We start from the raw sequence: 57671 nt of genomic DNA on the forward strand, positions 1-57671 counted from the left end.
GGTCGGCTGCCAGCACCGCGTCGAGCCGGCCACGCTCGGCGGCCCTGGCCAGCACCTCGTCGCGTACCGGCGCGCCGAAGAGATCCTCGAGATCGTCGAGCCAGACCCTGATTTCCGGGTACGCCGTCTCGCGCCCCGCCCCGCCCCCGTCCACCGTGTAGGCGCCCTCGCCCCGCCCGGCCCCGTAGAGCTCGTCGAGCGCCGTGGCCAGTCGCCGCCCCTGCCCCGACAGCTTCTCCTTCTCCCGCCCGAGCAGCAGCCGCCACCGCTCACCGGCCGGCATGGCCGGCAGGTCCGGGGCGGCGGCGTGATCAGGGCTGCCGGTGGGGGAGGGTGGCGCACCGCCCGTCGCGGGGCCGGCTGACGCTCCGGGATCGGCGGCGGGCGGGCCCAGCCCGAGAGCCGTCAACGCGGCCAGCCCGGCCCGATCGGCCGCGACCCAGCCGGCGACCGTGGCGGCGTCGGCGGCCAGGTGCTGATCGATCACGCCGTGACGTTCGGTGACCGTGTGCAGGAGACGATCGCGGTCGGCCGGGCTCAGCGCGTCGAAACCTCCGCGCAGAGCGGGCAGGCGCCGGACGAACTGGTCGTCCGGCATCCGTTCCACGGCGTCCACCAGCGGATCCAGGAACTCCCCGCCGGCCTGCAGCAACGCCCCGGCCACGCTGAGCGCCCCGCGCAGCCGATCGGTCGCGCCCGGCTCCGGCAGGTCCACCCAGGATGCCAGCCGCGCGCCGAACGCCGCCGGCTCCTCGTGCCCGAGCAGCACCGCGACCGCGTTCGCCGCCCCGCTCATCAGCGGTGACCCGTCCCTGACCAGGCCCTGGACGGCACGCCCGAGCCGCAGCCGTCGCCCGGCCTCGTCGGCCGCCTGCACGAGGTCGAGCAGCGCCCGCGCGTCCTCGACCCGGGTCGACCCGGCCAGCCCGGCGACCGCCGCGACGGCCGCCGCGTGCAGCTCGTCCCGGGTCGTCCCGGCCGGCCCCGCGAACACCGGGTGCGGCTCGTCCTGGGTCGCCCCGGCAGCCTCGGCGGCTGCGGGGTCCGGCTCGTGCCGGGTGGCTCCCGGCACGAGCGTCGCCATGTCCGGCCCGGGCGGCAGGAGGCCCGGCACGTGGCCGCGTTCGATGCGGCCGACCAGGTGCAACGCCGCGATGATCTGCCGGATGTCACCGCCGTGGCACACCGCCTGACGCACGTCGGCGAGCCGGAGCCGCACGAGGTCCGGCAGCCCGCACACCGCTGCCTGTTCGAGGCCGGCCAGAGCCTCGTCCGCGGTCGGGCCGCCGGCCTGCCGTTCCCGGCGGCGCCGGGTGGCGAGCATGCCCTCGGCGGCCTGGGCGAGGGTGACCCCGTGCAGCCCGGCCAGGGCGAGCCCCGCGTCGGTGGCCGGGGTCCACTCGATCCGCCAGGTGCTCGTGAGCGTCTCCCCGCCGGCGACCGGCCCGGTGAATCCCGTCTCCCCGTAGGCCGCGCCGCACGCCGACATCCGCCGGATCGCCAGCTCACGGGCACGGTCGGTGGGGGAGCGGAGCGGGTCCAGGCGAACCCGCCGATACGGCCGGCCCGGCCCGGGCAGCTTCAGCGCGGCCATCTCCCGCTCGGCCGCCGGGCGCAGGCCGGTGATCGGCACGCCCCGGGGCAGCCGCCCGCGCCGGCGTCCGATCAGGACCTCCTCCATGGCGCGGGCCACGCCGCGCCCCGCACCGGCCGGGGCGCCCTGGGCGAGCACCGTCTGCAGGGCCTCGACCAGCTCACCCCGCCCGGGCGCCGGCAGCCGCCGCAGCCCGGCGAGGTCCCCGGCCAGGCGGGCCACCTCGGCGGCCTCACCCGGGCCGGCGGGCTGGCCCTGCTCACGCAGCGCGCGGGTGACCTCGACGGCGATCCGGTCCGCTGCCTGCCGCAACCGTTCTGGGTCGGCGCCGCTCTCGAGGACGGCCTGCTGCCAGCGCGGATCCCGGATCCCCGCCGGATAGCCGGAGCGCGCGTCCAGCAGGTCGAACGTGTACGGCACGAGCGAGACCACGACGTCGGCACCGGACGTGGCCGTTCTGCCCGCATCGGAAGCACGGGAAGCGCCTGGAGCCGCTGTAGCGCGGGAAGTGTCACGGTGGAGCAGGGCGGGCGCGTGGAAAGCCCCGACGACGGCGGCGATCCGGCCGGGGGTGCGCTCCAGATGGCCCCGCATGCAGGCTTCGCGGCGCAGGTCGAGCGGCTCGGCGCCGTACGCCGAAGAGTCTTGCCGCAGTGCCCAACCGGCCGCGAGGGCCGCCCGCCGGACCGCCTCGGGCGGGCTCCCGGGCGCCTCCGCCTCGACCCACCGATCCCAGAGATCGTCACCGGCCCGCCCGGACAGGCCGGCCTGCACGGCGTCACCGAGCCCGGGCGCGGAGGCGCCGGACGACCGTTCCGCAGCCCAGGCAGAATCGGTCAACGGCAGGTCCCCGCAGATCACCGGCACCCCGGCCTGCCGTGCCCAGCGGACCGCCGCCAGCTCGGGGCTGAAGTCCGCGAACGGGTAGAACGCCGTCGGCCGGTCCGCGCCGGCCGCTGCCAGAGCGACCGGCGCGACGGTATCCGGATCGGACAGCCACGTGATCCACGGCTGCATCTCCGCGGGCAGCTCGACCAGCACCGACTCCGGCCGGAACGCGTCGAGCAGTGCCGGCACGGCCGCGGCCAGCACCGGCGAGTGATGCCGCACCCCGATGAGGAGCACCCGCGGATCCCCGGCGAGCCGCTCGACGACCGCCCGCGGGTCAGTCGGCTCGGCGGCCGTGCCGGGGCCGGTCCCTCCGGTGGGCACGTGGGGGTCAGTCTCGCAGGACATCGCGGTGTTCCCACAGTTGGCGCCACATTCGTGAGCCGGCCTCGGCCCGCCGTCGCAGCGCGCCGTCCCAGTACGCCAGCAGCCGCTCGGCGTCCGACGGATCGTCCTTGCGGACCACCCCGAGCAGGTGCCCGGGGAGCAGCGACAACGGATCCGGCCCCGGCAGGTACGCCGCCGACAGCCCGATCGACGCGGCCACCGCGACCGCCTCGGCCGTGCTCATCACCGACGACGGCCGTTCCACCTCCCACCCCTCGGCGCTCGTGCCGGTCCGCAGGTCACGGAACGCGACGACGAGCGTCTCCAGCACCGCCTCGTCCACCGCGAACCGCGCGCCGCCACGTTCGACAGCGGCCCGTGCCTGCTTCGTGACCAGGGCGACCTCGGCGTCCAGGTCGGCGATCGGCGGCACCACCTCGAAGTTGAACCGCCGTTTCAGCGCCGCCGACATCTCGGACACGCCGCGGTCACGCAGGTTCGCGGTGGCGATCAGGCAGAAGCCGGGAGCGGCGTACCCGGTCGCGCCCTCCTGCCCGGCCAGCTCCGGCACGCTGATCCGCCGCTCCGACATGATCGACACCAGCGCGTCCTGCACCTCCGGCAGGCAGCGGGTGATCTCCTCGACCCGCGCCACCGCGCCGCCGGTCATCGCGGTGAGGATCGGCGACGGCACCAGCGACTCCGCCGACGGGCCCTTGGCCAGCAGCAACGCGTAGTTCCACCCGTACCGCAGCTGGTCCTCGGTCGTCCCGGCGGTGCCCTGCACGGCGAGCGCGCTCGTCCCGCAGATCGCCGCCGCGAGCAACTCGGAGAGCATCGACTTGGCGGTGCCGGGCTCGCCGACCAGCAACAGCCCGCGTTCCCCGGCGAGGGTGACGACGCAGCGCTCGACCAGCGCCCGCTCACCGACGAACTTCGGCTCGACGACCCGCCCCTCGACCGGCTTGCCGTCCGAACCGGCTGTCGCCGGCCCAGCGACCGGCTTGCCACCCGACCCGGTGATGAAGGTGACCACCGCCCGCGGTGTCATCCGCCAGCCGGGCGGCCGCGCCCCGTCGTCCGCCGCGGCGAGAAACGCCAGCTCATCGGCGAACCGATGCTCGGGCGGGTCGATCTGACGAGCGGCGGTCACCGGGTCTCCTCCAGGTCGTGATAGCGGGGCATGTCCCCGTCGAGAATGCGTTCCCACGCCATGCCGAACTGGCGTGCGTGCGAGATCAGCACCTGATGCGGCCCGTGCAGGCCGCCGAGTATGCGGGTCTTCCACGTCTCGACCGGCAGGTAGGGCGCCCGGGCCGGCCGCCAGCCACCGGGCAGGAACACCGGCCGCCCGGCGCGTTCCCGCTTCGCGGCGACCACCAGACCGGCTTCGGTCAGCGCCCGCTGCGCTGCCCGCAGCTGCGTGGAGGTCCACCCGTTCCAGGCCCGGACGTTCCGGTCGGCCGGATCCGGCAGGGCGAGCAGTTGCAGGTAGTACGCCGCCGCCCCGGCGTCCAGCCCGTGCCGCTCCTGAACGGCGCTGATCAGGTCGGGCCGGCTGATGCGAGGGTCGCGCGGATCCCCGGTGGCGCCCTCCGGGGTGACCACCGCGTCGTCGAGCAGCCGGGACAGCAGGATCCGCAGCGCGGTCGCGGTCTCGTCGTCGACCATGCCGATCGCCGGGTCGTCCCGGCCGGTCAGGTGTGCCGGGGCAAGGGCCACCCGCACGTGCGAGGTGTGTGAGTACTCGTCGACCAGGGCCGGGCCGGCGTCCGGGCGGTCCTCCGGCCGGTACCACCCCTCGCCGACGCGCAGCTCCGGGTGGCGGAGCCGCTCGCGCAGGAGTCGCAGCGCCTCGGGAAGGGCCGCGCGCAGCGGATCGTCCCAGGTCAGGTGATAGGCCAGCCAGGGCACGGCGACCACGGCAGCCCGCAGATGATCCCCGTCGAAGACGCCGTCGGTGGTCAGCCAGTCGCCGGGGGCCGGCGTTGCGATCGCTCGGAGCAGGGGCGCCGCCGCCGCGCTGTCGACGACCCGGGCCAGCCCGGCGATCAGATCGTCGGGCACGGCGACCCGGCGGCCCCGGATCGCGATCCACCGCTCGGCGATCGCGGCCACGTCCGGCCCACGGTCCCACAGCGCGGCCGGATCGGTGGGCATGGCCGCGTCCAGCAGAGCGACCCGCTGCTCCCGGCTGAGTTCTGACAGGCTTGTCCGGCCCAGCTCGGCGTGCGGCCCGCTCAGGCCGAGCAGCGTCCGCTGCCCGGGGCCGAGCTCATCAGCCGGCAGCCCGGCGAGCAGCAGAACGGCCTCGGCTCGGCTCATCCCGGTCGGGGCGACCAGTTCGCCGGCCGCCGCCGGTCGCCACGGCGCGGGACCGCGCTCGTCGAGCAGCGCCACGAACTCCCGCACCCGGTCACCGGCCAGCCTGCCGCTGGGCCGCAGGGAGTCGCGTTCCCGTAGCTGCGGACGGCCGGGCAGAGCGAAATCACCGTCCGGATCGAGCTGAATCATGATCCGTTGCCACCGGTACGGGAAAGGCGCGGGCCGGAAACCGTCCGGCGGGAACATGACCGTGAGCCGGTCGCTGTCCCGCCACCAGTCGACCGTCCCGGCGGTGACGTCGTCCTGGCTCACCTCCAGCGTCCGGATCGGCGCCCCGCCGCCGTCCAGAGGTGTCCCGGCGATCGTCGCGAGCAGGGCGGACAGGGCCGCCCGCCCGGCGTCCGGGGTGATCGGGGATGCCGCCCGCAGGGCGACTGCGCCGAGCCCGGCCAGCAGCGGCGCCCAGAGCGCGGCGGTGGCCGGCACCTCCGCCGGGTCGGTGGTGTCCGGGCCGGCCAGCAGCGCACCGATCGTGGCCACCTGCTCCAGGAACAGACTCTGCCCTTCCGGCACCGGGAACCTGGGCCAGGAGCACAGGCCGCTCCAGGCCCGCACGAGCGTGCCGTCGGTGATCGCGGGCGCTGCCGGCGGCGTGGGCGCCACCTCGGCCGGCGACCGAAGCGCGGCCAGCACTGCCAGGTCCTGGCCGAGGCGGGGCAGCTCGCTGATCAGGTCGAGCAGCATGGCGCGCGGAACGCCCCCGGTGAACGCGTCCCGCAGCGTCTGGGCCGGCAGCGCGAGCTCGTGCCGCCGCCCGTCCTCCAGCATCACGTGCATGCCATGGCGCAGCAGCGGCCGCAGCACCGGGTCGGCGGCGACGGCGGCCAGGTCACGGCGTCCGTCGCCGCGGTCGACGACCCACTTCCTGACGTCGAGCCCGTGCACCGACCGGAGGTCACCGATCTCGACCGGCACACCGGCGGCCACGCACACGTCGAGGACGTCCAGGTCGGCCCGCCATGGCTGGCCGGCCAGCCGGACCCCGCCCTCGGCGATCAGGCGCGCCGCCATTCGCTCGACCAGCCCGAGCAGGCGGGCGCTGCGCCTGTCCGGACGCGAGCGGTGGTTGCGGTGACCGAGGAACCGGACGAGCCAGCGGCCCGCCGGGATTCCGGTGAACGCCGGGCAGGCCAGATCGTCGGCCGCACCGGTCGCCTCCAGCAGTTCCAGCCAGAATTCCCGCGTGTCGGTCCGCCAGCTGGGCGGGTCGGGCAGGATCTCCAGCAGCCGGGCGCGGACCGCCGCGTCCCGCGGGCCGAGCCGGACCAGGACCTTGCGCAGAGACTTCCACACCGGCAGCTCCGCGCGAGCCGTCGCCGGAAAGGTGATCATGCGGGCGACGATCTGCTCGACCTCGTGGCCGGCGTCCAGACCGGCGGCTCCGGCGAGCCGGGTCAGGTCGGCGACGGCCGAGGCGTGCGGTGGCCCGCCACCCGCGACCCGGCCCAGGACAAGGGCCCTGACCAGCTCGTACGCTTCCAACGGCGGCCGCCGTGCCGCCACGTCCCGCGAGTACGCGCTGAGCGTCGCCGCCGTCAGCGCGCCGGCCAGCGAGAACTCCAGGTGCACGTCCCGCACCCGGTCCTCGTCCACGGCCAGCCCGTGCACCCGCTCGGCCCGGCGCGCCTCGGCGAAGCACGTCCCGGCCACCCGCTGGTTGTCGGCGGCCAGGAAGGCCCGGCCGACCTGCTCCCAGAAGGTCGGCAGCAACTCCGGCACGGTGCCGCCGATCCGCGCGGCCAGCTCGGTGTACCCGTCCCGGGCGTTGTTCGGCTTGTTCCGGGCGGTCCGGGCCAGCCGCTCCATCTCCTTGACCAGGGCGAGCGCCTGCCGCCCGTGGGCGGGGGCGTGGACCAGCGCCCACGCCGGGAACACCAGAGTGCCCGGGCGGCCGTGCCCGACCCCGGTCGCCCCGGCGGCCGTGAAGCCGAGGAACTCCATGCCGAGATCCTCGGCCGGGCCGGTCGCCGCGACGACGAGCCGGACCACGGTCCGCCCGGCGAGCGCCGGGTGCCGGTAGGAGCGAGCGGTGACCGGGTGCGGGCCCTTCCCGGCGAGAATGCCGCCGGCGTCCAGGACGGCGCTCATGACAGCCCGTGGTAGCGAGGAAGATCACCGTCGATGATCCGGGACCAGGCGGTCGCGAACAGCTCCGGCAACGGGCGGGGCACGAACAGCAACTGCCCGCCGTCGACGTAGAGCGGCAGCTTCCACGTCTCCAGCGGCAGCCGCGGCGCTTTCGCGGTCTGCCAGCCACCGGGCAGGAACACCGGCCGGGCGGCCCGCTCCCGTTTCGCGGCGACCAGCAGCCCGGCGTCGGTCAGGGCGGTCTGCGCCTTGCGCAGCGTGGCCGCCTTCCAGCCGTTCCACTGCTGGACGGCCTTGTCGGCGGGGTCGGGCAGCGCGAGCACTTGAAGGTAGTACGCCGCGGTGTCGGCGCTCACCCCGAACCGCTCGCTCACCTCGGCGACCAGGGCCGGAGCGCTGACCCGCGGGTCGTGCGGCTCACCGGTGGCGCCGGCCGGGGTGGCCACCACGTCGTCGAGCCAGTCGGAGAGCAGGATCTGCAGGCTGCCGCCGGTCGCCTCGTCGATGAAGCCGAGCGCCGGATCGTCCGGCCCGGTCAGTTTCGCCGGCGCGACCGCGTAGGCGACCCAGGCGGCGCCCGCGTGCTGGTCGACGAGGGCCGGCCCGGCGTCGGGGCGGTTCTGGGGCTCGCCGGACCCGTGGCCGACCAGCAGTTCCGGGTTCCGCAGCCGTTCGCGGACCAGGCGCAGCGCCTCGGGCAGCGTGCACCGCAGCGGATCGTCCCAGGCCAGACGGTACGCCAGCCACGGCAGCGTGACAGCGGACGCAGCCAGGTACCGCCCGTCGAACGGCACCCCGTCGTCGGCCACCATCAGCCCGTAGTAGCGGTTCGGGTCCTTCTGCATCCGGCCGTCGGTGCTCAGCCAGTCCCCGGCGGCCGGGCCGGCGATCGCCTGCAGCACCCCCGCGGCAAGGTCCCGCTCGATGAGTCGTGCCAGGTCGGAGACGAGTTCCTCGGGCACGGCGGCCCGGCGCCCGCGGAGCCGGATCCACGCCTCGGCGACCGCGGCCACGTCGGGCCCCTCCTCCCACAGCCGGGCCGGGTCGGCCGGCATCGCCGCGTCGAGCAGCGCGACCCGCTGCGGCCCGCTGAGCCGGCGCAGAGCGGCCTGAGCCACCTTGGCGTGCGCCGCGGACAGCCCGAGCGTGGCGCGTTGCCCGGCGGTCAGGAAGTTCGCCTCCCAGGCGGCGATCCCCGGCAGGCCGGCCAGCAGCAGGATCGCCTCGGCCCGGGTCATCCCGGTGGCCGCGGCCAGTTCCCCGGCGGCCTCGGGCCGCCACGGCGCCGGGCCGCGTTCGACGAGCAGCACCGCGGCCGCTGCCAGCCGATCACCGGTCAGCCGGCCGCTGGGCCGCAGCTCCTGTTCCAGCGTCCGGCCGGCGGGCGGGGTGAACACGCCGTCCGCGGCGACCTGAAGTGCCACCCGGGGCTTCTTCTGATCGGAGCGGTAGTTGAACCACCGCAGGTGCGGCAGCATCACGGTGGTCAGCGCGCCCTCCCGGCGCAGGGGCTCGTCGGCGGTGCTCTCCGGCTCGGCCAGCGCCAGCAGTCGCAGCGGCGTGCCGCCGTCCAGCGGGGTACCGGCGACAGCGGCGAGGAACACGGCCAGAGCCTTCCGGTCCCCGTCGGAGGTCGCCGGTGACGCCGCCCGCAGGGCCACCGCGCCCGGCCCGGCCAGCAGCGTCGGCCAGACCGGGCCGACCGCCCGCAGTGACTCGACGTCGCGGCCGGCCAGCAGCTCGCCGACGGCGCCGACCTGCGTGAGGATCTCGTGGCCCGCCCCGCTGTTGTTCCCGGAGCCGTAGAAGCCGTCGCGGTCGAACCCGCACAGCCCGAGCCAGGCCGTGTCGAGCTCCGCGTCGGTGGCGGCCGGCGCCGAGGTGGACCCGGTGCCGGCCCGCTCGTCCAGGTGCGCCGGGATCTCGGCGATCCGCCGCCGCAGGCGCACGGCCCGGGCGGCCACCTCCGTGATCCGTTCGCGCAGCGCCGGATCGGTGACCGCGGGCAGGTGGGCCACGACGTTCGCGGTGACCGCCTCGCGCAGCGCGACGGTGCCGGTCACCGCGTCGTCCACGTCGAGCAGTGCCGCGGCGGTCGCCTCGTCCAGCTCGCGCAGCGCGGCCGACCCGGCCTCGTCCCGCGGCCGCATCGCGTGCCACCAGTCCAGCGGCGGCACGGTCGTGGTCATCTCGCTCTGCAGCGCCAGCAGCCGTTGCCCGTCCGCGGTCCAGATCCGCAGCGCCTGGTTGCCGCGGTGCCACGACCTGGTCACCGGCAGCGGCGTGGTCGTGCCGGGGAGCAGCACCGCGCCGACCGGGACCTCGTCGTCACCGCTCACCGTCACCGTCCGCCCGTCGACCCCCTCGCCGATGGCCGTGCCCTCCGCTGTCCGGGTCACCCGCCAGCCGGCGAGGCCGTCCCGCACGCCCAGCGGCGACCCGGCGAACGCGTCCGGCACCGGCCGCAGCCGGGAGCTCTCCGGAACCAGGCTGTCGCCGGCCGCCGCGAAGAACGCCGGCGCGCTGACCCGGCCGCCCTCCCCGGTACGCGGATCGAACTCCCGCCACCGCCACCGCCGCGGCTGGTAGGGCTCGTCCGGGTTGATCTGCTCCAGCCGCCAGTACGCCTGCCCGTCCCCGGCCAGCTCGTAGTACTCGTCCCAGGTGGTGCGCGGGTCGCCGGGATGCAGGGGCCGCTGCCCGTGGGTGAGGCCACCACCGGGGACGGACATCGGCAGCAGCGAGGTCTGGATCCGCCAGTCGCCGTCGATCAGCTCGCCGGGGCGCGACGCCCAGTACCCCACCTGGCCGTCGTCGCCGTTCCAGGTGACCAGCAGGTCACCGTCGACGCTGACGCAGCCGGTGCGCGACCAGTACCCGCCGCGCGCGCCGCGCTGCCCGGCGGCCGGGATGCGGAACACGTGCTCGGTGACCTGCCCGTCCGGCGTGATCACCTGTGCCGTCCCCTCGTCGTGGACGACCAGCTCGGGCCAGCCCGCACCCTGCTCGTAGCGTTTGAGGCGGCTCACCGCCACCTCGTACGCCGGCCAGGTCAGCTCGGCGATCAGGCCGGCACGCAGGGTGCGGGCGAGCACCGCCGCCAGGTCCACGCCGAGCAGCCGCCGGAAGCCGTCCGGCGCGAGCGCCATGCCGGCCGCCGACCAGAGCGGCGCCAGCTCGGTCAGGTCGGCGTCGAGGCCGGCGACGGCGCTCGTGCCGGCCCGCCCGGTCAGCTCGCCGAGCAGGTCGACCAGCACGTCGCGCAGGCCGGCCGCGCCGAGCGACTCCCGCAGCGTCGGCTCGGGCAACGCCGGGCTGGTCAGCGAGTGGCCCTCACGCAGGTGTGCGACGGCCTGCCGCAGGCCCAGCCGCAGCCGGGGCCGCAGCTCCGGGTCGGCGGCGATCGCGGCCAGGTCACGGCGGCCGGGCCGGGGATCGCGCACCCAGCGGTCGACCGAGAAGCCGTTCCCCCGGTGGCCCTCGCCGATCCGGGTCGGCACGCCACCGGCCCGGAGCAGGTCGAGCACATCCAGGTCGGCGTTCCACGGCTGGGCGGCGATGGTCACGCCACCGTCGGCGATCAGGCGCGGGGTGATCCGCCCGATCAGCGTGAGCAGCCGCGTGTTGCGGCCGGGCGCGCCGCTGCGACGGCTGCTCAGGAAGCGCTCCAGCCAGCGGGCGGCCGGCGCGCCCGGCGCGACCAGGTCGTCGGCCGCGCCGGTGGCCTCCAGCAGCTCCAGCCACTGGTCGACGATGTCGGTGCCCCAGCCGGGCGGGTCCGGCATGATCTCCAGCAGCCGGGCACGCACCGCGGCGTCCCGTTTGCCGAGCCGGACCAGGCTCTTGCGGTACGACTTCCACACCGACGGGTGCGACCGGATCATCGCCGGATAGCCGAGCAGCTGCGCGACCACCTCGTCGGCCTCCCGCTCCGCGTCCAGCCCGGCGGCCTTGGCGAGCCGGGCCAGGTCGGCGGCCATCGTGGCGTGCGGCGGCAGCCCGCCGGCGACCCGCCGCAGGGCCAGGGTCTTGACCAGCTCGTACGCCTCCGGGGCCGGCCGCCGGTCAACCACCTCGCGCGAGTACGCCGCGAGCATCGCCGCGGTCAGCCCGCCGGCGAAGGCGAACTCCAGGTGCACGTCGCGCACCCGTTCCTCGTCGACGATCAGCCCGTGCACCTGCTCGGCCCGCCGCGCCTCGGTGAAGCACGTGCCGGCCATCCGGGAGTTCTCCGCGGCGAGGAACGCCCGCCCGGCCTGCTCCCAGAAGGTCGGCAGGAACTGCGGCGCCGCCGCGTCGAGGCGTTTCGCCAGCTCGGTGTACCCGTCCTTGGCGTTGCCCGGCTTGCCGCGGGCGACCCGGGCGAGTTTCTCCATCTCCTTGACCAGGGCGAGCGCGTGCCGCCCGTTGGCGGGGTCGTGCACCAGCGCCCAGGCCGGGAAGCCGAGCGCCTGCCGCTCGCCGTGCCCCACCTCGGCGACCCCGTCCGCGGTGAAGCCGAGGAACTCCATGCTCAGGTCCTCGGCCGGGCCGACGGTGGCGCCCACCAGCCGCACCACCCGGCGGTCGTCGAGAACGGGGTGCCGGTAGGCGCGGGCGGTGATCACTTCCGACGACGTCATCGCTGGGTCTCCTCGTCGGTGACCCGGCCGGCGTGCAGGTGGGCGGCCATCCGCAGCCCCTCGGACCAGGCGACCGGCGGCACCTCCGCGGTGGCCAGGCGCTCGCCGGCGGCGTCGGTGAAGCTCAGATCGGAGGTCTCGGTCTCGTAGCCGGGGTCGCCCTCGCCGATCCAGACCGAGGCGATCACGGGCCGCCCGTCCTCCCAGATGCGGACGATCGCGGTGCCGCCCTGCACCCGGTAGCCCGCGGAGGTGGCCCGGGACTGGACATGCCGCAGCTCCTTGAACCTCGCCGCGGAGTACCGGCTCAGCTCGCGCCGCTGCCCGGCCTCGTCGGCGGGCTTGTGCCAGACCTCCCGGAACAGCTGCAGCGTGCCCTGCTCGACGCCGAGGTCGGCGGCGAACTCGCGAAGATCGGCCAGGTCGGGCAGCCGGACCGGGTGCGGGATCAGGATCTGCTCGGCGGTGAGGCGGGTGGACTCGCCGTCCAGGTCGACCACGCCGAGGCCCTTGTCCGGGTCGGCGTCGCGCAGCAGGGCCGCGGCGCCCGGGTCCGCGCCGACCGGCACGACCACCAGGTCACGCAGGGCCGCACGCCACGCCTCGTCGGCCCACACCTGCGTGAGGACCGCCGCCGGCACCGGCAGCGAGCGGATCATCCAGCGCTCCACCTCGGCGCGGCAGCTCGCCTCGTGCCGGGCCAGCCACTCGATCAGCTGCCGCAGCCCGGTGACCACCTCGTGGTCCTTGATCGCTTTCGGCACGCTGCGCAGCGGTTTGCCGGCGGCGGTGCGCGCGATCACCTTGCGCCCGTCGACGCTCACTTCGTAATCGGCACCCGCCGAAACCCAACCCATGCCATCCCCCTCGCCGAACGTGAGGCGGATTGTGCCAGCGGCCACCGACAAAAAACGGGGCCCGGCGAACCGGGCCCCGAAAAACTTGCGAACGAATCAGGCCAGGCGCGCCCTGATCGCCTCGATGATGCGCGGCCGCAACTCGGCGGCCCTGACCACCGCGTCGACCGAGCCGACCTCGACAGCCCGCTGGATGCTGTGCACCCGGTCGAACTCGGCGGCCACCTCACCCAGCTTCTCGGTCCGCACCGACGAGCGCAGCTCGTCCAGCTCGGCCGCGAGGGAGCTGCGCTCGGCGCCGGCCGCCGCGGCGACCCGGGCCTCCAGCTCGCGCACCCGCGGGTCGCTGCCGGCCCGGGCGCTGACGTCGCCGCTGAACACCACGGCCGCGGCCGAGGCGCCACCGAGCACCGACGCGAACGACCCCTCGACCGCCAGCACCGTCATCGACGGGTTGAGCTGCTTGGAGAAGACCACGAACGCGCCACCGTGGTAGCGGGAGATCACGCAGAAGACGATCGGGCCCTGGAAGTTGACGATCGCCCGGCCGATCTCGGCGCCGTACTCCAGCTGCAGCTTGCGCATCGACTCCGGGGAGCCGTCGAAGCCGGACAGGTTCGCCAGCACGACGAGCGGGCGGTTGCCGCTGGCCGCGTTGATCGCCCGGGCCGCCTTCTTCGACGACCGCGGGAACAGCGTGCCCGCGTTGTACGCGTCCGGCCCGTCGGTGGGCGGGAAGCCGCGCCGCGGCACCGACCGCGACTCGATGCCGAGCAGGCACACCGGCATGCCGCCGAGGTGGGCGTCCTGCACGACGGCGGTCTCCGCGTCGGCCATGCCGGCCCAGCGCTCCAGCACCGCGTGGTCCTGGTCGGCGAGCGCCCGCATCACCGTACGGATGTCGAAGGGCTTCTTCCGGTCCGGGTTCGCCACCGGGGAGAAGATCTCGCCGACCGTGGTGAACTCGCTGCCCTCCACCGTGTGCGGGAAGTCCGAGATGTCCCGGTCGACCGGGTCGGAGGTCGGGATCGTGCGGGGACCGGCCTCACCGGGCACCACGTACGTGTGCTCGTAGTGCGACATCAGCACGTCCCGCGCCGCCATCAGGTTCGGCGCCCAGTACTGCGCCTGCCCGTTCGGCCCCATCACCCGGTCGTAGCCGCCGATGCCGAAGTTGTCCTCGGCCGACACACCGCCGGCGAAGTCCAGCGCGTGCTTGCCGGTCAGCACCATCGCCGAGTCCGGCGTCATGACCAGGATGCCCTTGGTGTGCATGAGCATGGTGGCCTCGGCGTTCCAGTACGGCTGGGCGCCCACGTTGATCCCCGCCACGACGATGTTGATCTCGCCGCCGGCCTGGGTGAACTCGACGATCCGCTTGAGCGCGGCGGCCACCCAGTCCATGTTCTCGGTGCCGGAGCTCATCGAGATCCGCGCGCCCGAGGACAACGCGTACCACTCCAGCGGCACCTGCAGGGAGGAGGCCAGGTCGAGGGCGGCGATCACCCGGCGGCACTCCGGCTCGGAGAGCGCGCCGAGCGACTTCGTCGGGTCGCCGAGCAGCACGACCCGCTTGATGCCCTCCGGGTGCCGCGGCGTGACGGTGGTGACCACGCCGGCGACCAGGGCCGCCGAGTTCTTCCCCTTCGGCCGGTCGACGGGGACGAGGGCGTTGTTCTCGTCGAGGTCGTGCTCGTCGAAGGCGCCGAGGAACTCCGTCAGCTCGTACGGATAGACGGTGTTCCTGCTGCTCGCCCGCAGCACCTTCTGCCGGTAGCCGTCGAGCGGCTCGATCGGGTCGTTGGAGGGCGGCCCGACCAGCAGCTCGGTGCCGCCGGTCGCGCTGAAGGTGATCCGCACGTTGGTCTTGACCAGCTCGCCGGTCTTCTCGTCACGCCGCCGCGCGATGAACAGGATCTCCTCCAGGCCGGCGCCGGCCGTGGTCGGCGACACCCGCCGGGCGATCATCTCCATCTCGTTGTACGTGAGAGCCAGTTCCGGCCACACGTAGATGACGATGCGGTTGGTGCTGAACCGCTTGTCCGAGGAGCGCCGCGACTGCGCCCGGCGGATGCCGTCCAGGCAGGTCGCGATGGTGTCCTCGGTGGTCGGCAGCGCGACCAGCCGGCCGTCCTGCTCGCGCAGCTCGGTCAGGTCGCGGATCTGCGCGAACGCCACGAGCCGGTCGTCGGACGGGTTCTCCCGGGCGACGCACTGGAAGAGGTAGATCTCCTCGTCCGCGGAGGGCAGCCGGGTCAGGTCGAACTTGCGCAGGCGTTCCAGCTGCATGCGCTGCGCGATGTAGGGGTGCAGCCCACGGATCAGCCGTTCCTCCTCCATCCCGGTCGTCGACGGCCGGAACGTGAAGTGGTGGTGCATGACCGCGCCGCTGGGCCCGGCGACCGTGGTGGTGAGCCGGCGCACCTGCGGGGGCAGCGCGAGCCCGCTGATCACCTCGTGCAGGGCGGTGGCCATCTCGTCCGGGTCGGCCGGCTGGCCCTCCCACGCGAGGTAGACGTCGGCGTCGACAGGTCCGCCCTGAGCGGCCAGCTCGCCGAGCCCGGTCAGCACCGCGCTCAGCTTGTCGAACCGCTCGGCGGCCGACGCCAGGCGCGCGCCGTCCCGCTCGGCAACGACGAAACCGACACCATTGAAGACATCTGCCCGTACGTCGTTGAGGCCCTTGTTCCCGTAATAGCGCCGGGTGAGCACCTCGAGCAGCACCGAGTTGTCGAGGTTGTGCCGGACCAGTCGCTGGCCGAGCAGGCGCACGAGAGGTTCGGTGCTGCGCACCATCTCGGCGATCCGGTCGTCGCGATCGCCGGACCGCGGGAACTCGTCGAGGTGACGCAGGTGCTTGCGGATCTTCGCGTAGACCTCGGCCCGGTGCCGGCGCAGCAGCGGCTGGCCGAACCAGGTGAACACGACACCGCGGGCCAGGTCGGCCACGGCCGGGAAACGCACCTGGGTGGCGGCGATCAGCCGCTCCAGGACGAGACCGGCCGGCTCGTGCAGCGTCGCGTCCGGCGGCGGCTCCTGCAGCCAGGCACGCAGCAGCGCGGCGATCGCGGCAGCGTCCGCCGTGGAGCGCTGCTGGGCCAGGAAGATTCGGAACACCGCGGACTCGAGGTCGGGCGTGCGCTCCAGCTCGGTGACGCCGTAGTGGCCGAGCGCCTTGGACAGCCTGGTCTGGAACGACTGCGGCAGGCCGGCCCGCTCCACGTCGAGGCTCTGCAGGTAGCTGTGGAAGAACTCCCGCGCGCTGTGCACGTGGGTGTCGCCGCCACCCTCCTCGCCGGCCGGCCGGTTGCGGCTCAGCTCGGTGAGGTCGGCGAAGACCTCCATCAGCGCGATCTCGCGGTCCAGCGGCCGGTGGCCCTCGTCGGTGGCGGCGCGGCGGGCGGCCAGGTAGTCGTCGAGGACGCGGCGCTCGTCGTGCGGGTCGGCGTCGAAGCCGAGCAGCAGGCTGCGCAGGTCCTCCACGCCGCGGGCGGCACGCAGGCGGGCGGGCTGCCCGTCCGGCACGGCCGGCAGGTCCACGTCCACGGCGTTCTGGGTGACGGCCTGCGCGGCGTCGTCGCCGCCGATCGGCTCCAGGCGCAGCAGCGCGGCGCCGGCGTCGACCTTCGCGCCGACCGCGACCAGCACCTCCTTGACCCGGGCCCGGAACGGCGCTCTGAGCACCGCCTCCATCTTCATGGCTTCCAGGACAAGGACCGGCGCGCCGGACTCGACCTCGGCGCCGGGCTCCAGGGGAGTGGCCACGACCAGGGCCGGCATGGGGGAGCGCAGCACGCCGCCCTCGTCCCGGCTGACCCGGTGGGTGACGCCGTCGACCTCGACCAGGGTGATCGCGCCGTGCGTGCCGGTGAGCAGCTTGTGCCGCACGCCGTTGACGGTGATCCGGCCGCTGTGCTCGTCGAAGCGGTCCAGCGTGACGTCGGCGAGCCGGACGTCCTCACCGGCCTCGATGCCGACCCGGAACCGGTGCGCGCCGACCCGGGCGACCCGCACCCGGTACGTCGTCCCGCGCAGCTTCAGGTCCAGCGGCGTCCCGCTCTCGTGGCGCACCTGGGGCCGCCCGCCGAACGCGGTGGAGAACAGGCGCTGCTGCTCGACGTGCTCCTCGTCCTCGTACGCCTCGATGGCGGCCGCGGCCAGGGCGACGCCGGAGTGCCGGTCGGAGACCAGCCGCCCCTCGCCGCGGACCCGGTCGATCCACCCGGTGTCGGCGCTGCCGTCGATCACCTCGGGCTGGTCGAGCAGATCGAGCACGAAGCTCTTGTTGGTGGCGCCGCCCTCGATCACGACGGTGGTCTCGGCCATCGCGCGGCGCAGCCGGCCCAGGGCCTCGTCCCGGTTCTTCCCGTACGCGATGACCTTGGCGATCATCGAGTCGAAGTCGCCGGGGATGCTGTCGCCCTCGCTGACGCCCGTGTCGACCCGGATGCCGGGGCCGGCCGGGAAGTCCAGGCGCGCGATGCGGCCGGGGGAGGGCGCGAAGTCGCGGTCCGGGTCCTCGGCGTTGAGCCGTGCCTCGATGGCGTGCCCGCGCTCGACCGGCCGCTCACCGGTCAGGCGGTTGCCCAGCGCGACGTGGATCTGTGCCTTGACCAGGTCGAAGCCGGTCACGTACTCGGTGATCGGGTGCTCGACCTGCAGGCGGGTGTTGACCTCGAGGAAGGCGAGCAGGTCCTCGCCGGGGTGGTAGAGGAACTCGACGGTCGCCGCGCCGCGGTAGCCCACCTTGACCGCGAGCCGCTCGGCGGACGCCTTGAGCTCGGCCGCGCGCTCCGGCGGCATCACCGGGGACGCCGACTCCTCGATCACCTTCTGGTTGCGGCGCTGCACCGAGCAGTCGCGCACGCCGATCGCCCACGCGGTGCCCTGGCCGTCCGAGATGACCTGCACCTCGACGTGCCGGGCGCCGGTGACCAGGCGCTCCAGGAACACGACGCCGGAGCCGAACGCGCGCGCCGCCTCCTGGCTGGTGCGCTCGTAGGCGTCGGTCAGCTCGTCGGCGGAGGTGACCTTGCGGATGCCGCGGCCGCCGCCACCGGCGGTCGCTTTCAGCATCAGCGGGTAACCGATCCGCTCGGCCGCCCCGAGCGCGGCCTCCAGGGTTTCGACCGGCCCGCGGCTCCACGCCGCGACCGGGACGCCGACCTCCTCGGCGATCAGCTTCGAGCCGATCTTGTCGCCGAGCTTGCGCATGGCGTCCGCGCCCGGCCCGATGAACGTGATCCCGATCCGGTCGCAGAGCTCCGCGAACGCCGGGTCCTCGGCGACGAAGCCCCAGCCGACCCAGGCGGCGTCCGCCCCGGTCTCGACCAGCGCGTGCTCCAGCAACTTCAGGTCCAGGTACGGCCGTGAGGCCGCCGGCCCCAGGTCGTACGCGATGTCTGCCTCGCGCACGAAGGTGGCGGTCCGATCGACGTCGGTGTACAGCGCGACGGTCTCGATCGGCGCGCCGGTCTCCGCGGCGAGCTCCCGGACGGCATGGATGAGCCGCATCGCGGCCTCACCACGGTTGACGATGGCGATTCGTTTGAACACCCGATCGAGCCCTTACCTCGGCAAAAACCTTCGCCGAGAGAATACAGATGGTAGGGCCCGTTCAGCGCCAAGCGCCGTGCCTGAGCTGCCGTTAGGGGTTACTCACCGGTACTACTCCAGGGTAGGCGATCTCGTTCCCCGGTGTCGGTACGCAGGCTCGATGCATCAGCCCGGATGGATGCGGTCTCGTTGGGTGAGAAACCGTACCCGGCGGCATGGACTGAGCTGATCAGTTGGACATACCGGGCGTTTGGCACGGTGAGCTGCGCGTTGTCTGCCCCGCCGTCGCCGGTGCCGGCAGTGCGCGGGGCCGAGTCGTGGGAAGACCTCCCGGCTCGGTACGTCCACGCGCCGGCCGCCTCCACGAGCCTGCCGCACGGGCCGGCGTCGTGCCCGCCCCGAGATCCACTACGACTCGCCGGTCGTCCGCTGCGGAACTCGCCCCGCGTGGCGGGCCGCGCTTCGTCGCGGGACACCGTGGCCGCGCGAGGCGTCGCGGCACAGTGGCGTGCCGGAGCCGGTCGAGCGAGGTTCGCGCTGCTCACGCCGTACGGGAAGCCTCGCAAAGGTGTTGATCGTCAGAAGTGCTCGTCGATGCGCCGCGGCGATGGAGGGCAGCCGGCACGTCTTGTCCCTCGATCGGTGCGCATCTCGCAAGTTGCACGAGCCGCACGCAGAGCCCAGACGCTTTTCGGACTTCGCGTCCCCCCATAGGGGTGTTGACCGTTCCCAGGGACGCGCCAATCCTTGGCGGCGGTCACCGAGCGGTCACCGTCCGAAGCAGGGTCCCAGAGGGGAGCGACATGCAGCGCAGGAGCGACCGGACCATCCGGGGCCGCGTGGTGCGGATGCTGGCGCTGCCGCTGGCGGCCGTGCTGGCGCTGCTGACGGTCATCTACGTCAACGAGATCGCCCGGTATCGCAACGCCGCCGCCACCGCGCACCGCATCACCGTCATCCTGGCCCTGCAGAGCCTCGTCCAGGAACTGCAGAACGAGCGCGGCCTGACCGTCGCGGTGATCGGCGGCAACACCGGCTTCCGCGACCGCATCGCCCCGGCCCGCGAACGGGTCGACCGGCAGCGCGCCGCGGTCCGCTCCGCGCTGGACGGCGAGGATTCCGCGACGCTCGACGAGCTGGACGGGCTGCCCCGGATCCGCAACAGCGCGGACGCCGGCCACGCCGAACGCGACGACACCTTCGACTTCTACACCGGGCTGATCGAGGACCTCAGCGGCGACACCCGGCGCCTGGAGATCGTGCAGGACCTCGACCTGCGCCGCGGCGCCGAGTCGCTGGAGATGCTCACCGAGGTCAAGGAGGCCACCGCACAGGAATGGGTCTTCCTGGACGGCGTGATCACGGCCGGCGGTTTCCAGAGCGGCGAGTTCTCCGAACTGCTGAACATCGTCGCGTCGCGGGACCTGTCACTCGGCGAGTTCGACGAGTTCGCCGACGCGCCGGCCGCGGCCGCCAAGACCCGGGTGCTGGCCAGCCCCGCCGCCCAGCAGGCCCGCGCGGTGGAGACCGCCGCCCTGCGCGCCGGTGACCGGCAGAGCCTGGTCGCCGACTCCGGCGCCTGGTGGAGCGCGGTCGCCACGATGCTCGACGACATGACCACGCTCGGCGCGCAGATCGGCACCGGCACCCTCACCCGGGCCCGCGACCTGCAGAAGACCGCCACCCTGCGGCTCGGCGCGCTCTCCCTGGTGGTCCTGCTCTGCCTGGCCGGCTCGGCCTGGCTCGCCATCGGCGCGACCCGTTCGCTCGCCGAGCCGCTGGCCGAACTGGCCGGCGAGGCCGACCGGCTGGCCCGGGAGAGACTGCCCGAGGCGGTACGCCGTGCCGCCGCCGGCGAGGAGACCGGGCCGCCCGAGCCGGTGCCGGTCGCCGCGGGCGCCAGCGCCGAGGTGCGCCGGGTCGCCGACGCCCTGGACCGGGTGCGGGCCACCGCGTACACCCTCGCCACCGAGCAGGCGCTGATCCGCCGCGGCACCTCCGAATCGCTCGCCGACCTGGGCCGGCGCAACCAGAACCTGCTCCGCCGCCAGCTCAGCTTCATCACCCGCCTGGAACGCGAGGAGTCCAGCCCGAACGGCCTGGCCAACCTCTTCGAGCTGGATCACCTGGCGACCCGCATGCGGCGCAACGCGGAGAGCCTGCTCGTCCTGGTCGGCGCGGCCAGCCCCCGTACGTGGCCGCGCCCGCTGCCGCTGGCCGACGTGATCCGGGCCGCGGTCTCCGAGGTGGAGGAGTACCGCCGGGTCGTGCTGCGCCGCCTCGACGAGGCGATGGTGCACGGCGCGGTCGCCAGCGGCCTGGCCCACATGCTCGCCGAGCTGATCGAGAACGGCCTGACCTTCTCCCCGCCGGACCTGGAGGTGGAGATCCACGGGCGGCGGATCGGCGACGGCTACCTGATCGCCGTCTGTGACCAGGGTATCGGCATGAACGACGACGACCTGGCCCGGGCCAACCAGCGGCTGCGCGGCGAAGGTGACTTCATGACCGGGCCGGTCCGGTTCCTCGGCCACTACGTCGTCGGCCGGCTCGCCGCCGAGCTCAACGCCGACGTGCGGCTCACCCCGTCCCCGGTGACCGGCGTGACCGCCCGGATCAGCCTGCCCGCGGCCCTGCTCGCCGAGCCGGCACACCTGCCGGCCGCGCCTGCCGCCGCTCCCGCTCCGGCGCATCTGCCGGCCGGGCCCGCCGGGGCTCCCGCTCCGGCGCACGCTCCCGTCCAGGCGCCTCCGCTGGAGCAGCCGCGGACGGCGGACCCGGTCCGGATCCGGCCGCGCGCGCTCGAGGTCGACTACGTGGTCGTCACCGACCGGCCGGCGGCCCCGGCGCTGAGCGAGGCGACCCTGGGCGTGCCGGCACTCGGCGTCGCCGCTCAAGCGACAGGCATCGAACGTACCGCCAATGGTTTGCGCAAACGCATCCCGCGTGCCCGCAGGCCGGACCGTCCGTCCGTGCCCGCCCCCCGGGAGGAGCCCACTGTGGAACTGAGCAACTCACCGGACGAGATCCGCACCCGTCTGACTGCTCTGCGCGACGGCATCCAGCGGGGCAGCGGCCTCGCGGCCACCTATGAGGAGACCCGATGAGCGAGCTTGCGAGTGCATCAGTGGGCACGGCCGAGGAGACCCGATGACCGTGGAAGCGACGGCCGACCGGCACCAGTTCAACTGGATGCTCGGGAACTTCGTCCACCAGACCGACGGGGTCCGCGACGCCGTAGCCGTGTCGTCGGACGGGCTGCTCATCGCGGGCTCCGACGGGCTCGGCCGTGCCGAGGCCGACCAGCTCGCCGCGATCGTCTCCAGCATGGCGAGCCTGGCCCGGACGGCCTCCCGGCGCTACGAGTTCGACGGGCTCAAACTCATCATGATCGAGATGCGCCGCGGCTTCCTGGTCGTCTCGGTCATCCCGGGCGGCAGCTGCCTGGGCGTGGTGGCCGGCGGGGACAGCGACCTGGGCCTGGTCGGCTACGAGATCTCCCGGCTCGCCGAGCGCTTCGGGGACCTGCTGACCCCCGCGCTGATCGCCGAGTCCCGGCAACACCTCCCGCGATGAGCCTGCATTCGGGGTCCGAGGAGCCGATCGTCCGGCCGTTCATGCTCACCGGCGGGCGCACCCAGCCGATGCAGGACGGGCTGAGGATCGAGACCCAGCTGTACGCCGCCCCGGCCGCCCTCTCCGCCCCCCTGCGCTTCGAGGCGCGCCGCATCGTCGAACTCTGCCAGGCGCCCCGCTCGATCGCCGATCTGGCGTCCGCGCTCCGCGTGCCGCTCGGCGTCGTACGGGTCATCGTCGCCGACCTGATCACCGAGGGTTTCGTGCTCGTGGACCAGGTGCCGGGAGAGCTCTCCACCACGCTGATCGAGAGGATCCGGGATCGTGTTCGGGCGATCTGACACCATCGTCGCGCCGCTGCCGCCGGTCGCCGTCAAAATCGTCATCAGCGGCGGCTTCGGGGTCGGCAAGACCACCTTCGTGGGCGCGGTCTCCGAGATCGAGCCGCTGGTCACCGAGGCCGAGATGACGGAGAGGTCGATCGGCGTGGACGACACGTCAGCGGTGTCCGAGAAGACCACCACCACCGTGGCCCTGGACTTCGGCCGGATCACGCTCGACGAGGCGCTGCTGCTCTACCTGTTCGGCACGCCCGGGCAGGACCGGTTCGCGTTCCTCTGGGACGACCTGGTCGACGGCGCGCTCGGCGCGATCGTGCTGGTCGACACGCGGCGGATCGAGGACTGCTTCCCGGCGATCGACTACTTCGAGGACCACGACATCCCGTTCATCATCGGCGTGAACACGTTCGACGGCGCGCGCCGCTTCGACCACACCGAGATCCGTGAGGCCCTCGGCCTGGACTCCGGCCTGCCCCTGATCGACTGCGACGCCCGCCGCCGCGAGTCCGTGAAGACCGTCCTGGTGACCCTGACCGAACGCGTCCTGGCCCGCCGCCTCGAGCGCGCCGGCATGTCCTAGATCCTTCTGAACCACGACTTCGGCATCCCTGTACTCCCTGGTAGTCGCGCACCCCAGGGAGGGCACCGATGCTGAAGGTCGATGCGGATGCTCTGCACGCGATCGGCGCCGAGGTCACCGCCGTCGCCGGCAGGCTGCGCAAACTGCCGGACACCGGCCTGTCGCCGACGGCCTCGCCCGGCTCGGCGGCGGCCGCCGCCCGGACCGCCGAGAGAGCCTGGCACACCCGCCTGCAGCATCTGGCCTGCGAGGTCGCGGCCTTCGGAACGACGCTGACCGACGCGGCCGCGCGCTATGCGAGAGCCGACGACGCGAACGCGGACGACCTGCGCTCGGGCGAGCGACCCTCCCGGACGCCGCGACCCGGAACGACAACTCCCGCCCAGCCCGGAACGACGACGCCGGGGCAGCCGGGAACGACAACCCCCGCCCAGCCCGGCACGACGACGCCGGGGCAGCCCGGGACGACGACGCCGGCGGCCTCTCCCGGCGCGGCCGACGCGGCGTCGAGGCTCGCCCAGGCCGAGCCCTATGTCGCGGCGCTCACCGGCATGGCCTTCGGTCAGGCGCTGATCCCCGAGCCGCCGTCATGAGCGAACTCACGCTGAACGACCTGCTGGCCACCGACGCCGCGCCGTGGCACGCCGCCGCGGACCGGTGGCGCCTCCTGGCGAAGGGCCTCGACCAGGCCGCCGACCAGCTCATCCGCGCCACCCGCGACCTGCCGCACGCCTGGCCGCACGGCTCCGGCTCGGACGCCGCCGCCGCGCGGGCCACCAAGCTCCGCGCCGAGGTAGGCAACACCCACGACCCGGCGAAACGCATCTTCGAGGCGATGGACCAGCACGCGTACGGCATGAACGCGCTCCGCCGCCAGGCCGAGGAGATCGTCGCCGCCGCCCGCAAGGCCGGTTGCACCGTCGACACGGCCACGACGACCGTCACCGGCCCCGAGTCCGCCCACCCCGATTCTCTCCGGGCCGACCTGCGAGCCGTCGTGCACAAGGCCCGCGCCCTGGACGATTCCACGGCCCACGTCATCACGGCCAACACTCCGTCACCAGGGGCCGGCTCCGGACACCACCGACCCCACCCGATTTCCCGTACGGACCTCGAAGCGCAAGCCCGGCGCACCCCCGCCCAGGTGCACCGCTGGTGGACCGCTCTCGCCCCGGACCAGCGGAAACAGGCCGTCCGGAACCACCCCGGCCTGGTCGGCGCGCTCGACGGCATCCCGGCCACCGACCGTGACCACGGGAACCGCGTGGTCCTGCGGCACGCCGTCACCGCGCTGGAGCACCACCTCGCCGAGCTCACCGCCCGGGAGAAGCTCATCCGCTCGATGATCAGCCTGCACCGGTCGAGCGAGCTCTACCCGGAGTCGGCGAATCCGGGAAGGGCGGCCGTGGCGGAGCTCGACCGGATCGCCGACGAACGGGACACCGTCGAGGGCACGCTCACCGGCGCCCGCGCGATCCGCTGCCGGCTCACCGATCCGGATGCTCCGCCGGCGTTGCTGCTGGGCTTCTCCACCGAGGGCGACGGCCGCGCGATCGTCGCCGTCGGCAACCCGGACCTGGCGGGTGACGTGGTCACCTACGTCCCCGGCGCCGGGGACGGCCTGCCGGGCATCGCCGGCGAGCTGCGGCGGGTGGACGCGATGGCCACCGGCGAGCCTGCCACCGCGACGGTGCTGTGGCTCGACTCCTCCACCGATCCGGCCGACGAGCTGCGGAGCTTCCAGCAGGGGTTGCGCGCGACCCACGACGGGCCGCCGCCGCACCACACGGTGATCGGTCACGGGTGATCGCCGAGCGGCTCGGCTGTGCCCGGTTGGGTACGCTCGCACGCGATGCAACCCCGGTCCGTTCTCGAGGTGCTCGCCGAGCTGGCTCCGGCCGCCGCCGAGCGCACCTTGGACGTGACGCGCGGTTCGCAGCCGCTGGTCTGGCTGGAGACCGCGGAGAAGGCGCCCCGCCAGGTGGCGGTCGAGCGCCTCGCCGCGCTCGACGCGCTGCACCGCGAGGAGCGCATCCTGCACCGCGGCTGGGGTTTCCTGGCCGGGCGCATCGAGATCGAGGGCAAGCCCCGCAAGATCCGGATGCCGCTGCTCACCCAGCCGGTGCGCCTGGAGCGCTCGCTGCTCGCCTACAGGGTCGTCCCGGCCGGCGACGTCGAGGTGACCTCGCTGGTCACCGATCGGGACCTGGCCGCCGCCTTCGAGTCCGCGCCGGGCCTGGCCATGCCCGGCTGGCTGGAGGCGACCGGCAGCCGTTCCTGGCTGGAGTCGGTGGCCGCGGCCACCGGCTTCCCGGTCGGCGCGACGATCGGGCCCGAGCAGCGCATCCCGGCGGACGGCCTGGTCCTGGTCGCCGCCGCGGCCCTGTTCGTGGTCCGCGACGTCTTCGGCGCCGGCCTAGCCGACAGTCTGCGCAGCTGGGCCGGCCGTGACCTGGCCGGCACCGCCCTGGCCGCCGTCTACCTGCCGCCCGCCCCGGCCGCCGGCCCGCCGCCGCAGGGTGACGGTGACGACCCGGTCCTGTCGCCGCTGCCGCTGACCACGGCGCAGACCCAGGTGGTGGTCCGGGCCCGATCGGAAGCAGTCACCGTGGTCTCCGGCCCGCCGGGCAGCGGGAAGAGCCACACCGTCGTCGCGGCCGCCCTGGAGGTGGTCGACCGGGGCGGTTCGGTCCTGGTCGCGACCCAGTCCCCGCACGCGGCCGAGGTTCTCGCCGGCCTGCTCGCGCGATATCCGGGACCGCCCCCGGTCCTCTTCGGCGACGCGAGCGGCCGGGCCGGCCTCGAAGCCGAGCTGACCTCCGGCACTGATCAGGGCGTCGAGCCGAGCGTGATCCGTGCCGGTCAGCAGCAGGTCCGGGCCGCCGCCGAGCTGGTCCGGACGCGCAGCGCCGCCGTGCGCCGCGCCCTGGAGCAGGAACAGCTGGCCGCCACGCTGGCCGCCTGGCAGCCTCTCCTGCCGCAACTCTCCACGGAGGTTCCCGGCGCGTTCGACGACGCCGTCGACCTCGACGAGATCCGCACCCTGCTGGCCGCCACGGGCGACGGCTGGTGGGGGCGGCGCCGGGCCCGCGCCGCGCGGCACCGGGCGTTCCGGCTGCTCGGAGTGCGGCCGGCTGGGCCTGCGCCCGACGGGCGAGGGACGGCTGACGACGTACCGGAAAAGGCTCTGATCGACGCTCTTGCCGCGGCCGGGGCGCAGCGAGCCGCGGCCCGGCTCGCGGCCACCGGCGGCACCGACCTGTCCTCGGCGTGGCACGCGCTGCACGCCGCCGAGCAGGATCTGCGGGACGCGGCGGGCAAGGCCATGCGCGACGGCGCCCGCAGCGCGGAACGCTGGACCCGGGACAGCCGCCGGGCCGCGGGCGCCCTCGCCGCCGCCCTGCGCGCCGGCCGCAACCGCCGCCGTGAGCTGCTGGCCCGGATGCAGGCCGCCCCGCTGGTCCGGGCGCTGCCGCTGTGGATCGGCACGGTCGCCGACGTCGAGGACCTGCTCCCGCCCGAGCCCGGCCTGTTCGACCTGGTCGTCATCGACGAGGCCTCGCACGTCGACCAGATCCGCGCCGCCCCGGTCCTGGCCCGCGCCCGCCGCGCGCTGATCGTCGGCGACCCGCGGCAGCTGCGGTTCGTCTCGTTCGTCAGCGACGTCGACGTCACGCAGGTCCTGGCGAGGCACGGTGCCGACGAGCGGCTGGACGTCCGCCGGGTCAGCACGTACGACCTGGCGACCGCGGCCGCCCCGGTCACCTGGCTGGCCGAGCATCACCGCAGCGTCCCGCACCTGATCGACTTCCCGGCCCGGCGCTTCTACGGCGACCGCGTCTCGGTGATGACCCGCACGCCGCGCGCCGACGGGACGGACGCGATCGAGGTGGTGCACGTCCCGGGTGCCGCCCTGGTCAAGGGCGTCAACGAGGCCGAGGTCGAGGCGGCGCTGGCGACGGTCGAGCGGCTCGCGGGGGAGGGCCGGCGGGGGATCGGCGTGATCAGCCCGTTCCGCGCCCAGGCCGAGGCGCTGGAGGCGGCGCTGCTGGCGGCGTACCCGGCCGAGCGGATCGAGGAGCTGCGCCTGCGGGCCGGCACGGTGCACGCCTTCCAGGGCAGCGAGGCCGACGTCGTGGTCGTCTCGACGGGACTGCTGGACGGCGACTCGCCGAGCCGCCGCCGGTTCGTCACCGACCCACGGCTCTTCAACGTCATGGTCACCCGGGCCCGCCGCCGGCTGATCGTGATCACGTCGCTGACCAGCCCGTCCGGCCTTCTCGGCGACTACCTGCGGCACGCCGGGGCTCCCCGCGCGGCCGAGCCGGGCGTCGAGCCGGCCGGCTGGGCCGCGGAGCTCGCCACCGAGCTGAAGCGGCTCGAGGTCCCGGTGCGGCCGGGTTACCGGGTCGGGCCGTGGACAGTGGATCTCTGCGTCGGCGACGTCGGCGTGTTCTGCGCCGTGCACCCCGGCGGTCCCGCCGCCCACCTGGAACGGCAGGGCGCCCTGCACCGCGCCGGCTGGCGCCTGGCCGACGCGTTCCCCAGCCGCTGGCACGGCGACGTCCGCCGGGCGGCCCTGGAGCTGGCGACGCTGGCCGGCGCCGAGATCTGAGCACGGACGACCGGGTTACACCCGAGCCCCCGAGGCGTATCGTCGCCGATAAATATCTTCTACACGGGGGATCGTCCGATGAGACGTCTCACTGCCGCGTGCTCCGTGATCCTGACCGTCACCCTGCTGCTGACCGGGTGCGGCGCCGACGAGACCCCGGACGGCGGCTCGCCACCGCAGGACAAGGTCACCTACCTGACCGCCTTCGGCGCGGTCGGCCGGGACGCGTTCGCCTGGGTCGCGCAGGAGAAGGGCTGGTTCCGGGACGCCGGGATCGACGTCACGATCCAGCTCGGCGCGGCGACCGGGGAGAACCTGAAGGTCCTCGCCGCCGGACGTGCCCAGTTCGCGAACCTCGACCTGACCGGCGCCTGGATCCTGGCCGGCAAGGGCGAATACCCGGACGTCCGCGCGATCGCCGCGATCCACCAGCAGACCCTGGTCTCGATCGTGTCCCTGGAGGGCGGCGGGGTGACCACCCCCAAGGATCTGGAGGGTCGTCAGGTCGGCGCCGCCACCGGTTCGGTGAATCAACTTCTCTTCCCCGCGTACGCGAAACTGGCCGGCATCGATCCCACGAAGGTGACGTGGGTGAACGCACCGCCGGCCCAGCTGCCCGCGCTGCTGGCCGGCGGGCGGGTGGACGCGCTGAGCACGTTCCTGATCGGCGCGAAGGGCCTGTCGAAGGCGGCCGGTGGAAAGCCGACAGTGGTCCTGCCCTACTCGCAGTACCTGCCTGAGCTGTTCGGCAACGGCCTGATCGCACCGCTCGCGATCACCCGGGACAACCCGGATCTGGCCCGGCGGTTCCGCGACGCCGCCCTCAAGGGTCTCCAGTACACGCTGGAACATCCCGAGGAGGCCGCGCAGATCATGAAGAAGGCGCAGCCCGCGGTGGACGTCGCGGCCGCAGTCGGCGAGATCACGCTGATGGCGCCGTACGTGAAGCCCTCCGGCGTGATCGACCGCGGCCGGGTCACCGCCGCGATCGCCACCCTGGAGAAGAGCGCGCTGATCCCGCCGGGCCTGACGCCGGACTCGGTGGTCGACTTCGCGCTGGCGCCGGCGAGCTGACCGGATGACCCGCGCGCGGTACTCCTTCGACAACGACGACGCGATCGCCGCGGACCGGCATCGGATGCTCGCCGAGATCCTGGACCCGTTCACGATCGAACGGCTCTCCGCGCTCGGCGACCTCACCGGCAAACGGTGCCTGGAGGCGGGCGCCGGCGGCGGCAGCATCGCGGCCCACCTGGTCGACAGGGGCGGATCGGTGCTGGCCACCGATCTGAACCCGCGACACCTGCGGACGGACCGGGGCTATACGGTTCTGCGGCACGACCTGAGCACCGAGCCGGTCCCGGATCCACCCTGGGACCTGATCCACGCCCGGCTCGTCCTGTCCCACCTGCCGGCCCGCGCCGCGATCCTCGACCGGCTGGCGGCGGCACTCGCGCCGGGCGGGACGCTGGTGATCGAGGAATGGGCGTCGGCCTACCGCGGAATCGTGCTGGCCGCGCCGGACCCGGCGACCGCCGCGCTGGTCGAGCGCTACCACGACATCCTGGTGGGGCAACTCCTGCCGGGCAATGGGGGAGACCCCGGGTGGGCTGGCGCGGTGCACGGGGCGATGCTGGCCGCCGGGCTCGCCGGGGTGACCACCGAGATCCGCGCCTCGTCCTGGGCCGGCGGCACCGCGGGAGCACGGCTCCTCGCGGTGAACATCGAGCAGCTGCGGCCCGGTTTCCTGGCGGCCGGGCTCACCGTGGAGGAACTCGGCGAGCTGACTCGCCTGGCCGGCGACCCGCGCCTGGTGATCCGCGGCCACCTGACGTTCGCCACGGCCGGGACAGCGCGGTGAATCGGTGGATGCCGCCGGTTCTCGGCGTCGCCGGCACGGTCGCGGTCTGGTGGGGCGGGACCCGGGTGTTCGGCATCCGCCCGCTGTTCCTGCCGGCCCCGCCGGACATCGTGGCCGCCTTCCGGGCCCAGCCGGGCTACCTGCTGCGCGAGGCCGGCGCCACGCTCACCGTGACCGTGGCCGGCTTCGCCCTCGCGGTCGTCGCCGGTCTGCTGGTCGCCGTCACGCTGACCGCCTGGCGGACGATGGAGCGGGCGGCCCTGCCGGTCCTGGTCGGGTTGAACTCGGTGCCGAAGGTGGCGGTCTCCCCGCTGCTCGTGGTCTGGCTCGGGTTCGGCAGCCGGCCGAAGATCGTGCTGGTGCTGCTGATCTGCGTGTTCCCCATCGTGGTCGCGACGATGGCGGGTCTCACCTCGACCCCGGCCGAGCTGGGCGAGCTGGGGCGCTCGCTGTCCGCGACGGGTTGGCAAACCTACGTCAAGCTGCGCCTGCCGTGGGCGCTGCCGCAGGTGTTCACCGGCTTGAAGGTGGCCGTCTCGCTCGCGGTGATCGGCGCGGTCGTGGCGGAGATCAGTCAGCCGGGCGACGGGCTCGGCGCGGTGATCGTCCTGTCCGGGATGTCCTTCGACACGCCCCTCGCCTTCGCCGCGATCGCGCTGCTGGCACTGCTCAGCACCACACTGTTCTACCTGGTCGTGGCGTTGGAGCGGCTGCTGGTCCCGTGGTCGCGGGCGATCAGCGGATGATCCGGCTGGCGGGGGTGTCGCGGACGTTCACCAGCCGCGACGGCGACGTGGAAGCGCTGCGCGACGTCGCCCTGGAGATCGCGGAGAGCCAATTCGTCGCTGTCGTCGGACGCTCCGGCTGCGGCAAGTCGACCCTGTTGCGCCTGATCGCCGGGCTGCTCGCACCGACCGGCGGGGCCGTCACGATCGACGGCGCCCCGGTCAGCCGCCCACGCCCGGACGTGGTGCTGATGCATCAGCTGCCCGCGCTGCTGCCGTGGCGCACCGCGCTCGGCAACGTGATGCTGCCGGTCGAGATCCGGCGCCTGCCCCGCGCCGAGTACCGGGCGCGGGCCGCCGATCTGCTCGACGCGGTCGGCCTCACCGGGTTCCACCAGCGACATCCGTACGAGCTGTCCGGCGGCATGCAGCAACGGGTCGCGCTCTGCCGGGCCCTGATCCAGCGGCCCCGCGTCCTGCTGATGGACGAGCCGTTCTCCGCACTGGACGCACTCACCCGCGAGGAGCTGGCGACCCAGTTGCAGGCGATGCACATGTCCGCGCCGGCGACGACGGTCTTCGTCACGCACTCCATCCCGGAGGCTGTTCTGCTCGCCGACCGGGTGGTCGTGCTCAGCTCGCGGCCCGGCCAGGTCCGCCGGGTGGTCGACGTGCACCTCCCGCGGCCCCGCTCGTTCGGCCACAACGCGTACACCGCGCAGGCCGCCGAGTGCGCCGCCGAGCTCCACGAGCTGCTGTGAGACATCGAACCTCGACTGTTAGGCTGCCGAGCCGTGACCATCCCGGATGCCTCGGCGGCCAACGCCGCGATCAGCCCGAACCTGTCCGCCGGAGGCGCCGTGACCAGCCCGGACGTGCCCGAGGCGACCGCGCCCGGCCCGGCGAACAGAACGCGGCGTCCCTGGTTCCTGCTGACGATCATCGTCGTCGCCTCGATGCTGATCGGGGCCGGCGCGGCGACCGGAGCCTTCCTCTTCGCCGGCCTCCCGGGGCAGCCGGTGCATCACTATTCCGTCAACATCTACCTGAAGTCCGATGCGACGGCGGACCAGAAGGCGGCGGTCGAGGCGGCGCTGCCGGCCTTCGAGCCCGTCGGCGAGGTGCAGTTCGAGAACCGGGACCAGGCGTGGGCCAGATTCCAGGAGTTGTTCAAGGACCGCCCTGAATACCTCGAGGGCGCGCGGAAGGAGAGCCTGCCCGAGTCCTTCAAGCTGGAGACGAAGGGCCGGCTGTTCGACTGCGCGGGCTACACCAAGGTGCGACACCTGCCCGGCGTCGACAAGATCCAGGTCATCCAGAACCGGGTGAACGACTATGTCGCGGCCATCACCTGCGACGCCGAGTACGCGAACCCGTAACGGCGCGCCTCACCCGTTCAGCTTCTTGTAGACCGGGGCGAGCTGCTTGTGCAGGCAGGTGTAGGTGTCGTAGATGTCGTCGTAGGCCGCCTGATCCGGCCCCGGCGTGAAGACGTTGTCGTTGCGCGCGAGGTCCGGGATATCGGAGAACGCGATCATCCCGGCGCCGACCGCCCCGATCCACCCCGCCCCGCGGGCGTTCACCGCGGTCGGGTTGGCGTCCTTGCGGATCTCGATTCCCAGGACGTCCGCGAAGATCTGGCACCACGAGTTCGACCGGGCCGCTCCGCCGGTGATCACCAGGGAGGTCATCGGCGCGCCCAGGAACCGGTCCACGGATCTCGCCATCCAGCGCGTGTTCAGGGCGACCCCTTCGAACACCGCGCGCAGCAGATCCGACCGGCTCGTCTCCAGCGAGATGTTGAGGAAGCCGGCCCGCAGGTTCGGGTCGTCGACCGGCGCGCGTTCGCCGTAGAGCCACGGCATGTAGAGCACGCCGTCCGCCCCCGCCGGAACCGACGGGATGATCTTGTCGAAGGCGTCGAAGATGGTGCCCTCGTCCCGGCTGACGTGCCCGGCCGAGACCAGCGGATCGTCGAACTCCACGATCTTGTCCCGCAGCCAGGTCAGGTTGGCCCCGGCCGTGGCCTGCAGCGCCGTCATCAGATACCGGTCCGGCAGCGCGCACGGGATCGACGCGATGCCGCTGCCCACGTCGGTCTTCTTGGCCGGCACGTGCGCCGCGATCCAGGACGAGGTGCCCAGGTAGAGATGGGCCTCGTTGTCCCGCACGGTGCCCGCGCCGATCGCCGCGGCCGTGTTGTCGATCGCCCCGGCCACGACCCGCACCGAGGTGGGCAGGCCGAGGTGATCGGCGGCGCTGGGGGCGAGCGTGCCGATCACCTCGGTGCACCTGACGATCGGCGGGAACTTGTCCGCGTCGATCCCGCTGGCCGCGACCAGCGACGGCGCGTACCGGATGCCGGTCGCCCTCCGGTTGTCGGTGACCCAGGAGGTGAGGATCGAGTCCACGGTCGCCACGGTGCGCCCGGTGAGCTTCAGATTGATCCAGTCCAGGACGTTCAGGAACGTCTTCGTCTCCGCGTACACCGCGGGCATCTCGTCGCGGACGAAGAGCATGTGCGCCGCCGGATCCTTGCCGGTCACCGACGGCATCCCGCCGGTGAGCCGGAGCCAGCGGGCGATCTTCAGGACCGAGATCCCGCCGTACGACGGAAACCCGCCGAACTGTTTCCGCAGATGCGCTGCCCCGCGCATGTCCAGCCAGCTGATGCACCGGGTCAGTGGCTCGCCCCGCGCGTCGACCGCGATCGTCCCCTCGCCCTGCGTCGACGAGCAGATGGTGGTCACCGCCCGTACGTGCTCGGGGAAGTCCCGTCCGAGTTCGGCGACCGCCTCGGCGAGCGCGTCCCACCAGGCGACCGGGTCCTGTTCGGCCCCGCCGCCGGGCAGCAGGTGCAGCGCCACCGGGCGTTCGGCCCACCCGGTGACCGTCCCGTCCGCCGCGACCAGGGCGGCCTTCATCCCGGAGGTGCCCAGGTCGACGGCGAGGATCTGCGGGGCAACGGTCACCTAGACTCCTTCGACCAGCGCGAAGACCTGGTCGAACCGCGCGAGCGCGTCGTCGATGACCTCGTCGGTGTCCGCCATCGACGTGTACATCCGGGAGCCGGCGAGCGTGATGATGCCGTGCGCCGCGTACGCCGCGCCCATCTGCTCCATCAGCGTCTTACGCTTCTTGTTCTCCTTGAGCAGCTTGATCGGGTCGCGCATGCTGAGCAGCATCACGCCGCTGCACTCCAGGTGCACGATCGAGCCCTGGTTGTACGCCACGTACGGCAACCCGTACTTGTCGATGAGTTTCTGCAGGCCCCGGGTGAGCCGGTCACCGGCGCGCCCGGCGATCACCGGCGCGTTGGTCCGGGCCATCTCCTGGATCGCGAAGTACCCGGCCGCGCAGGAGAGCGGGTTCGCCGACAGCGTGCCGCCGACCTGGATGTGCGCGCCGCTCTTGCCGTCGAGCCCGGAGCCGAAGACGCTCATCGCCTTCGCGCTGCCGCCGACGCCGCCGGCCATCGGGTACCCGCCCGAGACCGCCTTACCGAAAACGGTCAGGTCCGGCGTCACCCCGAAGTAGCCGGCCGCCCCGCCGAGGCCGGTCCGGAACCCGGTCACCACCTCGTCGAAGATCAGCATCGCGCCGAACTCGTCGCAGAGCTTGCGGACGGCCGCGTTGTAGTCCTTCGGCACCGGCCGGGTGCCGGACTCCGGCCCGAACGGCTCGACGATGACCGCGGCGGTGCCGCCACGCGCCCGGTTCTCGATCAGCTTGCGCTTGAGCGTGCCCAGGTCGTGCGGGAACGCTTCCCGGGTCCGCCCGGTCGCGCCCCACGGGATGCCCTTGGCGTTCATCCGGAACGTGCCGGGCACCCGCAGGCCGTAGACGACCGTGTCGGACCAGCCGTGGTACGCCCCGCCGACCTTGATCACCATCTTCTTGCCGGTGTGCGCCCGCGCCGCGCGGACCGCCGCCATCACGGCCTCGGTGCCCGAGCCGAGCGACCGGTACATCTCGATGTGCGGCATGTACTGGTTGATGATCTCGGCGAGCTTCAGCTCGTACTCGTGGAAGAGCCCGGTGACCGGGCCGCTCTCCTTGATCACCTCGGCGACCCGCTCGTTGACCGGGCCGTAGTTGCTGCCCAGGATCGTCGGGCCGCCGGCCTGCAGGAAGTCGATGTAGACGTTGCCGTCGCGGTCGATCAGGTGCGCGCCCTCGGCCTTGTCGACGGCGAGCGGGAACGGGTAGTTGAAGGCGAGGTTGTGCTGGACGCCGCCGGGGATGCGCTTCTTGGCCCGGTCGGTGATCTCCTTGCTGGCCGTGCACTTGGTCTCGAAGTAGTTCAGCACGTCCAGCAGCGCGTCGTGCCGCAGTCCGCGGATGGGCTGGGCGACGAGCGCCTTGAGCCGGCGCATGGTGTCGGGAACGTCGAGGTACTCGCTGATCATGTAGCCCAGGTCGTTGCCGGGCGAACTGCCGGACGACGTCGCGACGTCGGCGAAAGTGATCGACGGCAGCTCTTCGTCCTCCGGCACCCGCACCGGCTCGACCGCGTCGACGATCTGCGAGGCGATCCGCTTCTGGTCCTTCTTGAGCTTGCTGAACGCGATCTCGCGGATCGTGGACGGGATCGTGTAGACCTTCCCGGCCTCCGTGGTCAGCGCCATCAGATAGGCGATCGACACCTTCTCCAGCAGCGCCATGTTGAACACCGCCCGCGACGGGTCGGTCCCGACCGCGATCACCCCGTGGTTGGCGATGATGAACGCGTTGTCCCCGCTGACCACCTTCTTCTGCGCGTTCTTGGCCAGGAACGTCGTCCCGGACGGCGCGTAGTCGATGATCGCGACCTCTTTGCCGAGGAAGCGCACCTGCTCGTCGGTCAGCGCTGGGATCGGCTTGCGCAGGAAGGCCAGGGCCGAGGCGTACGGCTGGTGGGTGTGCACGATCGCGTTGACGTCCGGCCGCTCGCGGTAGATGTTCGCGTGCATCCCGCACTCGATCGACGGCACGAGTCCACCGGCGCCGCCCTCGTCCGGCACGTGTTTGCCCTTGAAGTCGACGATGCAGACGTCCTCGACGCGCATCTTGTCGTAGTCGTAGTTGCTCGGCGTGACGGCGTAGAGCTCGTGGCCCGGGATCCGGACCGACACGTTGCCCTCGGTCGCCTTCAGGTAGCCACGGTCGAGCATCGTCCGGCACATGTCGACGACGTGCTGGCGGGACATCCGGTGTTTCACGAGCGGTTCCGATCCTCAGGCGTCAGGGTGTGACCGGCACCATCGTCACTCTGCACCAGTTATGAAGCCAGGTTCTCCGGCCAGCAATCTGCGCCCCGCTTGTTATCACGGGGTGACAAAATCCGGCGATGACCACCCCGTGGCGACGTGTGCCGGCCGACCTCGCCGCGGCCATGCGCCCCCGCCTGCCGGCCACCGTCCAGGCGATCGCCGAGGCGGTTGCCGAGGCCAACCCGGCAGCGGCGGAAACGTCGACGGCGAAGTTCGACCGCGATGTCCGTACGGCGGTGCAGGTCGCCCTGGAACGCTTCCTCGACCTGGCCGGCACCGACGAGCCGGCCCTGCCCCCACGCATCCGCGAGGTGTTCGTGGCGCTCGGCGCCGGCGAGGCCCGGGAGAACCATGGCCCGGAACTGCTCCTGGGAGCCCTGCGCACCGCCGCCCGCCTGCTGCTGCGCGCCGCGTCGCAGTCCCTCGCCGAGTCCCGCCCGGTCACCGTTGACGAGATCATCGACCTCTCCGACGCGACCAGCGCCTTCGTCGACGAGCTCGCCTCGGCCTGCACCGACGGTCTGGCCCGCCAGCTGCGGGAACAGGCCGGCGAAGGGGATCGGCGCCGCCGCCGGGCCGCCGACCTGCTGCTGCGTGGCGGCGCCCCGGCCGACGTGGCGCGCGAGGCGGTCGCCGCGATCGGCTGGCCGGCCCTCGACCGCGTGGTCCCGGTGCTGCTCCCGGCGGACCAGGCCCGCGACGCCCGCTTCCGGTTCGCCGCCGACGGCGTGGTCGCCGAACGCGCCCGCGACGCGGTCCTGCTCCTGCGCTCCGGCCCGCGCACCGAACGTCCCGCGCTCGCCGAGGCCCTGGCCGGCCGGGAGGCGGTGGTCGGCCCGTCTTTGCCGTGGCCCGAGGCCCCGGAGGCGGTCCGGCTCGCCGAACGCGCCGCCGAGCTGATCGCGTCCCGGACCGCCGCCTCCGGCGCCGACCCCCGCCGGAGCCCCGCGCCGATCTTCGTCGAGGACCACTTCGCCGCCCTCGCCCTGCGCGGGGAGCCGGGCGCGCTGGCCGCCCTCTCCTCCCAGCGGCTCTCCGCCCTCGACGGCCTGCGCCCGGCCCAGCGCGAACAGCTCCTGGTCACGCTGGAGTCCTGGCTGCGCCACTGGGGTTCCCGGGCGGCGGTCGCGGCCGAGCTCTACGTCCACCCGCAGACGGTCAGCTACCGCCTCAACCGCCTCCGCGACCTGCTCGGCCCCGACCTCGACGACCCCACCGCCCGCTTCGAGCTCCTCCTGGTCCTCAGCCAGCGCACTCCCGGCTGATCACGGCTGGTTCTCAGAGGTGCTTCCGGTCTCCGAAACACCCCTGGCCGCGCAAGCTCGGCTGGTCGTCAGGTGTGTCTTCGGACCTCGAAGCACCTCTGAGGGCCAGCCGAGGGGCGTGCCGCGCGGGGCGGCCGTGCGTGGGCCCGGCGTGGCGGCTAGTAGCGCTTGGTCTTGGTGACCGAATAGATCCAGCCGGCGATGTTGTCAGTGCGGGCGGCGTTCTCGACGCTGGTGTGCGGGCAACTGGGACCGTTGCTGACCACGCCCGCGAGGACCGGGCCGACGCCGCGGCGCTCGGTGAAGTAGGGCGCGCCCGAGTCGTACGGGCAAGGGGTGGTGTCCGGCTGCGGGGCGTAACCGTTGAGGCCGAGCACCGCGTCGCCCACCGACACGATCTTCAGTTGCCCGGTCTGCAGCCTGGTTGCGGGGGTCGGGTTGGTGCTGGTCAGCGAGCCGTAACCGGTGACCCGCAGCACCGTGCCGACCTTCGGCGCGCGATTGCCGAGGCGGATCGGGCGCACGTCGCGGACCGGCTTCTCCAGCTTGGCCAGGGAGACGTCCGCCGTCGGGGATTGCTTGACCTCGACGATCTTCAGCACGTGACCGCGGGTGCCGGTCAGGTCGGTACGGCCGACGGTCGCCGTGGTCAGGTCGGCGACCGGGTACTCGACCCGCACCCCGCTGGCGTCGCGGAAGCAGTGCCCCGCGGTGATCACCCACTGTGGGGCGATCAGCGCGCCGGAGCAGGCGCTGTTACGCCTGCCGCCGTCGGCGGTCGGGATGCCGGTCATGGTGAGTTTGACGGAGAATCGGTACTTGCCGTCCGGCACGGGTTCGCCGTTGGCGATGGCGTTCGCCGGGGTGGCGCCGATGGCCAGCACGCTCAGGAAAGCGGCGGCAGCGACGGCCCAGCGGGTTCGGCTACGCACAGTCGATTGTCCTTTCTGGACTCTCTATGTCGACCGTTGGCACAATAACCGCTGGGCCATCGAGAAAACCCTGAACGTCAATCTCCGGACGCTCGACCGGATTCCGTATTTAGGCGTTGGTGCAGGTCACCACCGGAGTTCCGGCGTTGCCCGAGGCGATCAAACCGAATTCCGCGGAGCCGCCGGGCTCCAGAGATCCGTTCCACGAGACGTTGCGCACGGTCGCGGTCGACCCACTGACGGTCAGCGTGCCGTTCCAGACCTGGCTGATCGACTGGCCCGAGCCGAGCGTCCAGGAGACCGCCCAGCCGCTCGTCACCCGGCTGCCGGCGGTGACCTTCACGGTCGCCTGGAAGCCGCCCGACCACGTGCTCGCCACCGTGAAGACCGCGGTGCAGCCGGCGCCCACGGGATCCGGCGTGCCGGACGATGACGGCGACGCGGAGGAGGACGGCGACGCGGACGCGGAGGGGGACGACGGCGAGGCGGCCGGCGAACTGGGCACCGGCGGGTTCGGGGCACTGCTGGCCAGGCTGTACGCGAGGTCCGGCTGGAACGACCCGGCGGCGTACTTGCAGCCGTCGGCCTCGCCGGGCGGCTTCACCCAGAGGAACGCGTCCACGTCGCCGTCGCCGGTGGCGGTCGTCGGGTAGGACCCGATCCGCCGGTCGGTGTTGTCGTCGCCGCACCAGTCGCCGGATGCCCCGCCGTTCCGGCTGGTGTCCACGACCTGGTGTTTCCCGCTGATGCCGCGCCCGTTGAGCGCGCCGATGATCGCCTTGCCGTAGTTCACCTCGCCGGACGTGCCGTTGAAGTTCGACACGTTGGTGTAGAAGCCGTCAGCGTTCGCGATGCCGGCCGCGGCGAGCCGCCCGGCCTGCTCGGCGGCGCTGTTCCAGGTGGAGTGCCCGGCGTCCAGGTAGACCTTGGCGTTCGGGTTCCCCGCCTTGAGCGTCCGGGTCGCGTTCGCCAGGGCCTGGCCGCGGGCGGTGATCTCGCCGGAGCTCAGGCACGTCTGCAGGGCGATCGAGTCCGGTTCCAGGATCACGATCGCGGTCCGGTTGCCGAGGTTCGCGGCGACCGCGTTGACCCAGGTCTGGTACTGGTTCAGGTCCGGCGCACCGCCGGCGCTGGCACCGCCGCAGTCCCGGTTCGGGATGGCGTAGAGGGTGAGGGCCGGGATCTGGTTCACGGCGTTCGCCGCACCGACGTACGAGGCGACCTCGGATCCGATCGTGGAGAGGTTGAAGTTGGCGAACCAGCGTGACGCCGGCTGGCTGGCGACCCTGTCGCGGATGACGGCGGTGCGGTAGTCGTTCGGGTTGGCGGCGACCCATCGGGCCGCGGCGGTGCCGCTGTCGCGGTAGAGCGTGCCGCTGATCGTGCCGGCCTCGGCGGTGCCGGTCGTGATCAGGACGGCGCCGGCCGCGACGGTGGCGCCGGCCGCCGCCGCGACGAGCCATCGGGAGCGAGGGGACATGGCTTTCCCTCCGATACGGAAGAAGGGCCTACTGGGAGCGCTCCCACCGTAACGACGGCGTCACCACTTAGCAATCAGTACGAATCGATGTCTTTCCGGCCGCGATCTTCAGGCAGTGCGGGGAATTGCGTGACCTGCGGTTTTAGGGCACCCTAAGCTAGGTAAGGCTAACCAGGTAAAGGTCGTCATCCGATGTTCGTCTGCATCTGTCACCAGGTCCGCGAGACCCAGGTCCGCACCGCCATCCGCTGCGGCGCGCGGAACGAGGAGGCGGTGGGCGACGCCTGTGGCGCCGGGACCGGTTGCGGCAGTTGCCTGGACCGGATCGCCGACCTGATCGAGGAGGAGGCGAACTCCGACACGCGACTACCGTCCGCTGCCTAACGCTTACGCCAAGTAAGCTCAGCCCCCAAACAGTCCTGTTATGGGGGTATTCGGCATGCAAGGTGACGCCCGTGTCATCGAGTTCCTGAACGAGCAGCTCACCGCGGAGCTGACCGCGATCAACCAGTACTTCCTGCACGCCAAGATGCAGGACAACTGGGGATACACCGTGCTCGCGAAGCACACCAGGGCCGAGTCGATCGACGAGATGCGGCACGCCGAGATCCTCACCGACCGGATCCTGTTCCTCGACGGGCTCCCGAACTACCAGAAGCTGTTCGCGCTCCGGATCGGCGAGACGATCAAGGAACAGTTCGAGTGCGACATGAAGGTCGAGGTCGAGGCGGTCGACCGGCTGCGCCGCGGCCTGGAGTACATGCGCTCGATCGGTGACGTCACGTCCGCCCGGATCTTCGAGGACATCCTGGCCGACGAGGAGCACCACGTCGACTACCTGGAGACCCAGCTCGGCCTGATCGAGAAGCTCGGCGAGCCGCTCTACCTGCAGAACGTCACGGAGCACCCGGAAGCGAGCTGAGCGCCGACGTGAGGTTCCACTGGGCGGCCCGGCCCACATCGGCGCCGCTCAGTGGAATCCAGCTCGGTGGAATCCGGCTCAGTGGAAACCGGTCAGACCCAGCAGCACGTAACCGGCGGCGGTCAGCGGCAGCGCGAGCACCAGGACCACACCGCGCCGGCGCCAGGTCGGCGTGATCAGCGCGGTCACCGTCAGACCCAGCAAGATCAGGATCAGCGTGTACGCGACCAGGCCGCCCGTGGCATACGACGGGTTCCCGATCCGGAACGCCTGCAGCACCGCCTCCGCGAACAGCACCGCACCGGGCAGCGCCAGCGCCGTGTCGCGCAGCAGCTCGGGCAGGCGCGCACAGCGGGCGACGAATCCGCCGGCCCCGAACACCAGCCCCGCGACGACACCCAGACCCGCCCAGAGCAGGGCGTTCGCGTCGTACATGTTCGCCAGATCGTCGTTCTGGATCAGGGCCGCGGCCAGGTAGTACGCCGGGACGGCGATTACCAGCTGGACGACCGCGGCGGCCACGCTCACCGGCAGACTCCACCGGTTCAGCAGGGTGAGCAGGAACGCCGCCACCGCCCAGACCGCGATCGAGTTGCCGAGCTCGCCGAACGGGGCCGGCACGAACTTGATCCAGGCGAAGTCCAGCACGCCGAGCAGCAGCCCCGCCAGCGGCGCCACCAGCACCGCCCGCCGCCCGGTCGCCGTCGCCGGCCGCCCGATGACCCCTGCCCGTGTGTCGATGTTCATGGTGTCGATCGTAGGAATCCCGGCCGGTCCGGCGCCTCCGGCGCAGGACGGATCCACCCGTGCGGCGCCTCTGCCGAATGGCCGACCCCGCCGCGGCCCGCGCGCTTGCGCCGGCCGGACCGCTGCCTCCGGCACGGCCGGAAACCGGCGGCGTTCCGGTCGGCGCGCCTGGTCGTTCTGATCTGTGTGACTGAATCCGGCCTGGACGTCCTCACCAAGACCACCACCCGGCTGCGGCGGCCGCCGGCGCCGGTCGCCCCGCCGCGGCGGGGCCCGGGCGACCGGGTGGCGGTCCTCGACGGGCTGCGGTTGTGCGCCGCGCTGTCGGTGGCCGTCTTCCACTTCACCGCGATCAACGCCGACCGGCTGTGGGCGGGACACCTGCCCTTCACCCGGCTGACGCAGGCATCCTCGTACGGATGGCTGGGCGTCGAACTGTTCTTCATGATCAGCGGCTTCGTCATCTCGATGAGCGCGTGGGGGCGCACGGTCGGCGGGTTCGCCCGGTCGCGGCTGGTCCGGCTCTTCCCCGCCTACTGGCCGGCGGTCCTGCTCACCGCGGCGGTCGTGACGCTCTGGCCGTCGCTGCACCGGCCGGTCACGGCGCAGCAGGTGGTGGTCAGCCTGACCATGCTGAACGAGCCGCTCGGGGTGGTGCCGGTCGACCTGTCCTACTGGACGCTGTGGGCCGAAGCCCGGTTCTACCTGCTCTTCGCGATCGTGGTCTGGCTCGGGCCGACCCGGCGGCGGGTGCTCTGGTTCGGCTACGCCTGGCTGATCGCCTCCGTCGTGGCCGTCAAGTCCGAGCTGCCGGTGCTGGTCACGGTGCTGCAGCCGCCGTACGCTCCGTACTTCGTGGCCGGCATCGGCTTCTTCCTGATCCACCGGTTCGGCTCGGACCTCCGGCACTGGGGGCTGGTCGCGCTCTCCTGGGGGCTCGGCATGTACTCCCTCGGCGCGCGGGTCGCGCAGACCAGCAGGACCGAGCACCGGCAGCTCTCGCTCAGCGTCGCGATGCTGATCGTGACGGCGCTCTTCCTGATGCTGACCGTGGTCGCGCTCCGCTGGACGGATCGGGTGCGGTGGCGGCCACTGACCACGGCGGGCCTGCTCACCTACCCCTTCTACCTCCTGCACCAGCACATCGGCGGGACGATGATCCAGCACCTGCACCGGCTGCCCCCGATCGTCGCGGTCGCCGCCGTCATCGCGATCATGCTGGTCGTCGCGTGGATGCTGCACCGCTGGATCGAACGCCCGCTGGCCCGCGCGCTCCGGGCCCGCCTCGCCGCGGACGACGCCCCTGCCCCGCCCGCTCAGCGCGGCGTCAGCATTCCAGAGCCTGAGTGGACAGCCAGCGAGCCAGCGCGGGGCGGTCGACCAGGGTGATCCGGCAGCGCAGCGCCACGTCACGGGCCTGCGCGGTGGGCCGGCCCGTGGTCACCAGCAACGCCACCTCCGCCCCGTGGATCTCCCGGGCGGTGCCGGCGAAACGCTGCACGTGCGGGCTGCCCAGATTGCCGGCGAAACGCTTGCACTGCACGACCACGCGCCGCCCGTCCGGCGTGCGGCCGACCACGTCGGCGCCCAGGTCGCCGCTGCCGCCGACCACCCGGACCTCGCGGAAGCCGCTCGCCCGCATCAACCGGGCGGTGAAATGCTCGAACTGGTCGCCGGTCATGCCGTCGGTGATCGCCACCTCCCGCTCGTGCCCGGCGAGACGTCGCCCGCCGGCGGCCCGCAGCCAGAACCCGGCGGCCGCGACGACGGCCAGCCCGACCAGGATCAGGGCGGCGGCGACCGGGTGTGCGCGGGCCTGCTGGGCCAGCACGATCAGCACCACGGCGCAGAGGACGATCAGCACACCCTCGTTGCCGGTTTTGCGTCGCCGGCGTCTGCGTCGAGCCACACCTGCACGGTAGGCGACGGGTACGACACTTCCGGTGACCCGAGCGGCGCCCGCTCCGTGACAACCGGGCCGTCGCACCAGTCAATCCGCCGCGCCCCCGCGCCCCCGCGCCTCCCGCGTGCCTCCCGCGCCCGTCGCACCTGACCCCGCACCCCGCGCCCGCCGCACCCCGCGCCCGCCGCACCCCGCGCCCGTCGCACCTCGCGCCCGCCGCGCTGCCCGCGCCGCGCTTGCCGGCTGCGATGTGCTGCGCCTGGCTCGAGAGCGACCCGGGTCACAAAGAGTGGCAAGAGGCCGATGGCCTCTTATGCTGGGACTCGTAAGGTTCCGCTGGCCTCTTATGAGAAGGGTCCGGAGATGTCACCGATCAAGCCGTGCGGGTCGCGGTTTCCGGCTGGTGCTGAGGGTCGTCAGGAGGCACGAATGACGACCCTCAGCACCAGCCGGGAGAAGCGGGCGCCCCGCCGCCGTGCCCACCGGCCACGTCGCGGACTTCGACGGGCAGGAGCGGCGCGGCGGGCGGGGGCCGTCGACGGGTCTGCTGCTCTGACCGTGCCCACCCACGGACATCGCCCTTGCGGGTTTCGCGTTCTGGGCCGCCCCGCGGCCCTGCGAAGCCCGCAAGGGTCCCCGCGGGAGCGACGATCCGGACCACAGCGGAGGCAGGCAATGAAGAAGTTGACCTTGAAGGAGAGCACCATGAGCAACGTCTGGCTGATCACCGGGAGCTCGCGTGGGCTGGGGCGGCAGATCGCCGAGTCCGTGCTGGCGGCGGGGCACCGGGTGGTCGCGACCGCGCGGCGGCCCGAGCAGCTCGGCGAGCTGGTCGCGAGGTATGGGGACCGGGTGCGGGCGGTCGCGCTCGACGTCACCGATCCGCGGGCGGCGAGCAATGCGGTGACCGTGGCGGTGGAGGCGTTCGGGCGGCTGGACGTGCTGGTCAACAACGCCGGGTATGCGGATGTCGCGGCGATCGAGGAGATGCCGCTGGACGAGTTCCGGGCGCAGATCGAGGCGAACTTCTTCGGGGTGGTGAACGTGACCCGCGCGGCGCTGCCGATCATGCGCGGTCAGCGGAGCGGGCACATCGTCCAGATCTCATCGGTCGGCGGGCGGGTCGGCGGGCCGGGGCTCGGCGCCTACCAGTCGGCGAAGTGGGCGGTCGGCGGCTTCTCCGAGGTGCTGTCGCGGGAGGTGGCGCCGTTCGGGATCCGGGTCACCGTCGCCGAGCCGGGCGGCATGCGCACGGACTGGGCCGGCACGTCGATGACCACGCATCCGATCGGTGCGGACTACCGTCCGGTGATCGAGCCAGTCGTGGCCCGCATGCGCGCCGCCGACGGCAGTCAGCCGGGTGACCCGGTCCGCGTCGCCGAGGTGCTGATCGACGTGGCCGCGCACCCGGAGCCGCCGCTGCACCTGCTGCTCGGCGCGGACGCGGTCGCCGTCGCCGGCGCGCAGGCCGAGCGCCTCGCGGCGGCCGACGCCGAGTGGCGGACGGTGAGCGAGTCGGTGACCTATGCCGGGTAACGTCTCGGGCGATGAGCTCTGACCTGGACTTCCGGCGTGCCCGCAGCCCCGAGCAGCGGGAGGCCCGCCGCCGCGTCATCCTCGGCGTGGCGGCGGACCTGTTGGGTGAGATGCCGCTGAGCGAGATCAGCCTGCGGGAGCTGGCCCGCCGCGTCGGGCTGTCGAAGACGAACGTGGTGCGGTATTTCGAGACGCGGGAAGCGGTCTTCTTCGCCCTGCTCCTCCAGTCGATGTCGGACTGGCTGGACGATCTGCCCGCGGAACTGGACGCGGAGCGGGTCCCGGAGTCGCTGGCGGAGTCGCTCGGGCGGCGGCCGCTGATCTGCGAATTGTGGAGCGCGCTCGGCAGCGAGCTGGAACGCAACATCTCCGCGGCGGCGGCCCTGGAGTTCAAGCTGGCCCACGGCGCGCTGCAAGGGCGCCTCGCGGCGCTGCTCACCGAGCGCCTGACCGGGTTCGGTGAGGCGGCCGCGCGCGAGTTCGTGGCGATGACGATTCTGCTGGTGGCAGGCTTGTGGCCGTTCGCGAACCCGGCGCCGTCGGTGGCCGAGGCGCTGCTCGACGCCCGGCTCGCGCCATCCCGGGTGGACTTCCCGGTGCGGCTGGGCCGGGCCCTGCGCATCGTTCTCGACGGCCTGCCGGCGACCGGGGCCGAGTCGCTCTCACCCTGATGCCGCAGGCTGCGCCGGCCGGACCGGACATCCTGCGGCGGCCGGGCGATCGGCTGCACGTCCGGGCCAGCCGATCGCCCGGAGGGTCAAGCGCCGGCGAGCACCCAGCGACCCCGGCCGCTGCGCTTCGCCTCGTACATCGCCGCGTCGGCGGCGCGCAGTGCCTGCCGCTCCCCGGCGGTCTCCCCGGCGCCGTAGGCCGCGATGCCGACGCTCGTGCCGACTTCCAGCAGCGCGCCCCGGAACGGGATCGGCTCGGCGAGGTCACCGACGATCCGGTCGGCGAGCCGGACCGCGTGGTCGGCCGGCAGGTTCGGGCAGAACAGTACGAACTCGTCGCCGCCGAGCCGGACGACCAGGTCACCGGCGCGCACGGCGGCGGACAGCCGCTGTGCGACGGTGGTCAGCACCAGGTCACCGGCCTCGTGCCCGTACAGGTCGTTGACCTGCTTGAACCCGTCCAGGTCCAGGTAGAGAACGGCGACCGGGCCGGAGCCACGCGGAAGGGTGCGGTCCATCTCGTCGGTGAGCACCGAGCGGTTGGCCAGCCCGGTCAGCGGATCGTGCCGCGCCTGATAGGTCAGCTGCGCCTGGGCTCGTTCCTGCTCGCGTACGGCCAGGGTGAACCGGGTCAGGACGAAGACGGTGCTGACCCCGGTGGCGATCAGGGTGGCGACCGCGTTCTTCGCCAGTCCGTCCTCGACCGCGGTGAGCACCGGCGCGGTCAGGAAGGCCACGCCGAGGAACAGCACCCGCGACGGGTGCAGGACCCGCACCTGAGCGCTGGGCCGGGTCAGTTCGTCGCGGCGCGGGTGCAGGCAGGCCGCGGTGAGCAGCGCGTTGCCCAGCATTATCAGCGCGCCGTCGCGAGCCACCAGGTCCTGCGGAAGGAAGTACGGCCCGATGTTGGTGGTCAGGTCGATCGCCAGGTACAGGACCACCGCGGCGAACAGCAGGCGGGTCGGGGTGCCTCGGGTGCCCGGCGACAGCGCGATGAACAGCAGCGCGGCAAGCAGCACCACATCGGCCACGGGGTACGACGCGGGCAGCACCGAGTCGGCGATCGATAGACCGTCGCCCAGGGCCGGCTGGATCAGGAACTGCCAGCTGAGCAGCGCGGCCGCGCCGGCCAGGGTGAGCGCGTCGAGCACCGCGCCGCCCAGCCGGCCGGGCGCCCGACGGCGGGCCATCATGATCAGCGCCACGGTGAGGACCGCGTAGCCGCCGAGCCAGCAGGCGTCCGAGACGCCGGCCGACGGAATCTCGGACAGGTAGTAGTAGGCCAGTTCGACGGCGTCGCCGGTGAACCACAGCGTCTGCGTCACGGCGACCAGGACCCACGGCCGTCGCTGGGCGCCCGGTGGCACCCGCCGCACCGCCAGCCAGGCGACGACGCTGAGCGCGCCGTAAAGAAGTGGGTAGAAGACGTTGCCGAACGTCGAGTTGTAGGTCACCGTCGCGACCGCGACGGCGACGGCGGCGGCGCCCAGGAACGCCCATATCTTGCGTGGTGCCATGGCGTTGGTATCGGCACGGTTGCAGCGCTGCTCTGGGCAATGGCGAATGACGTGCGTCACATCATTTTCTGCTCGGACCTGCGTCGGCCGGCGAGCGCGCGACGCCGTCAGGCGGACCAGAAGACCTCGACACGGGAGGCGTCGTCCCGATCGATGACGCACTGGAACTCGGTGGTGCCGGCACCGACGCGGCCGGCCTGGACGGAGTTCAGCGAGTCTCGGATCGTGGCTGCGTACCCGGCGCCGTCCGACGGCTGGACCTGGAGCTCGAACTCGTAGACCGTCTTGTCGTTGATGATCGATCCGGTGTCCTGGACCGACAGCACGGCCGCGGTGCAGGGACGGCCGTCGCGGATCTCCTCATCGCTGAGGTGATCGACGCCTATCGACGTGTAGATCAGCCAGATGAAACCGCCGATGCATCCGAGGAACGCGAGGACGCCCGCGCCGATCAGAATGGGGAGCCGGTTGAACCGCCTGGTATTCGACTCCGGCACCGATATCGACCTTTCACCCACCGCCTGGACGCTGCTGCCGAAAGGATCGTCACTCACCGGGGAGTTGATCAGTATTCGGATTGACGGAGAAGCGTCTCGACCATGAACAATCGGCTCCGGCAGGCCCGCGGGCGATCAGGAGCCGGCTCGGCCCTGCCCCCGTGTTCACTCGAAAGCCGCGGCGTTGCGTGCGGCCCAGGCGGCGAACGTGCGGGGCGGGCGGCCGAGAACGGCCTCGACGTCGGGGCTCACCTGTCGTTCGGCCGGTTTCGGCGTGCCGAGGATGGCCAGGGTGCTCTCCACCACCGGCTCGGGCATGAACCGCAGCATCCGTGCCCGGGCCTCGGCCGGGCTCAGCTCGACGAATCGCACCGGTTCGCCCAGGGCGTCGGCGATTGCCGAAGCCTGCTGCCGGGGTGAGATCAAGGCCGGCCCGGTCAGCACGTACGCCTTGCCGGCGTGGCCGTCCTCCAGGAGTGCCGCGGCGGCCACCGCGGCGATGTCGTCCGGGTCGACGGGCGGCAGGGCGACGTCGCCGAACGGGGCGGCGATCATCCGCTCGGCCCGGACCGATTCCGCCCAGGCCAGCGTGTTCGAGTGGAAGCCGCTGGGACGCAGCAGTGTCCATTCCAGGTCCGACCGCGTGACGGGCTTCTCCAGATCATCGGGATGGCTCCCGGTCGCGACGCCCTGCGAGGAGAGCAGGACGATGCGGCGAATTCCGGCGGCCCGTGCGGCATCGAGGACGGCGCCGACATCGCCACCGGCCGACACGAAGTCGCCCGAGGTCAGCACGAAAAGCTTGTCGGCGCCGTCGAGAACCGGCGGCAGTGTTCGTGCATCGGCCAGATCGGCCTGCCGGAACGGCACCCCCGCCGGGACGTCCCGCCCGGTGATCCGCCGGGACACCGCTGTCACCTTCTCGCTGGCCGCGACGAGCGCCCGTACCAGCGGTCGTCCCACATTTCCGGTCGCCCCGGTCACCACGATCATGGTCACTCCCCTTGTCGAGTTCTTTTTGCTCGACGAAGCTAACAGCGCCGTGATAGTAGGTACCTACAGGAAAGTATTGGGGAGAGGGCTCATAGTGACGCACGACATTCCCCCGGAACAGGCCTGTCCGATCGCGCCGGTGGTCGATCTCGTCTTCAGTAGATGGACCACTCCGATCCTCTGGGCACTCCACGAATACGGGCGGCATCGGTTCGTGGAACTGGAACGCCGGATCAGCACGATCACGCCCAAGGTGCTCACCCAGCGGTTGCGGCAACTGGAGCGTGACGGGCTCGTCGTGCGTACTTATCATCCGGAGGTCCCGCCGCGCGTGGAGTATGAGATCAGCGAGCTGGGCCGCAGCCTGGCCCCACTGTTCGCGACCCTCGCCGGGTGGTCGGGCAACCTGAAGGAGGTCGAGCGGGCCCGGGAGAGTTACGACTCCCGGCAGCACGCCGGTGGTCGCCGGCCCTGACGCCGCCCGGAACCTCGTCGTTCCGGGCGGCGCGGTCAGGCCGGCCGATGCGGCGGGGCCGCCGCCGGCGGATGGTCGGGTCGCGCTCTCACCCGGTGGGTGAGCGGACCACCCGTGGCTTCTCGGCCGATCCGAACGTCAGCGACCCCACCGGCGCGGGGACGCCGGGCTGTGGCGGGCCGAGCACGACGAGCGCCTCCACCCAGTAACGGACCATCGCCCGGCTGGTGCTGTCCTCGCGGGTGACACCCGCGTCGAGCCGCCGGCGCGCGGCCTGCGGGTCGGACAGGGCCAGGTCGGCGGCGAACAGGTCGCCCCAGACCTGGGGGTCGCGGCCCAGGTCCCGCTGACGGTCCAGCGCCGGTCCGCGGTAGAACGAGCCGGCGGTCAGTGGCAGCAGCTGGATGCCGATGATCGACTCCGGCTTCGGGTCGAACCACGTCGCGAAGTCGAGCTTGGCGTCCCAGACGATGCCGGCGGTGGTGTGGGCGTAGCCGGCCGGCCGGGTCAGTCCGGCGCCCAGCCAGTACATCCGCGCGGTCGCGGCCTCCATCGCGTAGTGGGTCACGCCGTACCGCGTCATGTCGGTGTTGCCCCGGACCAGTCCCCAGCGGACCACCGCCTCCCACGCCGCCACCGCCTCGCTGGACGACTCCTGGTTGTTGCCGTCGGCGAAGGGGGCGAACCCGGAGGCGGCCGAACTGCCGAGGTAGGCGTTGAAGGCCCGGAACGGCGGCAGCCCGCTCGCCGGCCCGATCGCCAGTGACCCGGCGTAGTCCCGGACGATCAGGTCGACCACGTCACCGTAGTCACGGCCGAACTGCGGATCGGCAGCGGCGAGCACGGCGGCGGCCCGGACCAGGTAGCCGTACTGGAAGTGATGGTCGTTGTAGTCCTGGGAGCCGAACTCGGCCGGCACGGCGATGAGCCCGCCCCAGGTCGGGTCGTAGCCGAAGTAGCGCCCGTCGGCCGGCCCGGTGTAGGTCAGCCAGTCGACGAGTTGCGGCCGTAACCGGTCGAGAGCCTGCTTGCGCTGGTCGTCCGCCCCGGCCGCGGCCGCCACCTCGGCGACGGTGGCGAGCCGGCCGAGCTCCTTGAGCCCGAAGTAGCTGCCGCCCGCACCCGGCGGGTCGGCCAGATCCTTGTTCAGGGCGTCGCGGACCGCCCGGCCGGCCGCGGCGTCCAGCGGCACCTGCGGGACGGCGGTGAGCAGCCCCGGCATCGGCACCCGGACCCGCACCGTCCCGGCGGAGACCAGGGTCATCGTGCCGCGGGCGTCCGGGTAGGAGCCGGCCAGCTCGGCGGGGCCGGCGACCAGCCCGGTCCGCTGGTGCGGCAGCAGGGCCCACACGCCGGTGCCGCCTCCGGCCCGGCGCGCGGTGAGCGTCTGGGTGACCGTCCCGGCCTTGGCGTCGTACGTCATCGCCGCGGTGGTCGCCACCACCGGATCGCCGGTGCCGGCCTGCTCCCAGCTCGCCTGGTCCGCGCCGTCCGGGACCCGGGCGACGGCCAGCCGCTCACCCGAGCCGACCAGGGAAGGACCGTCGAAGGTCAGGCCGTCGCCGATGACGTCCCAGCGGCCGCCCGCGATGTCCAGCCGGGCGCGCGTGGCCGAGCTCCCCACGTCGCGGAAGGCGCCGGTCAGGGCCGGTGCCGCGCCCTGGAACCGCATCCACAGCACCGGGCTGCCCTGTACCAGGGTGATCTCCACGGACCCGCCGCCGGCCAGGCCCACCCGCAGGACGACGTGGAAGGCGCCGTACCCGGCGACCTGGACTGCCCCGGTCGCGGTGTTCAGGGTCAGGGCGGGAAGGAACGGGGTGACGACGGCGTTCGCCGAGCCCGTGACGGGCGCGCCGCTGATCTGCACGCCCGCGTCGGCGGCCCGCACGGCGAGCGGATGCGTCCAGATCGGCTGGGTGCGCGGGCCGGTCAGCGCCGAGCTCCACCACTGGTTGGTCGGGATGGCCTGGCCGGTGAGGTCGCCGGCCTGAGCCGGGGACCGGGTCGGCCGGGCGGCGGCCGGCAGGGCGCCGGCGATGCCGCCCTTGCCGGTGACCGTGGGCACGGCCGTCTTCGCCGCCGAGGTGTCCTCCATGACCGGGCCGGCGTCGGCCGGGGCGGGTTGCTGCCCGGCCGGCTCCGGGGAGCAGCCGGTCACCGTGATGAGGGCCGCGGCCGTGGCGGCGACCCATGACCGGCGGCTCACGCGCTGTTCACCGCGGGGGTGCCGCCCGCGGCCGTGGTGGTGTCCACGACAGCGCGGAACTGCAGTCCCGGGACCAGGGTGCGCACCGTCGCCAGCGCGGCCGGATCGGGGCGCAGCACGACCGTGAGCAGGTCGGGGACGATGGTCTGCCCGGCGCTGCCGACCTTGGGCTCGACCCGTTCCAGGATGGTGGCCATCCGGCCGGGCAGGCCGGGCCCGGAGACGTAGGCGGTCATCCGCAGCCGCAGCTTGCGCAGCGTCTCGAGGGGCACGTCGACACGGAAGGTGAGCTTGGACGGGTCGTACAGCGTGATGATCGGCTCCCCGGCGCGGGCGATCTGACCCGGGGCGACGTTGATGACGGTGACGATGCCGGCGGCGGGCGCGGTCAGCTGCTGCACCTTGGCTCCCCGGCCGTCGGTGGTGCGGGTGACCCTGGCCAGGGCCGCGCCGGCGGTCACGCTCTCGCGCTCGCCGATCAGCAGCTGGTTGACCACCGCGGCGTCGGCCGAGCCCACGACGATCGGCTGGGCGGTCAGCACCGCGGTGCCGGCGTCCAGCAGCGTCCGCTCGGCGAGCCGCTTGCGCACGATGTGGGCGCCACCGGCGACGGCTGCCGCCACCAGGATCACCACCACGATCACGGTACGCAGGACGCGCAGCCCACTGCGCCATCGGGACGGCCGGGGCGTGACCGGCGCGGGGTCGGGAGTCTCCGGTCCGGCCAGGCTCAGGTCGGGATCGGTGGTGCTCTTCTCGATCATGGTGCTGGTCTCGATCGTGGTGCTCATGGTCAGGCCTTTCTCGGCGAAGGTCGTGGCGCCGGCCGGCGGCGGTCTTCCCGCGGTGGCCGGGCCGGGGAGGAGTCAGGCGCCGGCCGGGACCGGCTGCGGCTCGGAGCCGGCCGGCGCCGCCGGAAGTTCCCGGCTCGCGGCCGGGCGCGGGGTGACCGCGCGCGTGATCGGCGCGGCGGGCCGTTGCCGGATGCGGCCACCGGTGACCGATTCGAGGATCATCCGGCCCAGGATGAGCACGATCATGCTGGCCCAGCCGACGGAGAGCCAGGTCGGCGCCGGGTCGGCCATCACGAGGATGCCGACGGCGATGGCGGTGGCGTTCAGCAGCAGCAGGGCGACCAGGGGCATGACCGCCCACAGTGACCGGGCGCCGCTGCCACCGGCGTTGGTGGCCTTCCAGACGGACGGACGGCCGATCAGCACGCCACCGAGCGCGCGCAGGTGCACCGGGACCGCGCCGATGCTGGCCACGATCGCGGACAGCTTGAACCCGCCCGATTGCAGCCAGGTGACCAGCAGCACGGCGGCCTGGAACGGCAGGTAGTGGGTGGCCCAGGCGAACCCGTCGGCGCGGATCGGGCTCAGCGCGAAGAGCAGGTACAGCGCCGGGAACAGCATGAACGTCAGCATCGCCAGGGACAGCAGGTAGTGCGTGCCGCAGAACAGGTACTGCAGTCGCTGGTCGATGGTCAGCCCGCTGCCACGCCGGAACAGCCGGCCGCGCAGCAGCACCTCGAAGCCGCCGCCGGCCCACCGCAACTGCTGCTTGAGGTACGACGGGACGTCCTCGGGCGCCAGCCCGCGCGCCAGGACCTGCGGTACGTAGATCGACTTCCAGCCCCGTTTGTGCAGCTCGATCGAGGTCCAGATGTCCTCGGAGTTGCTGCCGGTCCAGATGCCGCCGATGCTGTCGAGAGCCGTCCGCCGGAACATCACGTTCGTGCCGACACAGAACGCGGCGTTGAAGTGGTTCTTACCGGGGCAGACGAGCTCGTAGAAGATCCGCTGGGCCTCGCCCGAGCCGGTGGCGACCAGGTTGACGTTGTTGGTGTACGACTGCGGGGACTGCACGAACGCCACGTCCGGGTCCTGGAAGTGCGGCAGGATGCTGAGCAGGAAGTTCGGCTCGGGCACGTGGTCGGCGTCGAAGATGACGACGAACTCGCCGTCGGTGCGGGCCAGCCCCGCGTTGACGTTGCCGGCCTTGGCGTGGGCGCCGCCCGGCCGCCGGAGGTAACCGATCCCGGCTTCCTCGGCCAGCCGGCGCAGCTCGTCGCTGTCCCCGTCGTCGAGCAGGAACGTGTCGTGCGGCAGGTCCATGTCGCGGGCGGCGAGCAGCGTGGTCCGCACCAGCGCGGGATCCTCGCCGTACGCGGTGATGAACACGTCGATGGACGGGACGTCGCCGCCGGCCCGCAGCCGGTTGCGCCAGACAGTGGCGTCCACGGGCTCCGGCCGGTCGTCGTGGGCCAGGATGGTCCACCAGGTGCCGACCAGGTGCAGGGCGGTCAGGCCCTCGGCGGCCAGCATGGCGATCCAGAGCCAGCCCGGCCCGCGGTACGCCGGGTTGAGCAGGAACAGCTGGTAGAAGACGGTCGCGGCGAGCGCCGCGATGATCGCGACCCGCGTCGAGCGCTGCAGCGGCCGCCAGGCGAGGCGCGCATCGGGCCTGCCCGGAGGTAGGGGCGGTGCCGTCATGAGTGCTCCCAGAACTTCGGCATTCAGCGCCGTGGATTCGGCGCCGTCCTCCACGGAACAGGAAAAGCCGAGAATGCGCGAGTGCTGGCGAGCTATTTAATTTGTGGCCGATGTTTCTGAATTGTAGATGGTTCGTTGCGGTTTTCGCCCTGACTTCATTGATCGATTCGGGGATCGCTCTGAGCTGCAGGTCGTCATGGCCGTACGTTAATAAAAAGTAATTGTTGAGCGGCTGTCGGCGAATCGAGAAGTTGATCAGTGAGCGAGGTTACAGTGGGGGTCCGGAGACTTGAGCGCAATGGTGATCGCACCGGAAACGGCGAGGAAATGATGACGTGTTCTGCGGGAAACTGCGAAAGGAGTTCCCGTGGGAGCGGGGCCGCCCGGATCCCCCGTGGACCCGGGCGGCCCCGTCGGGTCAGCCGATGTGGTAGGAGTCGCCGTAGACCTTGAAGTCCAGCGGCGTGTTCAGGTCGAAGTTGCCGTTGTTCAGGAACACCCGCTGGGCCGTGTCGATGCGGGTCACGTCCGAGTGCGCCTCCTCCTTCTTCATCTCCACGACCCGCTCGTCCAGGAACGCGTTGAGCCAGGCCCGCTCGTCGCCCCCCTGGGACGGCGGCTTGGCCTTGGCGAGCGCGCGGCTGCGGATCGAGCGCATGCCCTCGTAACCGTGCACGACCGAGGCGTCGTAGTACGCGAACTGCCCGAGCGCCCGCACCCCGTCGGCCTTGCCGTCCCGGACGGACGGGTTGAAGTACACCCGGTCCCGTTCGGCCTCCTGCGCGGCCTGGAACACCGGGTCGGCCGCCGCGGTCTTCCAGTCCCTGGTGAAGTTCGGGTCGAGCCCGGAGTGCGACTCGGTCCCGTTGACGTTGCGCAGCGCCGGCAGGTACTTGGCCAGCACGTTCGACGGTTTGGTGGCGGTGTAGGCCTCGACGAGCTCCAGCATGTCCCCGGTCCCGGAGCAGAAGCCGATGATCCCGGCCGTGTAGCCGCGCCCGTCGTGGATGTCCTCGATGTAGGAGAACTGCGACCGCCAGTCCAGCGACGAGTTCTCGGCCGCCGAGACGATCTGCATGGCGACGTCCTTCTTCGCCGGGTTGTCGAGGTTCTTCCCGGACGGAGCACTGCTGGTCGGCGTGGAGGTGCCGCCGGGCAGCGTCCAGGTCTGGTTCGCCCCGCCGGCACAGGTCCAGATCTGCAGGCGGGCGCCGTTCGCGGTGCTCTTGTCGGTGACGTCGAGACACTTGCCGGAGCCGCTGTTGACCAGCGTCCCGTTGGTGAAGGTCCACTTCTGTGCGCTGCCGGCGTTGCAGTCGTACAGCTGGATCTTGGCGCCGTTCGTGGTGGCCGCGGCGGTGACGTCCAGGCACTTGCCGAGCGCCCGGATGGTCTGGTCGGCGTTGCCGGTGGTCCACTGCTGGGCGGCGCTGCCGTTGCAGTCGTACAACTGGATCGCCGTGCCGTTGGCGGTGGAGGCGGCAGCGACGTCGATGCATTTGCCGCCCAGCCCGGTGATCGGCCCGGCGGCCGCGGCACTGGCCGGCAGCAGTCCGTAGATCAGGGTCGCACCCGGTATGACCAGGCCCAACGTGGTGTAGACGACTGTCCTTACGCGATTCATGGCGCTCCTCGGGGGAGGGGGAGAGGGGGTGGCGCGCGCGTTGGGGACGGACTCTACGACTGTTAAGTTGCTTTATCAATCCTGGTCGATAATGAAGATTCGACTCTTGACACGGATCGACGGGAGTCTGAGGATGGGCCAACTGTTAAACACTTTGCCAATCACCCGGGAGCACCGATGACGCGTCTGGCCGGCTCGTCCAAGCTGCTCCGCGCCATGAACGAGAGCGCGGCGCTCGGTCATCTGCTCGACCCGGGCATGCTCACGCGCACCGATCTCCGCAAGCTCACCGCGCTGTCGACGCCGACGATCTCCGAGGTGCTGCGGCGGCTCACCGAGGCCGGGCTGGTCCACGTCGTCGGCCACGCCAGCGGCCGGCCGGGACCGAACGCGGAGATCTACAACGCCAACCCCGATGCGGCGTACGCGGCGGCGATCTCCGTGCGTGACATCGGCACCAGCGGAACGCCGTCGATCGCGGCCGCCCTCGGCGACCTGACCGGCGCGGTCCGGGCCCGGTTCGAGTCCCGGACCGACTTCCTCACCACCGACCCGGCCACGGCCGTGGCCGACGTGTTCGCCGAGTTGCACGAGCGGGCCGGCGTCCCGGCCGACCGGATCCGGCACGTGCAGCTCAGCGTGCCCGGCTCCTACGACCCGAAGACCGAGACCATCCGCCTGGTCGACGTCCCCGGCTTCGGCCGCCCCGGGCTGATCCCGGGGATCGCCGCCGCGCTCGGCACCGAGATCGGCGTCGACAACGACGTCAACCTGGCCGCGGCCGCCGAGCGCAACCGTGGCGCCGCCGGCGACGCCGAGAACTTCGCGCTGCTCTGGCTCGGCCAGGACGGCCTCGGCCTGGCCATCGACATCAACGGCACGCTGCTGCGCGGTACCCGGGGCAGCGCCGGCGAGATCGGTTACATGCCGCTCTACGCACCGGACTCCACGCATCGCAAGGTCGACCTGCAGGACCTCTTCGGCGGCGGCGCGATCAAGGAACTGGCCCAGGATCACGGCATCGCCGGCGGCACCCCCGCCGACATCGTGGCGGCGGCCGTGGCCGGCGAGAATACCCCGTTCCTCGCCACCCTGGCCGACCGGATCGTGGTCGCGCTCGCCGCGGTCGTCGCCGTGCTCGACCCCTACCTCGTGGTGCTCGCCGGGCCGACCGCGCAGGCCGGCGGAGACGCACTGCTCACCGCGGTGAACACCGCCTTCCAGCACGCGGCCCCGCTGGAATGCACGTTCGCCATGACCTCCATCGACGACGACGCGGTGCTGCTCGGTGCGCTCGACGCCGGCCTCGCCGCGGTCCGTGAAGCATTGATCACCGCCATCCGCGACAGCTGAGAAGCGGCCGCCGGGCAGTACCGCCGGAGAACGCACCACCGGACAAGCCACTCGTTACGGCTGCACACATTTGAGAGGCCCACAGTGAACAAACGGCTACCTCATGCCCTTTTCGCCCTGACCGCCACCGTTCTGCTCACGACCGCCTGCACGCCCGCCCCCAAGGACAACAAGATCGCCGACCCCGGTACGCAGGTCTCCGGGACCGTCGAGCTCTGGCACTTCTTCACCGAACGTGAGGCCGACGCCATCGACCAGGTGGTCAAGGACTTCCAGACGAGCCACCCGAACATCAAGGTGACCGTCAAGTCCGGACAGGACGACTCGAAGGTGACCCAGGCGATCGGCGCCGGGACCGGGCCGGACGTCGGGCTCTCCTACTCCACCGACATCGTCGGCAAGTTCTGCTCGTCCGGCGCGTGGGTGGACCTGAAGCCGTACCTCGACCGGGACAAGGTGGACCTGAACCAGCTGAATGCCACCACCCGGTCGTACACCGAATTCCAGGGCAAGCGCTGCGCGATGCCGTTCCTCGCGGACGCGTACGGCATGTTCTACAACAAGGACCTGTTCGCCAAGGCCGGCATCGCCGGGCCGCCGAAGACCCTCGACGAACTCACCGCGGACGCCAAGAAGCTGACCGTCAAGAACGCCGACGGATCGCTGAAGCAGGTCGGGTTCCTGCCGCTCTTCGACTTCTACGAGAACGCGGCCGCGCACCTGGCGCCGGCCACCGGCGCGAAGTGGCTCACCGGGGACGGCAAGAGCGCGGTCGGCACCGACCCCGGCTGGAAGACGCTGCTCGCCTGGCAGAAAGAGCTGGTCGACTGGTACGGATACGACAACCTGACCAAGTTCAAGGCGAGTCTCGGCGACGAGTTCAGCGCCGACAACGCCTTCCAGAAGGGCCAGGTCGCGATCAACATCGACGCCGAGTACCGCCTCGCGTTCCTCAAGGACCAGGCCCCCGATCTCAAGTACGGCGTGGCGCCCATGCCCACCAGCGACCCGGCCCGCTACGGCGGCGGCTACGTGACCGGCAACATCGTCGGCATCTCCAAGAACGCCAAGAACCCCGAGGCCGCCTGGGAGCTGATCAAGTACCTGACCACCGACGACGCGGCGGTGGCCAAGCTCGCCGGGCTGATCAAGAACGTGCCGACCACCACCAAGGCGATCACCGACCCGGCACTGAGTGCGGACCCGGACTTCAAGGCGTTCATCGACATCTTCACCAGCCCGAACTCGCTGACCTCGCCGCCGACCGCGTCCGGGCCGGCCTACCAGGAGACGTTCCAGCAGTTCCTGATCAAGTACCAGTCCGGCAAGGTCACCGACCTGAACGCCGGTCTGGCCGACGCGGACAAGCAGATCAACAGCGTCATGACGCTGGGCGGCTGACCCATGGACGGCGTTCGGCTCCGCCGGGGCCTCACCACGTTCTCCTTCCTGGCGCCCGCGCTGATCGGCATCGCGGTGTTCTTCCTCTACCCCCTGTTCTCGGCGGTCTACTTCTCCTTCACGAAGTTCGACCTGCTCTCGGTGCCGCAGTGGGTGGGGCTGAGCAACTACCGGCAGATGGCGGACGACCCGTTCCTGCTCCAGTCGATCCGCAACACCCTGTGGATGGTGGTGGTCTTCGTCCCGGTCCGGATCATCTTCGCGATCGGGCTGGCCATGCTGCTCGCCCAGCTCAAGCGGGGCGCCGGCTTCTTCCGGACGATCCTCTACCTGCCCTCGCTGGTCCCGTCGGTCGCGGCCACCATCGCCTTCGTCTACCTGCTC

At 72.5% G+C, this 57671-nt stretch carries 41 protein-coding genes (2 of these 41 cut by a window edge); 22 read left to right on the plus strand and 19 right to left on the minus strand.

Translation table 11 applies throughout. The features are described from left to right. The 6 genes from Acy02nite_RS08015 to Acy02nite_RS08040 form a co-directional block, all read right to left on the minus strand. Positions 1-2806, minus strand: the 5' portion of a protein-coding gene (locus Acy02nite_RS08015) for a DUF5682 family protein (RefSeq protein ID WP_239174436.1). It extends 812 nt beyond the left edge of the window; 2806 of the gene's 3618 nt are visible here — the first part of the coding sequence; it begins with the start codon at positions 2804-2806; its stop codon lies off the left edge, out of view. 7 nt (positions 2807-2813) lie between these two features. After that, a complete protein-coding gene (locus tag Acy02nite_RS08020; RefSeq protein ID WP_239174438.1) occupies positions 2814-3962 on the minus strand; it encodes an ATP-binding protein in 1149 nt (382 codons plus the stop codon). Next, positions 3959-7282 carry a hypothetical protein gene (locus Acy02nite_RS08025; RefSeq protein WP_203739184.1) on the minus strand — a complete coding sequence of 1108 codons (3324 nt, stop codon included), beginning with the start codon at positions 7280-7282 and terminating at the stop codon, positions 3959-3961. The genes Acy02nite_RS08020 and Acy02nite_RS08025 overlap by 4 nt, the downstream gene beginning before the upstream one ends. After that, positions 7279-11904, minus strand: coding sequence for a hypothetical protein (locus Acy02nite_RS08030; RefSeq protein WP_203739185.1), 4626 nt, complete (start codon positions 11902-11904; stop codon positions 7279-7281). The genes Acy02nite_RS08025 and Acy02nite_RS08030 overlap by 4 nt, the downstream gene beginning before the upstream one ends. Beyond that, positions 11901-12761, minus strand: coding sequence for a DUF4132 domain-containing protein (locus Acy02nite_RS08035; RefSeq protein WP_203739186.1), 861 nt, complete (start codon positions 12759-12761; stop codon positions 11901-11903). Before Acy02nite_RS08035 ends, Acy02nite_RS08030 begins: the two co-directional genes overlap by 4 nt. 96 nt (positions 12762-12857) lie before the next feature. Beyond that, on the minus strand, positions 12858-18317 hold the full coding sequence (locus tag Acy02nite_RS08040; RefSeq protein ID WP_203739187.1) for an ATP-binding protein: 5460 nt from the start codon (positions 18315-18317) through the stop codon (positions 12858-12860). Between the two features lie 803 nt (positions 18318-19120). Between Acy02nite_RS08040 and Acy02nite_RS08045 the strand changes: the two genes are divergently transcribed. The 12 genes from Acy02nite_RS08045 to Acy02nite_RS08100 all read left to right on the plus strand — a co-directional run bounded on the left by Acy02nite_RS08045 (position 19121) and on the right by Acy02nite_RS08100 (position 31394). Beyond that, on the plus strand, positions 19121-21424 hold the full coding sequence (locus Acy02nite_RS08045; protein ID WP_203739188.1) for a sensor histidine kinase: 2304 nt from the start codon (positions 19121-19123) through the stop codon (positions 21422-21424). A 43-nt stretch (positions 21425-21467) separates the two neighbouring features. After that, a complete protein-coding gene (locus Acy02nite_RS08050) occupies positions 21468-21893 on the plus strand; it encodes a roadblock/LC7 domain-containing protein (RefSeq protein ID WP_203739189.1) in 426 nt (141 codons plus the stop codon). Then, positions 21890-22234: a DUF742 domain-containing protein gene (locus Acy02nite_RS08055; RefSeq protein ID WP_203739190.1), complete on the plus strand. Its 345-nt coding sequence runs from the start codon at positions 21890-21892 to the stop codon at positions 22232-22234. The genes Acy02nite_RS08050 and Acy02nite_RS08055 overlap by 4 nt, the downstream gene beginning before the upstream one ends. Next, a complete protein-coding gene (locus tag Acy02nite_RS08060) occupies positions 22215-22814 on the plus strand; it encodes a GTP-binding protein (protein WP_425548199.1) in 600 nt (199 codons plus the stop codon). Before Acy02nite_RS08055 ends, Acy02nite_RS08060 begins: the two co-directional genes overlap by 20 nt. Before the next feature lie 68 nt (positions 22815-22882). Further along, positions 22883-23407, plus strand: a complete 525-nt coding sequence (locus tag Acy02nite_RS08065; RefSeq protein ID WP_203739192.1) for a hypothetical protein — start codon at positions 22883-22885, stop codon at positions 23405-23407. Next, positions 23404-24621 (plus strand): alpha/beta hydrolase family protein, encoded by a 1218-nt coding sequence (locus Acy02nite_RS08070; protein ID WP_203739193.1) that lies wholly within the window; start codon positions 23404-23406, stop codon positions 24619-24621. The genes Acy02nite_RS08065 and Acy02nite_RS08070 overlap by 4 nt, the downstream gene beginning before the upstream one ends. A 45-nt stretch (positions 24622-24666) precedes the next feature. Further along, complete coding sequence (locus tag Acy02nite_RS08075) at positions 24667-27429, plus strand: DEAD/DEAH box helicase (RefSeq protein WP_203739194.1); 2763 nt, start codon at positions 24667-24669, stop codon at positions 27427-27429. A gap of 78 nt (positions 27430-27507) precedes the next feature. Then, entirely contained in the window at positions 27508-28503 is a 996-nt protein-coding gene (locus tag Acy02nite_RS08080) for an ABC transporter substrate-binding protein (RefSeq protein WP_203739195.1), read from the plus strand. Between the two features lie 4 nt (positions 28504-28507). Beyond that, complete coding sequence (locus tag Acy02nite_RS08085; protein WP_203739196.1) at positions 28508-29290, plus strand: class I SAM-dependent methyltransferase; 783 nt, start codon at positions 28508-28510, stop codon at positions 29288-29290. A gap of 8 nt (positions 29291-29298) precedes the next feature. Beyond that, complete coding sequence (locus tag Acy02nite_RS08090) at positions 29299-30036, plus strand: ABC transporter permease (protein ID WP_203739197.1); 738 nt, start codon at positions 29299-29301, stop codon at positions 30034-30036. Further along, positions 30033-30776 carry an ABC transporter ATP-binding protein gene (locus tag Acy02nite_RS08095; RefSeq protein WP_203739198.1) on the plus strand — a complete coding sequence of 248 codons (744 nt, stop codon included), beginning with the start codon at positions 30033-30035 and terminating at the stop codon, positions 30774-30776. The genes Acy02nite_RS08090 and Acy02nite_RS08095 overlap by 4 nt, the downstream gene beginning before the upstream one ends. Positions 30777-30809: 33 nt before the next feature. Next, positions 30810-31394: a permease-like cell division protein FtsX gene (locus Acy02nite_RS08100; protein WP_203739199.1), complete on the plus strand. Its 585-nt coding sequence runs from the start codon at positions 30810-30812 to the stop codon at positions 31392-31394. Positions 31395-31403: 9 nt separating this feature from the next. On the opposite strand, the gene Acy02nite_RS08105 is transcribed toward Acy02nite_RS08100, so the two are convergent. Together Acy02nite_RS08105 and Acy02nite_RS08110 are read right to left on the minus strand one after the other, a co-directional pair. Continuing rightward, the gene (locus Acy02nite_RS08105; protein ID WP_203739200.1) at positions 31404-32987 is read right to left on the minus strand and encodes a xylulokinase; all 1584 of its coding nucleotides are present in this window, start codon (positions 32985-32987) and stop codon (positions 31404-31406) included. Continuing rightward, on the minus strand, positions 32988-35216 hold the full coding sequence (locus tag Acy02nite_RS08110) for an aminotransferase class III-fold pyridoxal phosphate-dependent enzyme (RefSeq protein ID WP_203739201.1): 2229 nt from the start codon (positions 35214-35216) through the stop codon (positions 32988-32990). A 128-nt stretch (positions 35217-35344) separates the two neighbouring features. Between Acy02nite_RS08110 and Acy02nite_RS08115 the strand changes: the two genes are divergently transcribed. Next, the gene (locus Acy02nite_RS08115; RefSeq protein WP_203739202.1) at positions 35345-36532 is read left to right on the plus strand and encodes a PucR family transcriptional regulator; all 1188 of its coding nucleotides are present in this window, start codon (positions 35345-35347) and stop codon (positions 36530-36532) included. 158 nt (positions 36533-36690) lie between these two features. Here Acy02nite_RS08115 and Acy02nite_RS08120 read toward each other — a convergent pair whose 3' ends face one another. Both Acy02nite_RS08120 and Acy02nite_RS08125 read right to left on the minus strand, forming a co-directional pair. After that, positions 36691-37464, minus strand: a complete 774-nt coding sequence (locus tag Acy02nite_RS08120) for a S1 family peptidase (RefSeq protein ID WP_203739203.1) — start codon at positions 37462-37464, stop codon at positions 36691-36693. Positions 37465-37573: 109 nt separating this feature from the next. Then, the gene (locus tag Acy02nite_RS08125; RefSeq protein ID WP_203739204.1) at positions 37574-38944 is read right to left on the minus strand and encodes a glycoside hydrolase family 6 protein; all 1371 of its coding nucleotides are present in this window, start codon (positions 38942-38944) and stop codon (positions 37574-37576) included. Positions 38945-39136: 192 nt separating this feature from the next. Here Acy02nite_RS08125 and Acy02nite_RS08130 point away from each other — a divergent pair, with 192 nt between their 5' ends. Both Acy02nite_RS08130 and bfr read left to right on the plus strand, forming a co-directional pair. Then, positions 39137-39328: a (2Fe-2S)-binding protein gene (locus Acy02nite_RS08130; protein WP_203739205.1), complete on the plus strand. Its 192-nt coding sequence runs from the start codon at positions 39137-39139 to the stop codon at positions 39326-39328. 55 nt (positions 39329-39383) lie between these two features. Next, positions 39384-39866: a bacterioferritin gene (gene bfr / locus Acy02nite_RS08135; protein WP_203739206.1), complete on the plus strand. Its 483-nt coding sequence runs from the start codon at positions 39384-39386 to the stop codon at positions 39864-39866. Positions 39867-39944: 78 nt separating this feature from the next. Here the strand turns inward: bfr and Acy02nite_RS08140 are convergent, their stop codons facing one another. Then, a complete protein-coding gene (locus tag Acy02nite_RS08140; protein WP_203739207.1) occupies positions 39945-40613 on the minus strand; it encodes a DUF6518 family protein in 669 nt (222 codons plus the stop codon). Positions 40614-40799: 186 nt separating this feature from the next. Between Acy02nite_RS08140 and Acy02nite_RS08145 the strand changes: the two genes are divergently transcribed. Next, positions 40800-42002, plus strand: coding sequence for an acyltransferase family protein (locus Acy02nite_RS08145; RefSeq protein ID WP_239174440.1), 1203 nt, complete (start codon positions 40800-40802; stop codon positions 42000-42002). Here the strand turns inward: Acy02nite_RS08145 and Acy02nite_RS08150 are convergent. After that, entirely contained in the window at positions 41941-42522 is a 582-nt protein-coding gene (locus Acy02nite_RS08150) for a restriction endonuclease (protein ID WP_203739208.1), read from the minus strand. The genes Acy02nite_RS08145 and Acy02nite_RS08150 overlap by 62 nt on opposite strands. A 699-nt stretch (positions 42523-43221) precedes the next feature. On the opposite strand from Acy02nite_RS08150, the gene Acy02nite_RS08155 reads away from it, so the two are divergent. Continuing rightward, on the plus strand, positions 43222-44052 hold the full coding sequence (locus Acy02nite_RS08155) for an oxidoreductase (protein WP_203739209.1): 831 nt from the start codon (positions 43222-43224) through the stop codon (positions 44050-44052). A gap of 11 nt (positions 44053-44063) precedes the next feature. Continuing rightward, the gene (locus Acy02nite_RS08160) at positions 44064-44723 is read left to right on the plus strand and encodes a TetR family transcriptional regulator (protein ID WP_239174442.1); all 660 of its coding nucleotides are present in this window, start codon (positions 44064-44066) and stop codon (positions 44721-44723) included. 86 nt (positions 44724-44809) lie between these two features. On the opposite strand, the gene Acy02nite_RS08165 is transcribed toward Acy02nite_RS08160, so the two are convergent. The 3 genes from Acy02nite_RS08165 to Acy02nite_RS08175 form a co-directional block, all read right to left on the minus strand. After that, positions 44810-46240: a GGDEF domain-containing protein gene (locus Acy02nite_RS08165; protein WP_203739210.1), complete on the minus strand. Its 1431-nt coding sequence runs from the start codon at positions 46238-46240 to the stop codon at positions 44810-44812. Between the two features lie 107 nt (positions 46241-46347). Beyond that, positions 46348-46737 (minus strand): hypothetical protein, encoded by a 390-nt coding sequence (locus Acy02nite_RS08170; protein WP_203739211.1) that lies wholly within the window; start codon positions 46735-46737, stop codon positions 46348-46350. 165 nt (positions 46738-46902) lie between these two features. Next, on the minus strand, positions 46903-47730 hold the full coding sequence (locus tag Acy02nite_RS08175; protein WP_203739212.1) for an NAD(P)H-binding protein: 828 nt from the start codon (positions 47728-47730) through the stop codon (positions 46903-46905). Between the two features lie 94 nt (positions 47731-47824). On the opposite strand from Acy02nite_RS08175, the gene Acy02nite_RS08180 reads away from it, so the two are divergent. Next, positions 47825-48205: a winged helix-turn-helix transcriptional regulator gene (locus tag Acy02nite_RS08180; RefSeq protein ID WP_239174444.1), complete on the plus strand. Its 381-nt coding sequence runs from the start codon at positions 47825-47827 to the stop codon at positions 48203-48205. Between the two features lie 88 nt (positions 48206-48293). On the opposite strand, the gene Acy02nite_RS08185 is transcribed toward Acy02nite_RS08180, so the two are convergent. From Acy02nite_RS08185 to Acy02nite_RS47150, 4 genes are all read right to left on the minus strand, one after another. Continuing rightward, positions 48294-50414, minus strand: coding sequence for a glycosyl hydrolase (locus Acy02nite_RS08185; protein WP_203739214.1), 2121 nt, complete (start codon positions 50412-50414; stop codon positions 48294-48296). Then, on the minus strand, positions 50411-51205 hold the full coding sequence (locus tag Acy02nite_RS08190) for an HlyD family secretion protein (RefSeq protein WP_203739215.1): 795 nt from the start codon (positions 51203-51205) through the stop codon (positions 50411-50413). Before Acy02nite_RS08190 ends, Acy02nite_RS08185 begins: the two co-directional genes overlap by 4 nt. A gap of 75 nt (positions 51206-51280) precedes the next feature. Beyond that, a complete protein-coding gene (locus tag Acy02nite_RS08195) occupies positions 51281-52909 on the minus strand; it encodes a glycosyltransferase family 2 protein (protein ID WP_203739216.1) in 1629 nt (542 codons plus the stop codon). Between the two features lie 418 nt (positions 52910-53327). Further along, positions 53328-54533, minus strand: coding sequence for a chitosanase (locus Acy02nite_RS47150; RefSeq protein ID WP_203739217.1), 1206 nt, complete (start codon positions 54531-54533; stop codon positions 53328-53330). 177 nt (positions 54534-54710) lie between these two features. Between Acy02nite_RS47150 and Acy02nite_RS08205 the strand changes: the two genes are divergently transcribed. From Acy02nite_RS08205 to Acy02nite_RS08215, 3 genes are all read left to right on the plus strand, one after another. Further along, on the plus strand, positions 54711-55886 hold the full coding sequence (locus Acy02nite_RS08205) for an ROK family transcriptional regulator (RefSeq protein ID WP_203739218.1): 1176 nt from the start codon (positions 54711-54713) through the stop codon (positions 55884-55886). Positions 55887-55970: 84 nt separating this feature from the next. Continuing rightward, entirely contained in the window at positions 55971-57287 is a 1317-nt protein-coding gene (locus tag Acy02nite_RS08210; RefSeq protein ID WP_203739219.1) for an ABC transporter substrate-binding protein, read from the plus strand. Positions 57288-57290: 3 nt separating this feature from the next. Then, positions 57291-57671: the beginning of a carbohydrate ABC transporter permease gene (locus tag Acy02nite_RS08215; RefSeq protein ID WP_203739220.1), read on the plus strand. Its footprint extends 546 nt past the window's final position; 381 of the gene's 927 nt are visible here — the first part of the coding sequence; the start codon lies at positions 57291-57293; its stop codon lies beyond the right edge, outside the window.

Origin of the sequence: Actinoplanes cyaneus, from assembly GCF_016862095.1 — a bacterium.
Taxonomy (GTDB): Bacteria; Actinomycetota; Actinomycetes; order Mycobacteriales; family Micromonosporaceae; genus Actinoplanes; species Actinoplanes cyaneus.

What these genes read in the sequence shown, in the direction of transcription:
- Acy02nite_RS08025 (WP_203739184.1), bottom strand. Translation starts at nt 7,282, where the DNA reads ATGAGCGCCGTCCTGGACGCCGGCGGCATTCTCGCCGGGAAGGGCCCG.
- Acy02nite_RS08030 (WP_203739185.1), bottom strand. Translation starts at nt 11,904, where the DNA reads ATGACGTCGTCGGAAGTGATCACCGCCCGCGCCTACCGGCACCCCGTT.
- Acy02nite_RS08035 (WP_203739186.1), bottom strand. Translation starts at nt 12,761, where the DNA reads ATGGGTTGGGTTTCGGCGGGTGCCGATTACGAAGTGAGCGTCGACGGG.
- Acy02nite_RS08045 (WP_203739188.1), top strand. Translation starts at nt 19,121, where the DNA reads ATGCAGCGCAGGAGCGACCGGACCATCCGGGGCCGCGTGGTGCGGATG.
- Acy02nite_RS08050 (WP_203739189.1), top strand. Translation starts at nt 21,468, where the DNA reads ATGACCGTGGAAGCGACGGCCGACCGGCACCAGTTCAACTGGATGCTC.
- Acy02nite_RS08055 (WP_203739190.1), top strand. Translation starts at nt 21,890, where the DNA reads ATGAGCCTGCATTCGGGGTCCGAGGAGCCGATCGTCCGGCCGTTCATG.
- Acy02nite_RS08065 (WP_203739192.1), top strand. Translation starts at nt 22,883, where the DNA reads ATGCTGAAGGTCGATGCGGATGCTCTGCACGCGATCGGCGCCGAGGTC.
- Acy02nite_RS08070 (WP_203739193.1), top strand. Translation starts at nt 23,404, where the DNA reads ATGAGCGAACTCACGCTGAACGACCTGCTGGCCACCGACGCCGCGCCG.
- Acy02nite_RS08075 (WP_203739194.1), top strand. Translation starts at nt 24,667, where the DNA reads ATGCAACCCCGGTCCGTTCTCGAGGTGCTCGCCGAGCTGGCTCCGGCC.
- Acy02nite_RS08080 (WP_203739195.1), top strand. Translation starts at nt 27,508, where the DNA reads ATGAGACGTCTCACTGCCGCGTGCTCCGTGATCCTGACCGTCACCCTG.
- Acy02nite_RS08085 (WP_203739196.1), top strand. Translation starts at nt 28,508, where the DNA reads ATGACCCGCGCGCGGTACTCCTTCGACAACGACGACGCGATCGCCGCG.
- Acy02nite_RS08090 (WP_203739197.1), top strand. Translation starts at nt 29,299, where the DNA reads ATGCCGCCGGTTCTCGGCGTCGCCGGCACGGTCGCGGTCTGGTGGGGC.
- Acy02nite_RS08095 (WP_203739198.1), top strand. Translation starts at nt 30,033, where the DNA reads ATGATCCGGCTGGCGGGGGTGTCGCGGACGTTCACCAGCCGCGACGGC.
- Acy02nite_RS08115 (WP_203739202.1), top strand. Translation starts at nt 35,345, where the DNA reads ATGACCACCCCGTGGCGACGTGTGCCGGCCGACCTCGCCGCGGCCATG.
- Acy02nite_RS08125 (WP_203739204.1), bottom strand. Translation starts at nt 38,944, where the DNA reads ATGTCCCCTCGCTCCCGATGGCTCGTCGCGGCGGCGGCCGGCGCCACC.
- Acy02nite_RS08130 (WP_203739205.1), top strand. Translation starts at nt 39,137, where the DNA reads ATGTTCGTCTGCATCTGTCACCAGGTCCGCGAGACCCAGGTCCGCACC.
- bfr (WP_203739206.1), top strand. Translation starts at nt 39,384, where the DNA reads ATGCAAGGTGACGCCCGTGTCATCGAGTTCCTGAACGAGCAGCTCACC.
- Acy02nite_RS08140 (WP_203739207.1), bottom strand. Translation starts at nt 40,613, where the DNA reads ATGAACATCGACACACGGGCAGGGGTCATCGGGCGGCCGGCGACGGCG.
- Acy02nite_RS08155 (WP_203739209.1), top strand. Translation starts at nt 43,222, where the DNA reads ATGAGCAACGTCTGGCTGATCACCGGGAGCTCGCGTGGGCTGGGGCGG.
- Acy02nite_RS08160 (WP_239174442.1), top strand. Translation starts at nt 44,064, where the DNA reads ATGAGCTCTGACCTGGACTTCCGGCGTGCCCGCAGCCCCGAGCAGCGG.
- Acy02nite_RS08165 (WP_203739210.1), bottom strand. Translation starts at nt 46,240, where the DNA reads ATGGCACCACGCAAGATATGGGCGTTCCTGGGCGCCGCCGCCGTCGCC.
- Acy02nite_RS08175 (WP_203739212.1), bottom strand. Translation starts at nt 47,730, where the DNA reads ATGATCGTGGTGACCGGGGCGACCGGAAATGTGGGACGACCGCTGGTA.
- Acy02nite_RS08190 (WP_203739215.1), bottom strand. Translation starts at nt 51,205, where the DNA reads ATGAGCACCACGATCGAGACCAGCACCATGATCGAGAAGAGCACCACC.
- Acy02nite_RS08195 (WP_203739216.1), bottom strand. Translation starts at nt 52,909, where the DNA reads ATGACGGCACCGCCCCTACCTCCGGGCAGGCCCGATGCGCGCCTCGCC.
- Acy02nite_RS47150 (WP_203739217.1), bottom strand. Translation starts at nt 54,533, where the DNA reads ATGAATCGCGTAAGGACAGTCGTCTACACCACGTTGGGCCTGGTCATA.
- Acy02nite_RS08205 (WP_203739218.1), top strand. Translation starts at nt 54,711, where the DNA reads ATGACGCGTCTGGCCGGCTCGTCCAAGCTGCTCCGCGCCATGAACGAG.